This window comes from Streptomyces sp. NPDC057543 (genome assembly GCF_042801895.1).
Classification (GTDB): Bacteria; Actinomycetota; Actinomycetes; order Streptomycetales; family Streptomycetaceae; genus Streptomyces.
Genome location: NZ_JBHVFF010000003.1, coordinates 1 through 41,120, shown reverse-complemented (window position 1 = coordinate 41,120; position 41,120 = coordinate 1). Strand labels below are relative to the sequence as shown.

41 protein-coding genes, 1 pseudogene and 1 riboswitch are annotated in these 41,120 nt (G+C 69.8%); of the genes and pseudogenes, 27 read left to right on the top strand and 15 right to left on the bottom strand.

The window, feature by feature from the left end; all coding sequences use genetic code 11:
* Positions 1-502: 502 nt before the first annotated feature.
* Positions 503-1,012, top strand: coding sequence for a hypothetical protein (locus tag ACFU8Q_RS01240; RefSeq protein ID WP_384446474.1), 510 nt, complete (start codon positions 503-505; stop codon positions 1,010-1,012).
* 71 nt (positions 1,013-1,083) lie between these two features.
* On the opposite strand, the gene ACFU8Q_RS01235 is transcribed toward ACFU8Q_RS01240, so the two are convergent.
* Positions 1,084-1,317: a ferredoxin gene (locus tag ACFU8Q_RS01235; protein WP_384446472.1), complete on the bottom strand. Its 234-nt coding sequence runs from the start codon at positions 1,315-1,317 to the stop codon at positions 1,084-1,086.
* Positions 1,317-2,777 (bottom strand): aldehyde dehydrogenase, encoded by a 1,461-nt coding sequence (locus ACFU8Q_RS01230; RefSeq protein ID WP_384446470.1) that lies wholly within the window; start codon positions 2,775-2,777, stop codon positions 1,317-1,319. The genes ACFU8Q_RS01235 and ACFU8Q_RS01230 overlap by 1 nt, the downstream gene beginning before the upstream one ends.
* Positions 2,778-3,038: 261 nt before the next feature.
* On the opposite strand from ACFU8Q_RS01230, the gene ACFU8Q_RS01225 reads away from it, so the two are divergent.
* The 7 genes from ACFU8Q_RS01225 to ACFU8Q_RS01195 all read left to right on the top strand — a co-directional run bounded on the left by ACFU8Q_RS01225 (position 3,039) and on the right by ACFU8Q_RS01195 (position 11,351).
* The gene (locus tag ACFU8Q_RS01225) at positions 3,039-4,079 is read left to right on the top strand and encodes an MBL fold metallo-hydrolase (RefSeq protein ID WP_384446468.1); all 1,041 of its coding nucleotides are present in this window, start codon (positions 3,039-3,041) and stop codon (positions 4,077-4,079) included.
* A 364-nt stretch (positions 4,080-4,443) separates the two neighbouring features.
* A riboswitch (cobalamin riboswitch) is annotated at positions 4,444-4,519 on the top strand.
* A gap of 131 nt (positions 4,520-4,650) precedes the next feature.
* A complete protein-coding gene (locus tag ACFU8Q_RS01220; protein WP_384446466.1) occupies positions 4,651-5,925 on the top strand; it encodes a hypothetical protein in 1,275 nt (424 codons plus the stop codon).
* A complete protein-coding gene (locus ACFU8Q_RS01215; RefSeq protein ID WP_384446464.1) occupies positions 5,922-6,614 on the top strand; it encodes an SCO2322 family protein in 693 nt (230 codons plus the stop codon). Before ACFU8Q_RS01220 ends, ACFU8Q_RS01215 begins: the two co-directional genes overlap by 4 nt.
* On the top strand, positions 6,611-7,765 hold the full coding sequence (locus ACFU8Q_RS01210) for an energy-coupling factor transporter transmembrane component T (protein WP_384446462.1): 1,155 nt from the start codon (positions 6,611-6,613) through the stop codon (positions 7,763-7,765). Before ACFU8Q_RS01215 ends, ACFU8Q_RS01210 begins: the two co-directional genes overlap by 4 nt.
* Entirely contained in the window at positions 7,762-9,486 is a 1,725-nt protein-coding gene (locus tag ACFU8Q_RS01205; protein ID WP_384446460.1) for an ABC transporter ATP-binding protein, read from the top strand. Before ACFU8Q_RS01210 ends, ACFU8Q_RS01205 begins: the two co-directional genes overlap by 4 nt.
* The gene (locus tag ACFU8Q_RS01200) at positions 9,483-10,301 is read left to right on the top strand and encodes an ECF transporter S component (RefSeq protein ID WP_384446458.1); all 819 of its coding nucleotides are present in this window, start codon (positions 9,483-9,485) and stop codon (positions 10,299-10,301) included. Before ACFU8Q_RS01205 ends, ACFU8Q_RS01200 begins: the two co-directional genes overlap by 4 nt.
* A gap of 408 nt (positions 10,302-10,709) precedes the next feature.
* Positions 10,710-11,351: a hypothetical protein gene (locus tag ACFU8Q_RS01195; RefSeq protein WP_384446456.1), complete on the top strand. Its 642-nt coding sequence runs from the start codon at positions 10,710-10,712 to the stop codon at positions 11,349-11,351.
* A gap of 66 nt (positions 11,352-11,417) precedes the next feature.
* Here the strand turns inward: ACFU8Q_RS01195 and ACFU8Q_RS01190 are convergent, their stop codons facing one another.
* Both ACFU8Q_RS01190 and ACFU8Q_RS01185 read right to left on the bottom strand, forming a co-directional pair.
* Positions 11,418-12,716: an alpha/beta hydrolase gene (locus tag ACFU8Q_RS01190; protein WP_384446454.1), complete on the bottom strand. Its 1,299-nt coding sequence runs from the start codon at positions 12,714-12,716 to the stop codon at positions 11,418-11,420.
* Positions 12,717-12,824: 108 nt separating this feature from the next.
* Complete coding sequence (locus tag ACFU8Q_RS01185) at positions 12,825-13,994, bottom strand: steroid 3-ketoacyl-CoA thiolase (protein ID WP_384446452.1); 1,170 nt, start codon at positions 13,992-13,994, stop codon at positions 12,825-12,827.
* A gap of 281 nt (positions 13,995-14,275) precedes the next feature.
* On the opposite strand from ACFU8Q_RS01185, the gene ACFU8Q_RS01180 reads away from it, so the two are divergent.
* A complete protein-coding gene (locus tag ACFU8Q_RS01180; protein WP_384446450.1) occupies positions 14,276-15,535 on the top strand; it encodes a cytochrome P450 in 1,260 nt (419 codons plus the stop codon).
* A 54-nt stretch (positions 15,536-15,589) separates the two neighbouring features.
* Positions 15,590-16,714 carry an AEC family transporter gene (locus tag ACFU8Q_RS01175; RefSeq protein WP_384446448.1) on the top strand — a complete coding sequence of 375 codons (1,125 nt, stop codon included), beginning with the start codon at positions 15,590-15,592 and terminating at the stop codon, positions 16,712-16,714.
* Between the two features lie 196 nt (positions 16,715-16,910).
* Here the strand turns inward: ACFU8Q_RS01175 and ACFU8Q_RS01170 are convergent, their stop codons facing one another.
* The gene (locus ACFU8Q_RS01170; RefSeq protein ID WP_384446546.1) at positions 16,911-18,911 is read right to left on the bottom strand and encodes a bifunctional glycosyltransferase 87/phosphatase PAP2 family protein; all 2,001 of its coding nucleotides are present in this window, start codon (positions 18,909-18,911) and stop codon (positions 16,911-16,913) included.
* A gap of 871 nt (positions 18,912-19,782) precedes the next feature.
* Between ACFU8Q_RS01170 and ACFU8Q_RS01165 the strand changes: the two genes are divergently transcribed.
* Complete coding sequence (locus tag ACFU8Q_RS01165; RefSeq protein ID WP_384446544.1) at positions 19,783-20,259, top strand: GNAT family N-acetyltransferase; 477 nt, start codon at positions 19,783-19,785, stop codon at positions 20,257-20,259.
* 113 nt (positions 20,260-20,372) lie between these two features.
* On the opposite strand, the gene ACFU8Q_RS01160 is transcribed toward ACFU8Q_RS01165, so the two are convergent.
* Entirely contained in the window at positions 20,373-22,436 is a 2,064-nt protein-coding gene (locus tag ACFU8Q_RS01160; protein WP_384446446.1) for an MFS transporter, read from the bottom strand.
* Between the two features lie 338 nt (positions 22,437-22,774).
* Between ACFU8Q_RS01160 and ACFU8Q_RS01155 the strand changes: the two genes are divergently transcribed.
* The gene (locus ACFU8Q_RS01155) at positions 22,775-23,437 is read left to right on the top strand and encodes an HAD-IA family hydrolase (protein ID WP_384446444.1); all 663 of its coding nucleotides are present in this window, start codon (positions 22,775-22,777) and stop codon (positions 23,435-23,437) included.
* Between the two features lie 81 nt (positions 23,438-23,518).
* On the opposite strand, the gene ACFU8Q_RS01150 is transcribed toward ACFU8Q_RS01155, so the two are convergent.
* Positions 23,519-24,253, bottom strand: coding sequence for an ABC transporter permease (locus ACFU8Q_RS01150; RefSeq protein ID WP_384446442.1), 735 nt, complete (start codon positions 24,251-24,253; stop codon positions 23,519-23,521).
* Between the two features lie 267 nt (positions 24,254-24,520).
* Here ACFU8Q_RS01150 and ACFU8Q_RS01145 point away from each other — a divergent pair, with 267 nt between their 5' ends.
* The 4 genes from ACFU8Q_RS01145 to ACFU8Q_RS01130 all read left to right on the top strand — a co-directional run bounded on the left by ACFU8Q_RS01145 (position 24,521) and on the right by ACFU8Q_RS01130 (position 27,198).
* Positions 24,521-25,165 (top strand): HNH endonuclease family protein, encoded by a 645-nt coding sequence (locus ACFU8Q_RS01145; protein WP_384446441.1) that lies wholly within the window; start codon positions 24,521-24,523, stop codon positions 25,163-25,165.
* A 131-nt stretch (positions 25,166-25,296) separates the two neighbouring features.
* Positions 25,297-25,461, top strand: coding sequence for a hypothetical protein (locus tag ACFU8Q_RS01140; RefSeq protein WP_384446439.1), 165 nt, complete (start codon positions 25,297-25,299; stop codon positions 25,459-25,461).
* 327 nt (positions 25,462-25,788) lie between these two features.
* Positions 25,789-26,244 (top strand): DoxX family protein, encoded by a 456-nt coding sequence (locus tag ACFU8Q_RS01135; RefSeq protein ID WP_384446437.1) that lies wholly within the window; start codon positions 25,789-25,791, stop codon positions 26,242-26,244.
* 270 nt (positions 26,245-26,514) lie between these two features.
* Positions 26,515-27,198, top strand: coding sequence for a DedA family protein (locus ACFU8Q_RS01130; RefSeq protein ID WP_384446435.1), 684 nt, complete (start codon positions 26,515-26,517; stop codon positions 27,196-27,198).
* Here the strand turns inward: ACFU8Q_RS01130 and ACFU8Q_RS01125 are convergent.
* The 3 genes from ACFU8Q_RS01125 to ACFU8Q_RS01115 form a co-directional block, all read right to left on the bottom strand.
* On the bottom strand, positions 27,185-27,409 hold the full coding sequence (locus ACFU8Q_RS01125) for a DUF2277 domain-containing protein (protein ID WP_384446434.1): 225 nt from the start codon (positions 27,407-27,409) through the stop codon (positions 27,185-27,187). The genes ACFU8Q_RS01130 and ACFU8Q_RS01125 overlap by 14 nt on opposite strands.
* 99 nt (positions 27,410-27,508) lie before the next feature.
* The gene (locus tag ACFU8Q_RS01120; RefSeq protein ID WP_384446432.1) at positions 27,509-28,885 is read right to left on the bottom strand and encodes a DUF1254 domain-containing protein; all 1,377 of its coding nucleotides are present in this window, start codon (positions 28,883-28,885) and stop codon (positions 27,509-27,511) included.
* A 43-nt stretch (positions 28,886-28,928) separates the two neighbouring features.
* Positions 28,929-29,369 (bottom strand): hypothetical protein, encoded by a 441-nt coding sequence (locus ACFU8Q_RS01115; RefSeq protein WP_384446430.1) that lies wholly within the window; start codon positions 29,367-29,369, stop codon positions 28,929-28,931.
* A gap of 176 nt (positions 29,370-29,545) precedes the next feature.
* Between ACFU8Q_RS01115 and ACFU8Q_RS01110 the strand changes: the two genes are divergently transcribed.
* The 4 genes from ACFU8Q_RS01110 (at position 29,546) to ACFU8Q_RS01095 (ending at position 31,154) form a co-directional block, all read left to right on the top strand.
* Positions 29,546-29,788 carry a hypothetical protein gene (locus ACFU8Q_RS01110; protein WP_384446428.1) on the top strand — a complete coding sequence of 81 codons (243 nt, stop codon included), beginning with the start codon at positions 29,546-29,548 and terminating at the stop codon, positions 29,786-29,788.
* A gap of 69 nt (positions 29,789-29,857) precedes the next feature.
* On the top strand, positions 29,858-29,932 hold the full coding sequence (locus ACFU8Q_RS01105; protein ID WP_373302405.1) for a 50S ribosomal protein bL37: 75 nt from the start codon (positions 29,858-29,860) through the stop codon (positions 29,930-29,932).
* Positions 29,933-30,212: 280 nt separating this feature from the next.
* Positions 30,213-30,401: a hypothetical protein gene (locus ACFU8Q_RS01100; protein ID WP_384446426.1), complete on the top strand. Its 189-nt coding sequence runs from the start codon at positions 30,213-30,215 to the stop codon at positions 30,399-30,401.
* Between the two features lie 192 nt (positions 30,402-30,593).
* Positions 30,594-31,154: a hypothetical protein gene (locus tag ACFU8Q_RS01095; protein WP_384446425.1), complete on the top strand. Its 561-nt coding sequence runs from the start codon at positions 30,594-30,596 to the stop codon at positions 31,152-31,154.
* On the opposite strand, the gene ACFU8Q_RS01090 is transcribed toward ACFU8Q_RS01095, so the two are convergent.
* Positions 31,114-31,404: a hypothetical protein gene (locus ACFU8Q_RS01090; RefSeq protein ID WP_384446423.1), complete on the bottom strand. Its 291-nt coding sequence runs from the start codon at positions 31,402-31,404 to the stop codon at positions 31,114-31,116. The two genes, ACFU8Q_RS01095 and ACFU8Q_RS01090, sit on opposite strands and share 41 nt — an antisense overlap.
* Positions 31,405-31,427: 23 nt before the next feature.
* Between ACFU8Q_RS01090 and ACFU8Q_RS01085 the strand changes: the two genes are divergently transcribed.
* On the top strand, positions 31,428-32,378 hold the full coding sequence (locus ACFU8Q_RS01085; protein WP_384446421.1) for an N-acetylmuramoyl-L-alanine amidase: 951 nt from the start codon (positions 31,428-31,430) through the stop codon (positions 32,376-32,378).
* Positions 32,379-32,847: 469 nt separating this feature from the next.
* Here the strand turns inward: ACFU8Q_RS01085 and ACFU8Q_RS01080 are convergent, their stop codons facing one another.
* Both ACFU8Q_RS01080 and ACFU8Q_RS01075 read right to left on the bottom strand, forming a co-directional pair.
* Positions 32,848-33,294, bottom strand: a complete 447-nt coding sequence (locus ACFU8Q_RS01080) for an SRPBCC family protein (RefSeq protein WP_384446419.1) — start codon at positions 33,292-33,294, stop codon at positions 32,848-32,850.
* A 336-nt stretch (positions 33,295-33,630) separates the two neighbouring features.
* The gene (locus tag ACFU8Q_RS01075; RefSeq protein ID WP_384446417.1) at positions 33,631-33,840 is read right to left on the bottom strand and encodes a hypothetical protein; all 210 of its coding nucleotides are present in this window, start codon (positions 33,838-33,840) and stop codon (positions 33,631-33,633) included.
* 456 nt (positions 33,841-34,296) lie between these two features.
* Here ACFU8Q_RS01075 and ACFU8Q_RS01070 point away from each other — a divergent pair, with 456 nt between their 5' ends.
* The 4 genes from ACFU8Q_RS01070 (at position 34,297) to ACFU8Q_RS01055 (ending at position 37,265) form a co-directional block, all read left to right on the top strand.
* Positions 34,297-34,593 (top strand): GYD domain-containing protein, encoded by a 297-nt coding sequence (locus ACFU8Q_RS01070; protein ID WP_384446416.1) that lies wholly within the window; start codon positions 34,297-34,299, stop codon positions 34,591-34,593.
* A 593-nt stretch (positions 34,594-35,186) separates the two neighbouring features.
* Entirely contained in the window at positions 35,187-35,714 is a 528-nt protein-coding gene (locus ACFU8Q_RS01065; RefSeq protein WP_384446542.1) for a hypothetical protein, read from the top strand.
* Positions 35,715-35,844: 130 nt separating this feature from the next.
* Positions 35,845-36,318: a DUF4240 domain-containing protein gene (locus tag ACFU8Q_RS01060; RefSeq protein WP_384446414.1), complete on the top strand. Its 474-nt coding sequence runs from the start codon at positions 35,845-35,847 to the stop codon at positions 36,316-36,318.
* A 119-nt stretch (positions 36,319-36,437) separates the two neighbouring features.
* Complete coding sequence (locus tag ACFU8Q_RS01055; RefSeq protein ID WP_384446412.1) at positions 36,438-37,265, top strand: hypothetical protein; 828 nt, start codon at positions 36,438-36,440, stop codon at positions 37,263-37,265.
* Here the strand turns inward: ACFU8Q_RS01055 and ACFU8Q_RS01050 are convergent.
* Positions 37,262-37,765: a transposase gene (locus tag ACFU8Q_RS01050; protein ID WP_384446410.1), complete on the bottom strand. Its 504-nt coding sequence runs from the start codon at positions 37,763-37,765 to the stop codon at positions 37,262-37,264. The two genes, ACFU8Q_RS01055 and ACFU8Q_RS01050, sit on opposite strands and share 4 nt — an antisense overlap.
* A 175-nt stretch (positions 37,766-37,940) precedes the next feature.
* Positions 37,941-38,345: pseudogene (locus ACFU8Q_RS01045) on the bottom strand (winged helix-turn-helix domain-containing protein); the annotation flags it as partial.
* A gap of 286 nt (positions 38,346-38,631) precedes the next feature.
* Between ACFU8Q_RS01045 and ACFU8Q_RS01040 the strand changes: the two are divergent.
* Both ACFU8Q_RS01040 and ACFU8Q_RS01035 read left to right on the top strand, forming a co-directional pair.
* Positions 38,632-39,171, top strand: a complete 540-nt coding sequence (locus ACFU8Q_RS01040) for a hypothetical protein (RefSeq protein ID WP_384446408.1) — start codon at positions 38,632-38,634, stop codon at positions 39,169-39,171.
* A 479-nt stretch (positions 39,172-39,650) separates the two neighbouring features.
* On the top strand, positions 39,651-40,181 hold the full coding sequence (locus tag ACFU8Q_RS01035) for a hypothetical protein (protein ID WP_384446406.1): 531 nt from the start codon (positions 39,651-39,653) through the stop codon (positions 40,179-40,181).
* The last annotated feature ends 939 nt before the right edge of the window (positions 40,182-41,120 follow it).

The following is a 41,120-nucleotide window of genomic DNA, read 5'->3' as shown; positions in this document are numbered from 1 at the left end:
CCCCAGACATGAGTCCTCGACCCGACGGAGATCGTGGTGAGACCACCGGAGATGTTCTTCCAGTCAGCCATGTTCGTGTCCCCTTCACCTCGAACGTTGCAGAGGGAACTTGCTACTCGGCAGGGCCACCCAAACGCCGAGATATACCGATTGACTACAGAGATAATCCAAAAATCGCTGTTTGGGCGTTTCCACCCTCTTGGTTTGCAAGGGAGGCGGCGCTCTCACCGCACAACCAGGAGGCCGGAAACGCTGTAACCCACAAGAGACCGAGAACGGCGTCCCGTTCACGTCCGAGCGCACATCGCCCTACTCCGCGGTCCCAGCTCAAACAGTAGGTTCGCACCCGCCCCGGCAGACTCCGGGAGCGCACCGGTTGACCCTCGCAGGCCGTGTGATGGAATAGCGGCCCCTGAGTGGGGGGAAGGCAGTGACGGATCGTAAAAGATCTATTGCATGGGTAAGTGCGCTCCTGCTGGCGGCAACTGTGGTCACTGGCTGCGTGGTCGAATCCGCCACCGACGCGAAGGTCAAGGCTTCGAAGACCCCCGAGATCCACACTGACACCGAGCCGCTGGCCAAGCGCCTACCGAAGCTCGGTCGGATCATCTCGGCGCACTGGCAGCAGAAGGCCCCCTTCGCGGACAGCCGAGTGCCCGGCCCTACGGACTACCACGTCAGCGCCCTCATGAAGCTCGCCCCCGGCTCGGTGGCCGCCCTGACGGCGTCCACGCAGATGCAGCCGGCGGCCGTCGGGGCCGAGCCCGAAAGCATCTCCATTCCCGCCGGACTCGCCGAGTTCGCACCGGCGGGGGCGCAATGGGTCCACAGCAGAGTGCTCGACGAGACCCTCGTGCGCGCCGACTCCGCACAGCTCTACTTCGACCCGGCCTCGGACACCGTCTACCTCTCCGCCACCAACGTGCACCTGCCGAACGCCGTCACGGTCCACGTCGGCCCGGACGGCGACCAGGTGACCATCACGCCCACGCCGCCGGCACCCACGCCATGAACGGCCTTCGGAGCGCGGGCCGTCATGCGGATCGACTTCCGACCCGTCGCCGCCCCCGTCCGCTCCTCCGCCTACTCCTCCGGCGGGAAGACGGCCTCCCCCGATCCGATCAGCGTGATCGTGATCGCCTCGACCGGACACCCCTCGGCCGCGGCGAGGATCGTCTCGTTGGCGTCGGTCTCCGGGACCGACGGGTGGGACTGCCGGGCGGAGTCCAGTGTGAATCCGCCCGGCGCCTGGTTCACGCACATCCCGGAGCCGATGCAGACCCCACGGTCGACCTCGACGGACCAGCGGTCCCCCATCACGCCCCCTCGTATCCGGCCGGCAGGTGGATCATCTTGTGCTCGAAGTACTCGGCGTACCCCTCGGGGCCGAACTCCCGTCCCAGACCGGAGTTCTTGTAGCCGCCGAAGGGGCCGAGCATGTCGAGACTGAAGGTGTTCACGCTGTAGGTGCCCGTCCTGACCCGGCGGGCCACGTCGATGCCGCGCTCCGTGTCTGCGGTCCAGACGCTGCCGCTGAGGCCGTAGTCGGAGTCGTTGGCGATCCGTACCGCCTCGTCCTCGTCGCCGTACGGCAGGAGGCAGATGACCGGGCCGAAGATCTCCTCGCGGGCGATGCGCATGGCGTTGTCGACGTCGCCGAAGAGGGTCGGCTCGACGTACCAGCCCCGCTCCTGGGACGCCGGACGGCCGCCGCCGGTAAGGATCTTGGCGCCCTCGTCCTGGCCGATCCGGATGTAGTCGAGTGAGCGCTGCTGCTGGCGTCGCGCGACGAGGGGGCCGAGTTCGGTGGCGGGGTCGAGCGGGTCGCCGACCTTCAGCGCACCCGCCGCGGCGGCGAACGCCTCGGCCGTCTCGTCGTAGCGGGAACGCGGAACGAGGATGCGGGTCTGCGCCACGCACGCCTGGCCGTTGATCATCCAGGCGAAGGGGACGATGCCCGCGACGGCCGCCTCCAGGTCGGCGTCCGGGAGGATCACGGCGGCGGACTTGCCGCCCAGTTCCAGCGTGACGCGGGTGAGGTTGCGGGAGGCGACCTCCATCACCCGGCGCCCCGCGGCCACGGACCCGGTGAACGACACCTTGTCGACGCCGGGATGCCCGACCAGGTACTCGCTGACCTCGCGGTCGGCCGGCAGGATCGAGAGCACCCCCTCCGGCAGCCCCGCCTCGGCGGCGATCTCGGCCAGGATGTAGGCGTCCAGGGGGGATTCGGGCGAGACCTTGAGCACGGCGGAGCAGCCGGCGAGCAGCGCGGGCGCGAGTTTGGCGGCGGCGGTGAACTGCGGGACGTTCCACGGCACCACCGCCGCGACCACCCCCACCGGCTCACGGCGCACGAGCAGCGGCCCGAGGGCCCCGTCCCGGCGCTCTTCGTACGAGAAGCCGCGGGCGACGGTGATCGCCGCGTCCCACACCATCATCGCGGCGAGCGCCTGCACCATGACACTCGACGTGTACGGGGTGCCGTTCTCCGTACTGATGACCCGGGCGATCTCCTCGTACCGCGCGGCGAACGCGTCCTTGATCCGGGTGATCACCGCGATCCGCTCGTCCACCGTCGCCCGCGGCCAGGGCCCCTCGTCGAACGCCCGCCGGGCGGCGGCCACGGCCCGGTCCACGTCCCCCTCGCAGGCATGCGGCACCCGGCCGATGACCTGTTCGGTGTGCGGGGAGATGACCTCGATGACATCCCGGCCCAGCGGATCGACCAACTCCCCGCCGATGAACAGTTTTCCGTGTTCGACAAGCTCGGTCATGGCTGCTGCCTCCCGCGGCCCGGCACGTTACCCGACTCACTGTCTGACTCTGTGTCAGAACTGATACCAGTTCCAGTTCCAGGAGTCCACGGCCGCGACGAAGCCCGCCCGGACAACGACGGGTCGCCCCTCACGGCCTCCGGCGCACGGCGCGTACGCACCCCGATCAGATGGTCGACCGGGGCTACTACTGAAATAAGTTCTGGTTACAGTGGGCGCGACGTACCACAACTGCACGCCTCCGAGAGAGAGATGGGGCCCATGACGCAGGTGACCGACCACGGCGGCGGCGTGCACAGCATCAAGGTCCCCATCCCGGACAATCCGCTCGGCCACACCCTCGTGCACGTCCTCGACACCGATCGCGGGCCGGTCCTGATCGACACGGGCTGGGACGATCCGGAGGCGTGGGACACGCTCACCGCCGGACTCGACGCCGTCGGGACGGGTGTCGGTGACATCCACGGGGTGGTCATCACCCACCACCACCCCGATCACCACGGGCTGTCCGGGCAGGTGCGTGAGGCGTCCGGGGCCTGGATCGCCATGCATGCGGCGGACGCGGCGATCGTGCGCCGGACCCGGGAGTCGGAACCGGGTACCTGGCTGAAGTACCTCGTGGCGAAGCTCACCGCGGTCGGTGCGCCCGAGGAGCACCTCGTGCCGTTGCGGGCCGCCGCGGCGGATGGGGGCCGGACGGGGACCCTGCCGGGGCTGCGGGCCGCGCTTCCGGACCGGGAGATCGTGCCCGGGGAGCTCCTCGATCTGGCGGGGCGCACGCTGCGTGCCATCTGGACGCCGGGGCACACGCCCGGCCATGTCTGTCTGCATCTGGAGGAGGAGCATCCGGGGAATCTGCCGGGGCGCGGGAGGCTCTTCTCGGGCGATCACCTGCTGCCGGGGATCAGTCCGCACATCGGGCTGTACGAGGACCCGGACGACACGACGGTCACCGACCCCCTCGGCGACTACCTCGACTCGCTGGAGCGCATCGGCGGGCTCGGGGCCGCGGAGGTGCTGCCCGCCCATCAGTACGCGTTCGCGGATGCCGCGGGGCGCGTACGGGAACTCCTGGACCATCACGAGGACCGGCTGACCGGGCTGCTCGCACTGCTGGCCACACCGCTGACGCCGTGGGAGCTGGCCGAGCGGATGGAGTGGAACCGGCCCTGGGAGCAGATCCCGCACGGTTCTCGGAGCATCGCCGTCTCGGAGGCCGAGGCGCATCTGCGGCGGCTGGTGAAACTGGGGCGCGCGGAAGCGGTGGCGGGGAGCGAGCCGGTGACGTACGTCACGGCCTGACCGTCCGGTGAAGGAAGCCCACACCATGACGTACATCACGGCCTGACCGCCTGGCGGAGGAAGCCCGCACCCGGACGTACGTCACGGCCTGACCGCCCGGCGGAGGAAGCCCGCACCCGGACGTACGTCACGGCCTGACCGCCCGGCGGAGGAAGCCCGCACCCGGACGTACGTCACGGCCTGACCACCCGGCGGAGGAAGCCCGCACCCGGACGTACGTCACGGCCTGACCACCCGGTGAAGGAAGCCCACACCAGACGTACGTCACGGCCTGACCACCCGGCGGAGGGGCCCACGCCGCTACCGGCCCGGAGCCCGTCCGAAGACGCCCGGTAGAGTGTGCCAGTCGTCATCATGCCCGTTCAGGGGGAAGCCGGTGCGAATCCGGCACTGACCACGCAGCCGTGAGCCGTCATCCAGGACGGAGAGTCGGAATGCCCTGTCCGCGGTCGTGACCGGCTCGCGACCACCGGAACCCCGGTGGTCGGCACCGTCGAGGTATACGGGGCCGGAGCCTGGTGCGTGAGCGTGCCTGTGCCCGGATCCCCCCGCAGGAGAGGCCCCGCCCGCCATGACCGTACGCCGCAGAGCGGCAACGCTCGCCGCCACCGTCACCGTGCTCTGTGCGGCCGCTGCCCCGGTCGCGAGCGCAGCGCCGTCCCCGTCCCCCTCACCGTCCGCCGCGCTGCCTTCCGGGCTGTACGGCACGAAGGACCCCACCTACGACGGTGTCTGGCGGCAGTCGCTGGCCTTCCTCGCCCAGCGGGTCGAGGGCGTCACGCCCGCCGCGAAGTCGGTGGACTGGCTGATCGCGCAGCAGTGCTCCAACGGCGCCTACGCCGCGTACCGGCCCGACGTCTCCCAGCCGTGCACCGGGAAGACGATGCTGGACACCAACGCCACCGCGGCCGCCGTCCAGGCGCTCGTCGAGGTGGGCGGGCACCGGGAGACCGTGAACGACTCGGTCCGCTGGCTGAAGTCCGTACAGAACGAGGACGGCGGCTGGGGCTATGCCGCGGGCGCGGCCAGCGACGCCAACTCCACCTCGCTGGTGATAGGCGCCCTCGCCCGGCAGGGCCAGCGGCTCGGTGACATCACCACCCCGGGCGGCAAGACCCCCTACGACCTGCTGCTGGGGCTCGCGATCCCGTGCGGCGGCAAGGACGGCGGCGCCTTCGCCTACCAGCCCGACAAGGCCGGGAAGCTCGCCGCCAACGCGGACGCCACCGCGGCCGCCGTGCTCGGCACGATGGGCAAGGCCCTCGCCGTCGGGAACAACACCTCCTCCAAGGCGCCCAGCTGCCACCCCGGCTCCGGTCTCACGCCCGAGCAGGCCGCCCAGAACGGCGCCCACTTCCTCGCGGGCGCCCTCGCCACCAGCGGTCACCTCGACCTGGCTCCGATGCCCGGCGCCGCCGACTCCACCCCGCAGCCCGACTTCGGCAACACCGCGGACGCGGTCGTCGCGCTGTCCGCCGCGGGCCACCAGGACAGGGCCGCCAAGGCCATGACCTGGCTGAAGAAGAACTCCGGGCCCTGGGCCGAGCAGAGCGGCCCCGCCGCCTACGCGCAGCTGATCCTGGCCGCGCACGCGACCGGCACCGACGCCCGCGACTTCGGCGGCGTCGACCTCGTCGACCGGCTGAACGCGAGTGGTCCCGAGCCCGCGTCCATCACGACGCCCGACCCGTCCGCCGACACCGGGTACGTGGCCACGGAGAAGGACCAGGTCCACAGCGGGGACGACGTGATCGGCGGCGTGTGGTGGTACGTCGGCATCGGCCTCGTCGTCGGCGCCGGCGCCGGCTTCCTGATCAGCGGCCGCCGCAAGAACCAGCAGCTGTGAGGCGGGCGGGAAGGACCGCCGCTCTCCTGGTGGTCCTGAGCGCCGTCCTGGCCGTGCTCGGCACGGGGACGGCCCAGGCGGCCGGCTACCGGTACTGGTCGTTCTGGGAGGGCTCCGGCACCGGCTGGACGTACGCCACCCAGGGCCCGTCCCTGGTCCGGCCGGACGACGGCGCGGTGCAGGGCTTCCGGTTCGCGGTGAGCGAGGACTCCCAGGACTCGGCGAAACCGCGCCGCTCCCCCGACTTCGCGGAGATCTGCGCCGACACCCCGGCCAAGGACGGCAGCAAGCGGGTCGCGCTGGTCATCGACCCGGGCACGGCGGCGGACGCCCCGGCCGGGGAGACGCCGCCCGCGCCGCGTACGGCGTGTGCGCAGGTCGCCCCGGACGCGAGCACCGCGGAGGCGCTCGCCTCGGTGGCCAAGCCGCTGCGCTACGGCAGCGACGCGCTGCTCTGCGCCATATCCGGATATCCGGGCTCGGGCTGCGGCGAACAGGTCTCGGGCGACGGGCACGGGACGCCTGCCGCCTCCGGGTCCGCGACTCCCGCCGAGTCCACCGGGTCCTCCGATTCCGCCGCTGCCGGCGGCTCCGGTGGCGGTCCGTCCGTCGGGGTGCTCGTCGGTGTCGGCGCCGTTCTCGTCCTCGGCATCGCCGCGGTCACACAGGCCCGCCGCCGCCGCGGATGACCGCCCCGACCACCGGCCCGGTCCGGCCGCGTCGCCCGCTGCGCGCCCCCGGGGCGACCCGTAGCAACGCGCTGCCCGCCGGGGCCTGGTGGCTGTGGGCGCTCGGCCTCGCCACCGCCGCGTCCCGGACCACCAATCCGCTGCTGCTCGGGCTGTTGGTGGCGGTGGCGGGCTATGTGGTCGCGGCGCGCCGTACGGACGCGCCGTGGGCCCGTTCGTACGGGGCCTTCGTCAAGATCGGGCTGTTCGTCGTCGGTGTGCGGCTGGTCTTTTCCGTCTTTCTCGGTTCGCCGATCCCCGGCACGCATTCGCTGTTCACCCTCCCCGAAGTGCCGCTGCCCGACTGGGCGAAGGGGGTCAGGATCGGTGGCCGGGTCACCGCCGAGCAGTTGCTCTTCGCGCTGTACGACGGGGCGAAGCTGGCCACCCTGCTGATCTGCGTCGGCGCCGCGAACTCGCTCGCCAACCCGGCCCGGCTGCTGAAGTCGCTGCCCGGTGCGCTGTACGAGGCGGGGGTCGCCGTCGTCGTCGCGATGACGTTCGCGCCGAACATGGTCGCCGATGTGGTGCGACTGCGCACCGCACGGCGGCTGCGGGGCCGTCCGACCGGCGGCATCAAGGCGATCCTCCAGATCGGACTGCCGGTCCTGGAGCGCGCGTTGGAGCGGTCCGTCGCGGTGGCGGCCTCGATGGACGCGCGCGGATACGGGCGCAGCGCCCAGGTCCCGCCCGCCGTCCGGCACACCACGAACGTCCTCACGCTCGGCGGGCTGCTCGGGGTGTGCGCGGGTACGTACGGGCTGCTGGCCGCGCAGGGCGCGGTGTACGGCCTGCCGCTGCTCATCGCCGGGCTGGTCGCCGCGCTGGCCGGGCTGCGGCTCGGCGGGGCCCGCTCGGTCCGTACCCGCTACCGGCCCGACCGGTGGGGTGCGCGGGCCTGGCTGGTGGCGGGTTCGGGGATCGCCGTGGCCGTGGCGATGATCTGGGCGGGCGGTGTCTACGCGGAGGCGCTGCGCCCCGGAGTCGTACCGCCGGCCGCGCCGGTGCTTCCGCTGTGGCCCGCGGCCGCGGTGCTGATCGGGCTGCTGCCCGCGGTGGTGGCGCCCGTGCCGCCGTCGCCGGGCGTCCCGCGTTCCAAGGAGATCCAGTGATCCGGTTCGAGCAGGTCTCGGTTCAGTACGAGGGGACGGAACGCCCCACCCTCTCCGGGGTCGATCTGACCGTGCCCGAGGGCGAGTTGGTACTGCTCGTCGGTCCGTCCGGGGTCGGCAAGTCGACGCTGCTGGGCGCCGTTTCCGGTCTCGTGCCGCACTTCACCGGCGGCACCCTGCGCGGCCGGGTCACGGTCGACGGACGCGACACCCGTACCCACAAGCCACGTGAACTCGCCGATCTGGTCGGCACGGTGGGCCAGGACCCGCTGTCCCACTTCGTCACCGACACGGTCGAGGACGAGCTGGCGTACGGGATGGAGTCGCTGGGGCTGGCTCCCGACGTGATGCGTCGGCGGGTCGAGGAGACCCTCGATCTGCTGGGGCTGGCCGGGCTGCGCGACCGGCCGATCGCCACCCTCTCCGGCGGCCAGCAGCAGCGGGTCGCGATCGGCTCGGTCCTCACCCCGCACCCGAAGGTCCTGGTCCTCGACGAGCCGACGTCCGCGCTGGACCCGGCGGCGGCCGAGGAGGTCCTCGCCGTGCTGCAACGGCTGGTGCACGACCTGGGCACGACGGTCCTGATGGCGGAGCACCGGCTGGAGCGGGTGGTGCAGTACGCGGACCAGGTCGTCCTGCTGCCGTCGCCGGGCGCCGCACCGGTCATGGGCGCGCCCGCGGACATCATGGCCGTCTCCCCGGTCCACCCGCCGGTCGTCGCACTGGGCCGGCTGGCGGGCTGGGAGCCCCTGCCGCTCTCGGTCCGCGACGCCCGACGCCGGGCGTCGGACCTGCGCGAGCGACTGGCGCGGGCACAGCTGCCCGCCCCGTCACCCGTGCCGGCCGGGGCGGCCGTGACCCCGCTGCCCTCCGCCCCCGCCCCCGCACGGCGTGGGGTGCTCGCCCGGCTGCTGGGCCGCGGCGCACCCACCGCCACCGCTTCCGAGCCGGTAGTGGTCGATGCCCCGGCGCGGGTCGAGCGGCTCGGCGTACGGCGCGGGCGCGTCGAGGCGCTGCGCCGGGTGACGCTCGCCGTCGCCGCCGGCGAGACCGTCGCCCTGATGGGCCGCAACGGTGCGGGCAAATCCACCTTGTTGGCCACGCTCGTCGGCATGGTCGAGCCCACCACGGGCACCGTCCTCGTCGGCGGCCGGACCCCGCACCGTACGCAGCCGCGCGACATGGTGCGCCGGGTCGGGCTCGTACCGCAGGAACCACGCGATCTGCTGTACGCGGACACGGTCGCCGCCGAGTGCGCAGCGGCCGACGCGGACGCGGGCGCCGCCGCGGGCAGCTGCCGCGCCCTGGTCTCGGAGCTGCTGCCCGGCGTGCCGGACGGCACCCATCCCCGTGATCTCTCCGAGGGCCAGCGCCTCGCGCTCGCCCTGGCCGTCGTGCTGACCGCGAGGCCCCCGCTGCTGCTCCTGGACGAGCCGACCCGCGGTCTGGACTACGCGGCGAAGGCCCGGCTGGTCGGGGTGCTCCGCGGCCTCGCGGCCGAGGGCCACGCGATCGTCCTGGCCACGCACGACGTGGAACTCGCCGCCGAGCTGGCGCACCGGGTGGTGATACTCGCCGACGGGGAGACCGTCGCGGACGGGGCGACCCGGCAGGTGGTGGTCTCCTCGCCGGCTTTCGCCCCGCAGACCGCGAAGATCCTCGCCCCGCAGGAGTGGCTGACCGTGGCGCAGGTGCGCGGCGCGCTGGGAGCCGCATCGTGAGCGGGAACCGGACACGGCCGGTACGGCTCGGGCCGCGTGCGATCGCCGCGCTCGTCCTCATCAGCGCGATCGGCGTGGTCGCGTTCGGCTGGCCGCTGCTGGCCGGTGCCGACTCCGGCCTGGCGCACTCCCAGGACGCGCCGTGGCTGTTCGCCGCGCTGCTGCCGCTGCTGGTCGGCGTGGTCGTCGCGATGATCGCGGACTCGGGCCTCGACGCCAAGGCGGTGGCCATGCTGGGGGTGCTGGCCGCGGTCGGCGCCGCGCTGCGCCCGCTGGGCGCGGGCACGGCGGGGCTGGAACCGATGTTCTTCCTGATGGTGCTGAGCGGCCGGGTGCTGGGGCCCGGCTTCGGCTTCGTGCTGGGCTCGGTGACGATGTTCGCGTCCGCGCTGCTCACCGGTGGAGTGGGGCCGTGGATGCCGTTCCAGATGCTGTCGATGGGCTGGTTCGCAATGGGCGCGGGCCTGCTGCCGGGCCCGGACCGGCTGCGCGGGCGGGCCGAGCTGCTGATGCTCGCGGCGTACGGGTTCGTGGCGGCGTTCGCGTACGGCACGGTGATGAACCTGTACGGCTGGACGATCGTGCCCGGGCTCGGATCGGGGATCTCCTTCCACCCGGGGGACCCGCTGCCGGAGAACCTTGTCCGCTTCCTCGCCTATTGCACGGCCACATCGCTCGGCTGGGACCTCGGCCGGGCCGTGCTCACCCTGGTGCTGACCCTGAGCATCGGTTCGACGCTGCTGAAGGCCCTGCGCCGGGCCACGCGCCGCGCCGCCTTCGAGGCCCGGGTCGCATTCGACGCCCCCGGTGAGTGAGGACTCCCACAGGCCCTTGGTCCTCGACGAGGCGGGGTAGTAGTCGCCGGACCGGGTACCGGCCCCTCCGTGCCCCCTCCACCTGCCATGACCCCCTTGAGGTGATTCGCGCTTCGGGCCTTCACGCGAGCTCGCGTGAAGGCCCCGACCGTCGGTCGGGGCCTTCATCACACCCGACACCGCCCGGCACCACACGGCAGCGCCCAGCACCGCCCGACACCGACCCCCAGTAAATGAACAATTTAATATAAGTTGGCAAGCTTAATTACCCGTTGGTCCATTTAGGCGCATTTTGCTGCGCTGTCCGTGACCGTCGGCCGCCGAAGCGTTGTCACGTACGTGGAACCTCGTGAATTCTGGGATCGGAATACTGTTCTGGCGGAAGCTTTTTGCGCCAGCGACGAACGCGTGCGTCTGGCACAGGCGTTGCTCGACGAGGCGCAGGCGGAGCGGAGCAGAACGCTCGCGGCGTTCGCCGTCACGGTCGGCGACGACGGCTCGATCGCGGACTTGATGGGCCTGAACGAGCGCGAAGTGCGATTGGCACGACGCACGGTGGGCCGCAGTGACGCGCGGTGCCTCGCCAAGGAGCTCCTGAAACGGCCCGATCAAGCGGTGCGAGAGGTGGCGGACGAACCCCCTTCCGCACCCGAGATCCCCGTACCGCATCCGCGCGAAGAGGCGCCCGTCGCACCGCCCGTCGCACCGCTCGCCGCATCACCGGATACGCCACCGGTCCCGGTCCCGCCCCCTCCCCCGCTGCCGCCCACCGAGGTGGACAGCCCCGCCCTCTGGTCGCCCAGCATGGACTCCGTGCTGCTGTGGAGCTGGGAGTCCGGTCTCGACGTACAGACGGTCGCCGCCGAACTCGGCCTGGACGTACGGGCACTGCTGATGCGCATCCAGGAGCTCGCCAACGACGGACGGCTCACGCTCTCCACCCCGGTCGCCGAGGTGCCCCGGTCCGGGCGCCACCGCCGCCAGCACGAAGAGGGGTACGCCACCCTGTTCGGTCCCACCACCACCTTTCCCACCCACGTGCCGTACTGAGCGGCACGTCCGCCCCTCGCCGGGACGGCATGGATCCGACCGGCAGCGCCCTCACCGCCCCCGGGTTCAGTGCCGCGCGGCGACCGCGTCGAACCACCGCACGATCTGCGGCCCCGACTTCATGTACGTGGCGTTGTGGCCGGTCGAACCCTGGTCGACCACCGGTGTCGCGACGCCGTGCGCGGCCAGATCGGCGGCGCAGTCACGGGCGTTGGCGATCGGCACGTCGGTGTCGCCGGACGAGGAGTAGAGGCGTACGGGGACGTCCGGCTTCCAGGCGCAGTTACCGTCCTGGGCGCGTACCGCGGCCAGAAGGGCGCCGGTGGGGTGCTGGACCTGCTGGTAGTAGTCGTCGGTGAGCAGTTCCTTCAGCGTCGCGGGCAGCGCCGGGATGATCTGCTCCTCGGTGTGGTTGGTGTCGAAGAGGTCGTCGACGATTCCCGCGTACGGCTCCCGGAACACCTCGGAGGGGTCCTTGTACAGCGGGTGGAGCCTGTTCTGCGCGGTGAGGAAGTAGGACATGTAGAAGATGCCACTGATGTCGTTGACCCTGCCGTCGAACAGGGCGGGCATCTCGGCGTGCTCGATGTCGTACGGCCCCGAGACGGGCGCGAGGGCGCGGAGCCGGAAGCGCCGGTCGACGCCGTTGTCGAGGGCCCGGCCCAGCGCCATGGCGACCTGGCCGCCCTGGGAGAAGCCGCTGGCGTACACGTCTCCGGTGAGCGGGCGGTTCAGCCGCAGCGCGGCGGTGCGGGAGGCCCGCAGCATGTCGACGGAGGCGGTGACGGAGGACTTCGTGTCCATGTACGGGTGGCGGCCCGGACCCTTGCCGAGGCCCAGGTAGTCGGGGGCGGCGACGGCGCGGCCCGCGGAGGCGTGGAGGTAGGGCGCGAAGCGGCCGAAGTCCTCGCCGACGGAGGGTGCGTAGTCGCGGTGGGCCATCGTGCCGTGGGTGTCGGAGACCAGGTCCAGGCGGTGCGGGCCGCCCTTGGGGAGCGCGAGGAGGCCGGTGGCGGTGGTGGGTGCGCCCTGCGGCGTGAGGGTGCGGTAGGTGAGGCGGTAGGCGCGCAGACCGTGCCGGACGGTGCCGGTGTCCATCCCTCCGGAGGCGAGGAAGCGGGCGACATCGGCGCGGTCGAGGTCGGCCACGGGGGTGATGTCCAGCAGGGTGCCCCTGCCGTGCGCTTCGGCCGAGCGGGACGACACCTCGAGCACACCGGTGGGCTGTTGGGCGGCGACCGGTGCGGTGCCGAGTGCGGCGAGGACCACCACGGCTGCGGCCGTCACCCTTCGACGGGCGACGCGGCGGCGCTTGCGATCGCCCGAAGTGCTCATGTTCTTAAGCTTGTTCTTGTCCATGGCCATGACGCTACGCAGCCGCTCGCGACGCCGGTATCGGCGTGGACACCCGACCGGAGGTACACCTGGCAACACCTCCGGTCCGGGGTCATCCCTGCCGGACGGGCCACGCCGTCACAACCGCTGGATGATCGTCCCCGTCGCCAGCGCGCCGCCCGCGCACATCGTGATCAGCGCGAACTCCTTGTCGCGGCGCTCCAGTTCGTGCAGGGCCGTGGTGATCAGCCGGGCCCCGGTGGCACCCACCGGATGGCCGAGCGCGATGGCTCCGCCGTTGACGTTGACCTTTTCGAGGTCCTGCCCGAAGACCTGGGCCCAGCTCAGCACCACCGAGGCGAAAGCCTCGTTGATCTCGACGATGTCGATGTCCTTGAGCGACATCCCGGCCTTGCCGAGCACCGCGCGGGTCGCGTCGACCGGGCCGTCGAGGTGGAAGTGTGGATCGGCGCCGACCAGTGCCTGCGCGACGATCCGGGCGCGCGGCTTGAGCTTGAGCGCGCGCGCCATCCGTTTGGACGCCCACATGATCGCGCAGGCGCCGTCGGATATCTGCGAGGAGTTGCCCGCGGTGTGGACCGCGGTTGGCATGACCGGTTTGAGCCGGCCGAGCCCCTCCATCGTGGAGTCCCGCAGCCCCTCGTCCCGGTCGACCAGGCGCCACATGCCCTGCCCGGCCGCCTGCTCCTCCTCGGTGGTCGGCACCTGGACCGCGTACGTCTCCCGTTTGAACCGTTCCTCGGCCCAGGCGACGGCCGCCCGCTCCTGCGAGATCAGCCCGAGCGAGTCGACGTTCTCCCGGGTCAGCCCGCGTTTGCGGGCGATGCGTTCGGCGGCCTCGAACTGGTTGGGCAGGTCCACGTTCCACTCGTCCGGCCAGGGCTTGCCCGGTCCGTGCTTGGAGCCGCTGCCCAGCGGCACCCGCGACATGGCCTCGACGCCGCAGCTGATCCCGATGTCGATGACTCCGGCCGCGACCATGTTGGCGACCATGTGGGAGGCCTGCTGCGAGGAGCCGCACTGGCAGTCCACGGTGGTGGCGGCCGTCTCGTACGGAAGACCCACGGTGAGCCAGGCGGTGCGGGCCGGGTTCATCGACTGTTCGCCGGCATGGGTGACCGTGCCGCCGACGATCTGTTCGACGCAGTCGGCGTGGATGCCGGTGCGGCCGAGGAGTTCTCGATAGGTCTCGCCCAGCAGATAGGCGGGATGCAGATTGGCGAGCGCGCCTCCACGCTTGCCGATGGGCGTGCGTACGGCTTCGACGATGACGGGTTCCGCGGCCATGAGCTCGTCCTCTCCTCGCACTTCCGCAGGGGCGTCCCGGCGCCCGCGGAAGGAACTAGTACGCGTTCTAGTTCTCCAGGCAGTCTTATGAGCCTTACCCCCGGTACGCAAGGGTCGTGCACGCACCTTGCGCCCACTTCATGCCTGCCTCACCCACTCTTCACGCAACAGATCGGGCCACCCCTCTTGCCAGTTGTAGAACTCGTTACTACCTTTCGGGCAACTTCTGATGGGTCGTCAGACATTTTTCGGGCGGCTCTCGGACCGACCTGGAGTTGCCGATGCCCTGCCCCCATCTGCCCGAAGGGTTCGACTTCACCGACCCCGATCTGCTCCAAGCCCGCATACCGCATCCCGAGTTCGCGCGGATGCGGCAGACCGCGCCGGTCTGGTGGTGCACCCAGCCGGCCGGTATCTCCGGCTTCGACGACGAGGGCTACTGGGTCGTCACCCGGCACGCGGACGTCAAGTACGTCTCCACGCACCCGGAGTTGTTCTCCTCGAACACCAACACCGCGGTCATCCGGTTCAACGAGTCGATAGACCGCGACCAGATCGAGGTCCAGAAGCTGATCATGCTGAACATGGACCCGCCCGAGCACACCCGGGTCCGCCAGATCGTCCAACGGGGTTTCACGCCACGGGCGATCCGCTCCCTGGAGCAGGCCCTGCGCAGCCGCGCCCGCTCGATCGTCGAGACGGCACTCACCGCGGCCGACGACGACGGCTCCTTCGACTTCGTCACGAACATCGCCGTAGAGCTGCCCCTCCAGGCCATCGCCGAACTCATCGGCGTACCGCAGGAGGACCGGTCCAGGATCTTCGACTGGTCCAACAAGATGGCCGCGTACGACGATCCGGAGTACGCGATCACCGAGGAGGTCGGCACCGAGGCGGCCATGGAGATCGTCTCGTACTCGATGAACCTGGCGGCCGCCCGCAAGGAGTGCCCGGCCAAGGACATCGTCTCCCAGCTGGTCGCCGCGGAGGGGCAGGGGAACCTCTCCTCCGACGAGTTCGGCTTCTTCGTGATCCTGCTCGCCGTCGCCGGCAACGAGACCACCCGTAACGCCATCAGTCACGGCATGCACGCCTTCCTCACCCACCCCGACCAGTGGGAGCTCTACAAGAGCGAACGGCCGGAGACGACCGCCGAGGAGATCGTCCGCTGGGCCACCCCCGTGGTCTCCTTCCAGCGGACCGCCACCCAGGACGTCGAACTGGGCGGGCAGCAGATCAAGAAGGGCGACCGGGTAGGGCTGTTCTACTCCTCGGCCAATAACGACCCCGAGGTCTTCGAGAATCCGGAGACCTTCGACATCTCCCGCGATCCCAACCCGCACCTCGGCTTCGGCGGCGGCGGTCCGCACTTCTGCCTCGGCAAGTCCCTTGCCGTGATGGAGATCGACCTGATCTTCAACGCGATCGCCGATGTGATGCCGGACCTGCGGCTGGTCGGCGCCCCACGACGGCTGCGCTCGGCATGGCTCAACGGGATCAAGCAGCTCCAGGTCAGCACAGCCGTCGACGCCACGCACTGACGGCGCACCCCGCCCGAACCCCCGGTCGGGGAAGCGCACAACAGCGCGAGGATCATGGCGGGCATGCACGCCCTGCTCTCCGCCTTCGCTCCCATCTGGATGCTCACCGCGATCGGCTGCGCGGTGGGCCGCAGCGGTCTCCTCGGGGAGCGGGCGGAGGCCGTGCTCGGCCGGTTCGTCTTCCATGTGGCCATGCCCGCCGCCCTGTTCACCATGGTCTCCAGGGCGCGCCTCGACGCCTTCGCCAACTCCTCGATGGTGGCCTTCGCGGCAGGCACGGCGGTGGTCTGCGGTCTCGGCTTCGTGGCCTCGGGCCGGCTCTTCGGCCGGGACACGGCCGACCGTGCGATCGGCAGCATGGCGTCCGGCTACGTCAACTCCGCCAACCTCGGTATTCCGGTGGCGGTCCAGGTGCTCGGCGACGCGTCGTTCGTCGCTCAGATCATCCTGTTCCAGGTGCTGTTGGTCTCTCCGGTGATCCTGACGCTGCTGGACACGGGTTCGGGCGCGGGGGCGGGCGCGGGCTCCGGGAAAGGTCTGGTATTCCGGCGGATGCTGACCATGCCGGTGCGCAACCCCATCATCATGGCCTCGCTGCTGGGTGTCGTCGTCTCCGCGCTCGGACTACGACTGCCGCACGCCCTCGCCCACTCCTGCGACGTCCTCGGCGCCGCCGCCGTACCGACGGCCCTGATCACACTGGGGCTGTCCCTGAACGCCCGCCCGGCGACCGGTGTTCCGGCAACGCGGCGCGCGGAGGTTGAGCGTGCGGAGCCCGGCGGGCCCGGGGTGCGTACGAAGCGTGCGGAGCCCGGCGGGCCCGGGGTGCGTACGAAGCGTGCGGAGCCCGGCGGGCCCGGGGTGCGTACGAAGCGTGCGGAGCCCGGCGGGCCCGGGGTGCGTACGAAGCGTGCGGAGGTCGTCGTGGCCGTCGCGCTCAAGACACTGGTCCAGCCCTTGATCGCCTTCGCCGTCGGCGGCCCGCTGCTGGGTCTGCCGGACCATCAGCTGCTTGCCGTCGTGCTCTGCTCAGCGCTGCCGACCGCTCAGAACGCCTTCATCTACGCACAGCAGTACGGCCTGGACACCCGCCTGGCCCGCAACTCCGTGGTGGCCTCGACGGTGGTGTCCATGGCAACGCTGTCCCTCGCCACCTGGGCCCTGGGGACGTCCTCCTGAGCCGTTCGGTCCCACTGAGCCGTTCGAGTGGCGGACCCGGGCCGATGGGCGGATGCTGGTCAGGCGGCGATCCACGCCGAAGGGGTGACGGAACGACGGTTTCGTCCCGGCACCCCTTCGGCGCCTCAGGGCCCCGTGTGCCCTGAGGACTTCGTACGCCCTGCGGACCTCGTGCGCCCTGCGGACCTCGTGCGCCCTACAGGCTCTGGCCCTGATGCTGCTTACTGGCCACCACGTCGCCGGTCGGTCTCGGCACCGGCACCGGCACCGAAACGGCCGGGCCGTCCTGCGGTTTCGCCGCCGTCGGCACGGCCGGCAACCGCAGTTTGCGGGGCCCCGACAGTACGTGGGTCATCCCGAAGCCGAGCGCGACGACAATCGCACCGCCCACCGCGTCCAGCACCCAGTGATTGGCCGTGGCGATGATCGCGGAGACCGTGAACAGCGGGTGCAGCAGCCCCAGCGCCTTCATCCACAGCTTCGGGGCAAGCATGACGACGACCACGCCGCACCAGAGCGACCAGCCGAAATGCAGCGAAGGCATCGCCGCGTACTGATTGGTCATCTCGGTCAGCGCTCCGTAGTCCGGCTTCGCGAAGTCCTGGACGCCATGGACCGTGTCGATGAAACCGAGCCCCGGCATCAACCGCGGCGGGGCCAGCGGGTAGAGCCAGAAGCCGACCAGTGCGAGGAGCGTGGCGAAGCCGATGGAGCTGCGGACCCAGCGGTAGTCGGCGGGACGTCGTACGTACAGGACACCGAGAATCGCCAGCGGCACGATGAAGTGGAACGTCGAGTAGTAGTAGTCGAAGAAGTCCTTCAGCCAGGCGACCTCGACGACCGCGTGGTTGACCCAGTGCTCGATGTCGATATGCATCCACTGTTCGAGGGAGTGGATCTGACGGCCGTGGTGTTCGGCGGTGGCGCGGCCCGCCGTCGCCGCAAGCCTGACATGCGCGTACGCGGAGTACACGACCCTGATCAGGAGCAGCTCCAGCAGCAGGTTGGGCCGGCTGAGCACCCGCCGCCAGAACGGCAGCAGCGGAACCCTGCTCCACCGGGCCGGAACCGGGACCGCGTAGTCGGTCGGGATCGGCTGCTGCCAGTACGGCGAGGTGCGCGGCAGGAACGGTGCCGCGCAGGCCGCGCCGAGTGCCGCGATCAGCAGCACGTTGTCGCGCAGGGGGAAGACCGCCGCCATGTTCGGCAGCAGCATCTTCCCCGGCAGCGTGATCACGAGCACCACGACCGCCGGCCACACCAGCCGGTCGGAGGCCCGCTTGCCGACCCGGCCGACCACGGCGAGCAGCACCCACAGCAGTTGGTGCTGCCAGGTGGTCGGCGAGACGGCGACGGCCACGCAGCCGGTCACGGCGACGGCGAGCAGCAGCTGTCCGTCGTGGGCGTACCGTACGGCGCGGCGCAGCCCGAGGTAGCAGACGGCGGCCGCCAGCACCACGAACAGCACGATTTCGAGCGGGCCCGCCAGACCGAACCGGAGCAGCGCACCGTGCAAGGACTGGTTGGCCAGGCTGTCCGGATTGTCACCGAGCCCGGTCCCCGCGACATGGTGCACCCAGTAGGTCCACGAGTCGCTCGGCATCGCGGCCCAGGCCAGGGCGGTACAGGCGGCGAACACGGTGCCGCCGGTCACCGCGGCCCGCCGGCGGCCGGTGAGCAGGAGCAGGACCGCGAAGAGCAGCACGGTCGGCTGGAGCGCGGCCGCGATCCCGATCAGGAGGCCCGAGGCGCGTTCCCCGCGGACCGTGAAACAGGCCAGCAGAACCAGCAGGACCGGCAGGATGCTGGTCTGCCCCAGGTGGAACGCGTTGCGGACCGGCAGGGACAGCATCAGCAGGCTGATCGCGACCGGGGCGGCCAGCAGTGAGGTGCGGCGGGTGACCGGGCCCGGCAGCGCGCGGGCGGCGACGATGCCCAGAGCGGCGACGAGCAGCAGCGAACCGAAGGTCCAGGCGACGCCCAGGCTCTGTTCCGCCGTCCGGGTCAGTGGCTTCAGCACGAGCCCGGCGAACGGGGTGCCGGTGAACCGGTCGCTGTCGTACAGCGAGCCCGTCACATGCAGGACACCGTTCTCACCGATCCAGGTCTCCAGATCGGTGAGACGTTCCCCCGGCGGCTGCCGCAGCACCACCGCCATCTGCCGTACGGCCAGCGCGGCCACAATCAGCCAGAGCAGGGCCCGGGCAGCCCCGGTCCTCGCCCCCGTAGCCGCGTCTCCGCGCACACTGTGCTCCGCATTCGCCACGCTGAGCCGACCCTCCCGCCGTTCCTGTGCTCGTCCCTCGACCTGGGCGTGCTGTGAAACCTTCGCATTGCGCCCTGGGGTAGACACAATCAACCCCCTCGTCGCCTGACTGTCATCCTCCTTTCTCGAAAGAACGACCGAAAAGCCACTCGTCCTGGGCCGGTCCGGGCCAGTACGAGCCGGTCCGGCCCACACCCCCGGCCGGGACCGGAACCGGAACCGGATCGGTGGTGTCCACGTCCTTTCCCGTGTTCGTCGACGCCGGGGGAGGAAGACGGGACGTGAGGTGCGCAGGGGGTGAGCCAGGTGCGCGGCGCGAGAAGCGCGCGTGGGCGGTGCGTGCGCTGTCACCGTGCTGATGCTGGTGTCGCTGCAGCTGGGATCGCTGATCAGTCCGGCGTACGCCTGTGACTGCGGGGCGATGGTGCCGGGCAGGGCGACCCGGGGCACCGGCGCGGTGGTACGGGACGACACCGGGGCGCTGGCGGCGATGACGCGCGGTGAGCCGGTGTTCGTCACCGCGATCGAGCAGTCCTTCCCACAGCCGCAGCGGATCGACGGCGACCACGAACTGCGCGCGGCCACCGCGGACACCCCGTACCGGACCATGGTGTACACGGACCGGTTGCTGACCGTGGGAGGTTTCCCCGTTTGGGTGCTGTCGCTGTCCGGGGCCGTGCTCCTGGCGTTTGCGGTGGCGCTGGTGCTGGTGCTGGTCCTGCGGATCCGACGGCACCGGCCGGTGGCGGCCGCGAACCAATGTGTTCGCTCCTGCGATCATGCTCAAGTCAGAATGACCGGCATGACCTGGACCGTGACGCCCGAACGCTTCGACTCCCCCGATGCCGCGCTGCTGCGTCGCGACTACTACGACGAGGTCGCCAGTCGCTACTGGGGGCGCCCCGCGACCGCCGAGGAGATCGACCAGGGGCTCACCGACGACGGCGCCGACCGGCTCGTTCCGCCCACCGGTCAGTTCGTCGTCGGCCGGTTCGAGGGGAAACCGGCGTCCTGCGCCGGGCTGCTGGTGGTGGACGCGGACACCGCGGAGGTGACCCGGGTGTTCGTACGCCCCGGATGCCGCGGTACGGGCGGCGGCGGGCTGCTCCTGGCGGCCGTCGAGAGCGCGGCGCGCGCCTTCGGCGTACGCACGATCAGGCTCGACACCCGCAATGACCTGGTCGAGGCACGGGGGCTGTACGCCAAGCACGGCTATCGGGAGGTCCCGGCGTTCCACCGGCGGCAGTACGCGGAGCACTGGTTCGCCAAGGAGCTCTAGGTGGATCGCTCCGGGATCCTTTGGAACACGGAACTCACGGAACTCACGGAACTCACGGGGCTCACGGGGAGAGCACTGGGAACTCGGCCCCAGGTACGTCGTCTACGAACGACTCACGCGGGTCCGGCCGCGTGGTCCCGCTTCGGCTCGGGACAGTGGGGCCGTTCCTTGGTCGACCCGCTCGTCTCGGCGGTCAGCTCCGCCACGAGCCGGACCAGGTCGGTCGGCCGTTCCGGACCCCACCAGTCGCCCAGCAGCTCGGCCATCGAATCCTCACGGGCCTTCGCCAGCTTCACCACGGCTTCCTCACCGGCCTCGGTGAGCACCAGCTGTATCCCCTCGCGCCGCACCAGTCCGCGCTCCTCCAGCTGACGCGCCGCCTCGCTGATCACCCGCAGCGGAACCGGGGCGACGTCGGCGAGCATGGCCGGTTCGACCGTGCCGTGCCTCCTTATCCGCAGCAGCATCCAGCTCGCCGCGGGCAGCAGGTCGTACCCCGCCCTCTTGGTGATCTTCACGTAGACCTCGCGGCGGCCTTCTCGGGTGGCGAGCACCGAAAGAGCCCGGGCGCATTCGTCGTACGAGGACCGCTCGACCGGGTTCGTCGCCAGGGTCTCGGTGGGCTCCGGGGCCGTCACCGAGCCACGCAGCTTGTCCTCCTTGAGGAACCAGGCGAAGGCGAAGGCGACCACGACGACGGGTGCCGCGTACAGGAACACGTCGGTGATCGAGGTCGAGAATGCGTGGAGCACCAACGGCCGTAGCGTGGGCGGCAGTTTGCCGATGGCGCGCGGGTCCGCGGCCAGCCCCTGGGCGCCGGCCCCGGAAGGCAGGGTACGGCCGGCCAGCACCGCGGTCAGCTTGTCGATGAGCCGGTTGGTGAAGATCGTGCCGAAGACGGCGACACCGAACGAGGCGCCGATGGACCGGAAGAAGGTGGCTCCGGACGTGGCGACGCCGAGATCCTCGTACGTCACGGCGTTCTGCACGACCAGCACCAGGACCTGCATCACCAGGCCGAGTCCGGCCCCGAAGACGAAGAAGTAGGCGCTCATCTCCCCGGTGCTGCTGGTCTCCGTGAGCCGGTGCAGGAGCAGCAGTCCGATCGCGGTGATACCGGTGCCCGCGATCGGGAAGACCTTCCAGCGGCCGGTGCGGCTGACGATCTGCCCGGACGCGGTCGAGGTGAGGAGCAGACCGGCCACCATCGGGAGCATGTGGACACCGGACAGCGTCGGCGTGATGCCGTGTACCACCTGCAGGAAGGTCGGCAGATAGGTCATCGCGCCGAACATCGCGAAACCGACCACGAAGCTGATGACGGCAACGAGGCTGAAGGTCCTGATCCGGAACAGCTTCAGCGGAATGACGGGCTCCGCGGCGCGGCGCTCCACCTGCACGAAGGCGATCAGAAGCAGCACGCTCAGCACGGCGAGAGCGATGATCTGCGGCGAGCCCCAGGCCCAGGTGGTGCCGCCGAGCGAGGCGGCAAGGACCAGGCAGGTGGCGACGGAGGCGATGAGGAAGGTGCCGAGGTAGTCGATGGTGTGCTTCGTACGGTGGACCGGGATGTGCAGGACGGCGGCGATCACGAGGAGCGCGACGACGCCGATCGGCAGGTTGATGTAGAAGACCCAGCGCCAGCTGAGGTGTTCGGTGAAGAAGCCGCCGAGGAGCGGTCCGAGGACGCTCGTCGCACCGAAGACCGCACCGAACAGGCCCTGGTACTTGCCTCGTTCGCGCGGCGCGACGATATCGCCGACGATCGCCATCGAGAGCACCATGAGGCCGCCGCCACCGAGGCCCTGAAGAGCGCGGAAGCCGATGAGCTGCGGCATGTTCTGGGCGACGCCGCAGAACGCCGAGCCGATGAGGAAGATGACAATGGCGGTCTGGAAGAGCTTCTTGCGCCCGTACTGGTCGCCGAGCTTGCCCCAGAGCGGGGTCGCGGCGGTCGACGCCAGCAGGTAGGCCGTGACCACCCAGGAGAGGTGTTCCAGGCCGCCGAGATCGCTGACGATGGTCGGCAGCGCGGTGGAGACGATGGTCTGGTCGAGTGCGGCCAGAAGCATGCCGAGGAGCAGCGCACCGATGGCCACCATGACCGACCGCGTGGAGCGGACCTCACCGGGGGCGAGGGCCGGGGCCTGGGCCTGGGGGCTCGAATGCTGGGCCATGGAACATCTCCTCGGGTCCGCTACATCCCCATCCTGGCCGTTCCGCATGGTTATGGCCTGCCGAACGGGACCGGCGGGAGCCGCCACGGGATCCGCGAGGGCTACGGCGGCCTGCGGCGACACCCGGCCCGACGATCGCGACCTACTCGATTGGCTTTCCCGGACACGTTTTTGTATCGTGATGGAACAAAGTAGCCTCCGCCCGCCACCCCCTGACCGGCGGGCGAGGCTGCTTGTTTCTCTTTCCTGCTACATATCCCCTCTTCTCTCGGACCCTCGGCCCCTCCCTCTTTTCTGCGTCTTCCCCCCGCCCCCGTCCCCCGCTCTGGAGCCCGCCCATGCCGGCCACCGTCCTCACAGCTCGCGCCCTCCTTCTGGACATGGATGGCACCCTCGTGAACTCCGACGCCGTCGTGGAGCGCTGCTGGCGGCGTTGGGCGCTGCGGGAGGGGCTGGACCCGGAGGCCGCGCTCAAGGTGGTTCACGGGCGGCAGGGGTACGCCACGATGGCGATGCTCCTCCCGGACCGCCCGATGGAGCAGAACTACGCGGACAACCGGGCGATGCTCGCCGAGGAGACCGCCGACACCGACGGCGTCGTGCCCGTCGCCGGCGCGCCCGCTTTCATGGACGCGATCGCGGCGCTCCCGCACGCCCTGGTCACCTCGGCCGACGCCGCGCTGGCCCGGACCCGGATGACCGCGTCCGGGCTGCGGATGCCCGCCACCCGCGTCACCGCCGAGAGCGTCGGCGCCAGCAAGCCGGACCCCGAGGGCTTCCTCAAGGGAGCCGCCGAGCTGGGCTTCGCCCCGGCGGACTGCGTCGTCTTCGAGGACTCGGAGGCGGGCATCGCGGCCGGCCGGGCGGCGGGCATGCGTGTTGTGGGTGTCGGCCCGCGGGCCGCAGCACTCTCCCCCGACGCACACGTCGAGGACCTGACGCAACTCCGGGTGGAAGCGGCGGCCGACGGTTCGATCCAGCTGCACATCAGCGCGCGATAACCACTCTTCGGCAACCACCAGCCCCCGGCCCCTGGTCCCCGACCACCAACCCCCGGCCTCGGCGCGACCGGCCCCCGGGTCTCAGTCCCGGTGCAGCCGCCCCCGTGCCACCAGTTCGAGCATGACGGCGACGGCCACCGCCTGTACGGCCATCAGCGCCACCAGTACGAACAGCTGCACGGCCCCCGCCTGTACCGGCGAGGCGCCGCCGAGCAGCATGCCCACGAAGGCACCCGGCAATGTGACGAGCCCCACCGTCCGCGTCTGATCGAGCCCCGGCAACAGCGCGTCCCCCGCCGCGGGCCGGGCGATCTCCAGCCTCGCGTCACGGTCGAGCAGCCCGAGCGCCATCCCCGCCTCCACCTCCCCCCGCCGAGTCGTCAACTCGTCCAGCGCCCGCCGCCCGCCGAGCACGGTGGCGGTCAACGCACCCCCGATGAGGATGCCGGCCACCGGGATCAGCGCGATGCCCCGGACCTGGACGAGTCCGGTGAGCAGCAGCAGGACGACCACCGGCACGACCCCCGCCCCGATCGGCACGGCGGCCCACCACCAGGTGCGATTACGGGTGATCCGGCGGCCCGCGGTCCGCACCGCGACGGCGTACATCAGCGCCACGAACCCGAGCAGCGGCGGCAGCGAACGGACCACCCAGCCGATGAGCAGGGAGACCGCGGCGAGCTGGACCGCCGCCCGCAGCCCGGCCAGCACGATCTCGCGCGACCGCCCGAGCGAGGCCAGCGCGGCAACGGTCGCCGCCGCCACGAGTAGCACGGCGAGGACGACCCAGAGCGTGATGTCGACCGGAAGCAGCACGCCGTAACTCTACGACCGGCCCGAGCCGGATCGCAGGCGCGAACCGACCCGTCCCACAGGCGGATTGTCCACGCATCAGCCCGTACGCCCGCGCAGATGCGGACGTACGCCCCCAAGCTCCAGCCCCGTCGGTCAGAACCCTTGATGTGACGTGCCCATGTCGCCACTCTGTTACCTGGCGCCCACCCCGCGGAAACCTGGCGCCGCCACGATGGCCGGGCCCTACGGGTCACCCGTCCAAGGTCCCCCCACGTCAAGGGAGTTCGCATGTCAGGTATCTACGCGCGTCGCATCGCTGTTGTCGCCGCATCCGCCGCCCTCGCCGCAACCACCGGGCTGCTCACCGCCCCCACTGCCCAGGCAGCCATGCCCACCCCGGTGTCGGCGTCGACCGCCCGCACCTACCTGAGCCAGCTGACCGTCTCCGCGGAAGGCTCGTCGACCGGCTACAGCCGCGACAAGTTCCCGCACTGGATCACCCAGTCGGGCACCTGCAACACCCGTGAGGTCGTCCTCAAGCGCGACGGTACGAATGTGCAGCAGGACTCCAGCTGCGCGGCCGTCAGCGGCAGTTGGTACTCGGAGTACGACGGCGCCACCTGGACCGCCGCCTCCGATGTGGACATCGACCACATGGTCCCGCTCGCCGAGGCCTGGCGATCGGGCGCCAGCAGCTGGACCACCGCCCAACGACAGTCGTACGCCAATGACTTGACGCGCCCTCAGCTCATCGCGGTTACGGACAACGTCAACCAGTCCAAGGGCGACAAGGACCCGGCCGCCTGGCTGCCCCCGCGCACCGCGTACCGCTGCACGTACGTGCGCGCCTGGGTGCACGTGAAGCACTACTACAACCTCACGGTCGACTCGGCCGAGAAGAGCGCCCTGCAGTCCGTCCTCAACGGCTGCTGAACCAGCCCCCCGTCGTTCCACACCGTACGGAGCCGTGCACGCCGCACGGCTCCGTTCGCGTACCCCGGGAGGGCGCGAGGGCGGCGCGGGCGGGGAGCCACCGGCGCGTTTTCGGCCGAGTGCGGCCACCGATGACGAAGACCCGAGCGGCCCGCGAGCCCGAGGAACAGCGGCGGTCGGGACTCGGCGCCGACGAAGCGCGCCGGGCGCCCGGGGAGCCCCTCACCCGGCCCGGAGCAGAGGCACGCGGCACCGCGTCGCGGGAGGGTGACGAATCCACCCGCCGCTTCAGCTGACCTGCTCACCCCCGCGCACGCCTACACGAGACCGCCCCCGGGTTTACGAGGCGGTTCCCGGGCCGCTCAGGCCGGCTTCCACCCCGACACCCCGCTCACGACACCCACCCCGTCGTGGCCGGAAAGCTGCGCTGCCATTGGTTCAGGCCAAAGCAACGAAGGAAGGTGCGCAGCTGGAGGCCGTACCGAGCCGAACCCTGACCGACGAACACAGGGCACTTTCAGCCAGTCGACAGAATGTTGAACTTGCAAGCATTGGTGAGGTTTCCCTAACCTTGTGCGCTCAATCGGTTCACGTCCCCACCAGACCGAAGGAGCCCTCCCCCCATGCACGCACGTTTGAATCAGGCTCAGCCCTACGCCCTCGCCCTGTTCCGGATCGTCGTGGGCCTGCTCTTCGCCTGCCACGGCGCCGCCTCGCTCTTCGGCGTCCTCGGCGGCGCGATGGGCGGCGGCTCCATACCCGCCGGCTCCTGGCCCGGCTGGTACGCGGCGGTCATCCAGCTCGTCGGCGGCAGCCTGGTGGTGCTCGGTCTGGGCACCCGCGTCGCCGCCCTCGTCTCCTCCGGCTCCATGGCGTACGCGTACTTCAAGGTCCACCAGCCCGAGGCGCTCTTCCCGCTGCAGAACGGCGGCGAGCCCTCGGCCGTCTTCTGCTGGGCGTTCCTCCTGCTGGTCTTCACCGGCCCCGGCGCGCCGGCCCTGGACCGGCTGTTCGGCCGGGGTGGCGCGGAACGCGCCGAGGACCGCGCACGCGAGCAGGCACCGGCCGTGACGGTCTGACGGCCGCGATGGCCTGACCGGTGCAGGACCGGCCCGTCCGCCCACGGGCCGGTCCGGACATCGCCTACGGGTCCGCACATCGCCTGCATCGCCTGCATCGCCGACGCCCGGAACCCGGGCTTCCCATTTGCGGGCTTACGTGACCTTCCCAACATCATCCGTATTTATAGATCACCGCAAGAGCGTCAGGCGTACGCTGTACAGCTGGCCCTGCCGCTCCTGCCGCTCCCCTGCGACGTCGCGGCGTTGTTCCGGATCGGGGAGTAGTAGGTGCTTGAGAGTATGGGTGCGCTGACCGGCAGCCCATGGATCTATGCCGTGGTCGCCCTCTCGGTGCTCCTGGACGTCTTTCTGCCCCTGCTGCCCAGCGGGGTCCTGGTGATCGCCGCCGCCACGGCAGTCGCCGCCGGTTCGACGACCGTCGCGGGCACCGCTTCCGCGACGAACGCCGCCGAGCAGGTGTCCCAGGCGCCCTCGCTCCTCGCGCTGATCCTCTGCGCCGCCTCCGCCTCGGTCCTCGGCGACCTCGTCGCGTACCGACTGGCCTGGCGCGGCGGCGAACGTCTGGACCGGGCCATTGCCCGTTCCCGCCGCCTCACCTCGGCACAGGAACGGCTCGGCGCCGCCCTCGCCCGGGGCGGCGGCATCCTCGTCATCATTGCCCGCTTCGCCCCGGCCGGCCGCTCGGTCGTCTCCCTGGGCGCGGGCGCCGCGCATCGCAAGGTGAAGGAATTCCTGCCCTGGTCGGCGCTGGCGGGCGTGGCCTGGGCCGGTTACAGCGTGGGCCTCGGCTACTTCGGCGGCCAGTGGCTCGGCGCGACCTGGGTGGGTACGGCCGTCTCGGTCCTCGCCCTGTTCGTGGCGGGCTCCCTCGCCGCGTACGTCATGCGCCGCCCGGCAGCCGAGGCGGCCGCCCGGTCGGCGGCGCCCGTGACGGCCACTACGGCGTCCTGACCGCACCCCGTATCTCCAGACCGTCCAGCAGTCTGGCGGTCGCCTCGGCGATCTCGTCGACGGCCCGGTCGAACACTTCCTGGTTGTGCGCGGCCGGGGCACGGAAGCCGGACACCTTGCGTACGAACTGCAGGGCGGCGGCCCGGATCTCCTCCTCGGTGGCCTCTTCGGGGAGGGCGGGGGGTCGAAGGGTCTTGATGCTGCGGCACATGACTCCAGTGTGACCCGCCCCACTGACAATGACCGGGGGACACTTCTGCCCACCGTGCCCCACGTCAGCCCGTCACGTGATCCACCCGCCCCTCACCCGTCACCCCGCCCCGCTCCGTTCGACAGCGGGGATCTCGTACGTACCGTCGAGGATCTCCTGCCCCGGTACGTAGAGCCTGAGCACCATCCGGAACTCCCCGCCCGGCGAGGGCAGCCAGTTCGCCGCAGCGGCCGGGCCCGGCGGGCGCTTCCTCCCGATGTGCAGCGTCAGCGACCCGTCCTCGTCGTATACGAGACCCGGGGTGCGATCACCGATCGAGGACCGGTCGGCCGGGTTCCCGGCGAGGCGGTGGCCCTGCGTGCCGTACGCGGCCATGGACCAGAACGCCCCTACCGGCGGCTGCCGCTCGAAGCGCAGCACGTAGGAGTGGGCGCCGTTCAGCCGCTCACCGTCGGCGTCGCGGAACGCGCGGGCGTACACCGCCTCGTAGCCGTGACTCCCCCACAGCGCGTTCCGCGCCGCCACCGCCCTGGTCAGGTAGGAGGCGTCCCGGTCCGCGATCCGCCACTGCGGGGAGTCGATGGTCCCGACGCCGTACCGGTCCAGGTTGTAGTCGAAGAGATGCGGGTCCATCTCCCAGCCCCCGTCCGCCACCGGGGGCCGGCTCGACTCCGCCACCCTCGCCCTGCCCCGTACCAGGCCCTCTGTCAGTGCCTGTACGAGTCCGGGGTCGGCGGACACGTACGGCGACGGCCCCTCCTCCAGCAGCCCCAACGGCTGGAACCGGTCCTGATATGCCTGATCGGCCGCGGACGGCGGGAAGTCTGCCATCCACACCCTGAGCTGCTCGAAGAAGCGCAGCGACTCCGGTACGTCGGGGTCCGGCGCGGGCAGGCCCGTGCGATGGGTCCCCGGTTCGACGTGCGTGAGGGCGAGCCGTGCCTGAAGCGCGCGGACCCGCTCCCTGTCGCCCGGAGCGTCGCAGGCGTCGCGTCCGATGACGATGACGACGGAGGTCGGCGCGTCGATCACCCCGCGCACCCCGTCCGGCACATCGCCCGCCCAGCCGGGCGGTACGACGAGCCAGTCCCCGGCCTCCGTACCGGTGGCACGGCGGCCGACGTACGCGAAGTTGTTGGTCCAGGCGTCCACGAACTGCAGCACGTAGTACGCACCGTCCGTGTCGGGGACATGGAGGAGAACCGGACCGCCGGAGAGGTCGAGATGGGCGAGGGAGTGGACCGTGTCGTCGTCACCGGCCGCCGCGAAGCGCGTGTCGGGGGCCACCGGTTGACCGGCATGCGCGAAGTGGTTGAAGGGAGCGGGCGGCAGCGGGCCGGAACCCGTCTGCATGAAGTCCTCGACCGTCAACAGGCCGTGGACCAGCGGACAGCCGTAGACGTACGCCTCGGCGGCAAGAGCGACAAGTTCTTCCGCGTTCTCCTCCGGCACCGCGACCCTCTCCCTCTCCCGCATGGCCCACTCCCTCACGCGCCCACTCCCTCACGCGCCCGCTTCCTCAGATGACCGCCTTCGCGGTCGCCGCGCACAGGGCCCAGATCACGAACGCGTCGATGGCGATGGAGACGATCGCCCAGACCGGCTGGTACGGCAGCCAGATGAAGTTGACGATCAGGCTGATGGAGGCAAGCACCACACCCGTGGCACGAGCCCAGACGGCGCCCTTGAGAATGCCCCAGCCGACGCACCCGAGGATGACTCCGAGGACGAGGTGGATCCATCCCCATGTGGCCACATCGAACTTGAACGTGTAGTTCCTGACGTGCGCGTAGACGTCGTCGGTGGCGATACCGGTGATTCCCTTGATCACTCCGAGGACGCCGTCGACGAGAAGCAGCACGCCGGCGAACATGACCCCACCGGCCGCCCAGGGGTTCATTTCTCCCTGATCGACAGTACGGGCCGGGCCGGGCGCGGGCGCGGGCGCTGAGTGTGCCATGGAAACTCCTAGGCCGGAGCGGGACTGCAAGACAGAACCGACCCTGCGTGGCACCTTCCCGGGCGTCCACCCGGACGCACCCGAACGGGTGACGCGCCGAGAGGCGCCTCCGGCCAGGCCGCGGTGCCGGGTACCGCGACACCTTCGCGACCCGGCGCGTGACCTTGCCCGGGAACTTGCCCAGCCCTCGGATCCGCCCGGCGCGAGGCGGGGGTGATGCCCGCTGCCAGGGCCGAGGCGACGGCACCGGCCTCCGCCACCGGCTGCTGACCCTGCTGGAAACCGCGAACGCCCCCCGCCGCCTGCGGTACGCACAGCTGCTCGCGGTGATCAACGTCTGGCCTCCCCCGAACGATCCGGCACCGGCCCTCGCCTGGTTCGCCGAGGCATTGCGCGCCCGGGCGGCCCGGCACGTCTGATGCGGCGGCACCGGGTCGAACCTAGACTGACGAAGGCCCGAAACATCCTGAATAAGGGAGATATCCGCCATGGCCAAGCGAGGAAACAAGCGCCGCGGCCGCAAGAAGAAGAACGCCAATCACGGCAAGCGCCCCAACGCCTGAGCCGACCGATCACCGAGTCCGCCGCCGAAGGGAGTACATCACCTGCGGTGCGCCCCCTCCGTGAGCAGTCGATGCGGTGCATGCCGTGGCCGCACGGAAGTGATGCGGAAGTGATTCTGCAAGGGTGACTTGCGGCAATGCCCGGACACCCCCCGGGCTGCGTACCGTCGGCCGGGTGAACAGAGCGGTGATCAGCGGTGCGGCCCGGTGGGGCCGCCGGCCCGGGAGGTCTTCTGACCGTCGCCGCCGCGGTGTGTGTCGGGTTGAGCGCCGTCAGCATGTGGTGGGCCCTCCCGCGGCCGCGGCGGCCTTTTTCACCGCCTGGGAACCGGGCAGGACCGGGCCCGCGGTCCTCGTGCTCGTGGCTGTCGTCGCGGGCGGGGTGGTGGCGGTGGCCCTGGTGCCGTCCTGGCTGCTCATGGCGGGGCGGTTCGTCGCCGTGGTCGTGGTGGCCGCGATGCTGCCCTGATTCGCCGGGCGCTTCTGGCGCCAGTACCAGGAGCTCGCCCGGGCGGGCTGGGAGCGGGCCGGCCGGCTGGAGCGCGAACAGCGGCTCGCCGAGCAGGCGCGGTCCCGGGAGCGGCTCGCCGAGCAGGCGCGGTCCCGGGAGCGGCTCGCCGAGCAGGCGCGGTCCCGGGAGCGGACCCGGATCGCCCAGGACATGCACGATGTCCTCGGGCACGAACTCAGTCTCATCGCCCTGTCGGCGGTCGCCCTGAAGCTCGACCCCGGACTCGACGAGTCCCAGCGGGCCGCGGCCGGGCAGAGCCGGCCCGGGCTGCCGCGTCGGTGGAGCGGCTCGGCGAGGGCGAGCGGGTGGGGCCCTGGCCCCACTGTCCGTCAGGACCGGCCAACCGGAGCCGAACCACGCTGTGGGCGGGCGCGGGCGTACATGCGGCTGGGGACGGAATGCCTTTCCGCGTCGTGGATGCCGCCCGCAGCTCGAGCCCCGGAAACCGCTGTATCTCACCGAGGACGCATGGCGGTTGACCTCGTCGACGTTCCGCTCGACGTACGACCACGCCGGTTCCGTCGGTACAGGTGTCCGTCGCATCGGCATCACCATCCGGGGGACGATGTGATCGGTGTCCGTAAGATCGTCGACACAACTTCGTTACGGAACCGTGTGCTTGTGCCGATCACGCGGTGTTCGCTGCCGAGCCGACGGTGTACCGGGCGCTTCAGCGGCAGAACGGGTAGATCGGGGGTGGCGTGTTGGTAACCGGCGGGACCTGCACGTTGCCGGCCACGCGGTCGAGTCCGGCGATCGTGGCAAGGGTATGAAACTCCTGAAAGCCAGTCGTTCCGCCGGAGCGGCTGACGTTTACGCGGGCGTTGACAAACGGCACGAAGTACGCGGTCACGGCGGCTGGTTCGACGTGGCGTGGTCCGTACTTCCGGGTGGAGAAGGTGAAGTCGATCGACGGGGTCGCCAACAGGTTCGAAGTTACGTCCCGGAACGTCGCGTACACCTCAGGGTGAAAGGAACAACCACATGGCACAGCCCCTGACTGCCGCACAGGTCATATCCGCTCTGCGAGCGGAAGGCGTGCGCATCGTCGAAGTCGGTAACTGGCTTACGCACAACCGGAACTCGAAGGGGCCGTGGGGTCCGGTCCACGGGTCGATCGTGCACCACACGGTCACCAAGGGCACCGCTTCCACTGTCCGTATCGTCCGCGACGGTTACGCAGATCTGCCCGGTCCTCTGTGCCACGGAATGATCGCGAAGGACGGCCAGGTGCACATGGTCGGCTGGGGCCGCGCCAACCATGCCGGCGGCGGCGACCCGCGTGTGCTGGAGCAGGTCATCGCCGAGTCCTACGGCACCCGTCCGACTCCGCCCACGAAGGGCAACGCGAACGGAATCGACGGCAATGCGCGCTTCTACGGCTGGGAGTGCGAGAACCTCGGCGACGGCAAAGACCCCTGGCCCAAGGCGCAGTACCAGGCGATTGTCCGTGTCCAGGCCGCGCTGTGCCGAGCTCACGGCTGGTCGGCGAAAAGCGTGATCGGCCACCTGGAGTGGAGCTCCGACAAGGTCGACCCCCGCGGCTTCACGATGGTCCGGCTCCGGGCCGATGTAGCCGAGCGGCTGAAGCATCCCGCGAGCTGGGACCCCGGCTCCGACCAAGAGGAGGACCCCATGGCGGGGATCACCAAGAAGGACATCTTCGACGCCGTATGGAAGACGGACGCGATCGGCGGACCCTCCGACGCGGCGGACCACGGGACGAATCCGACGTGGCAACCGCAGAGCATCCTCAAGGACATGCAGGCACGCATCCGGCGCATGGACAAGACCCTGGCCGCCCAGTCCGCCGCGATCACCGCACTCGCGGGCCAGGTCGGCACGGGTGCGGACACCGAGACCATCGTCGCCGCGGTCCAGACCGCCATCAAGAACGCCGTGATCACCGTCGACATCCACTCGGAGGAGGCCTGACCACTGCCCGCGTCACCCCGGCACCACGCGCCCCCGGGCAGTGAGCAAGCCGCCCCGGCGACCTCACCCAGCGGCCGTCCGGCGCGCATGCGGACGGCCCCGGGCGGCCGCCCGGGCCTGCGGGTCCGCCTGGTGCTGCGGGAAAGGACGGTGAGAACGGGAAGGACGGCGCGAACGGCCGCGGACCACTCGCTTCAGCTCTCGCTCGACTTCGTACCGGGACTGCCCGGTCGCCTAGGCATGGGCGGTGATCGCCGCCCGCACCCGGGCAGGGTCAACGTGCTGCGGCGCGACCGGACCCGCAACGAGCGCCGCGGCAGTGACTGAAACGAAAGAACTGGCGGCGCACTTGCTCCTCTTCGTGGCGCTCGGGCCGGTTCGTGGCGCTCGGGCCTGATCCAGCCCGGTGGCCGGCTTGCGCTTGAACGAGCACTGATCCGCCTCGAGCATTCTGGAAGGTACCGGTACCTCAAGCGCTTCCACCGTGCTCGCGCACCGCGATCCGGGCCAGCTTCGTCAGCATCATGCCGTTTCGGACCGCGACGACGTAATCCACAGGGAGTCCGTGCATCCGGGTGCCGGGGCCCCGAAGGGGGTGCCAGTCAAGGGTGAACAGGGTGTTCTCGCCCCAGGGGACCAATTTCATGGCGATGCGGGCTGCACCGAAGGGATCTGCCTTCGCTTCCAGTTCCAGGCGGTGTTGCGGTTCACAGATGCGGACGACGCAGGTGTCGTCGAGGGTCAGAGGGCCGGCGCCGACTCGAACTTTCAGTCGGGCGCCTACTTCTGGCCAGTGCGGGTCCGCGGCAAGGATCTGCTGGGTTCCTGTCACCCACTCCCCGTAGCGGTAGCCATCGGACAGCAGGCGCCAAACCTCGGACGGTGAGCTCAGGATCAGACGGCGGTTCCGGGCCACGCTGATCGCCCTCCTTCTGGAGAATGGGGACATAGGAGGCACCGCCGATCATGTGCGGCCGCCCATGGGCTCGCCCCCCAGCCTCGTGCGATCGCACCCCATGCACAGTCCGACAGGTCCAGACGGGTGGTTCGAACTGCAGCCGGGCAGTACGGGTACAGCCTTCAGCCACCGCCGGACGATCCGGATGCACTGATCTGCCGCCGGACCACCCCGCCCAGCCCGGACCCTGCCCCGTCGTCGAGCCCTACCGTGGCCGGTCTCCCGCCGGATCGCCGCCGCTCATGAACCACCACACCCCCCTGTTCCGGCTACGGCCGGGCAGGGGCGGCTTCGTCATGCAGCTTCGTACCGGTGGGCCTGGCCCTCGCGCCACTCGATCCAGTCCGGATCGTCGAGGCACTGCTCGGCGTCGTAGATTCCGGCCTGCCGAAGAAGTTCGATCAGGTCGCCGTCGTCGTGGACGAGGCCGGCAATCTCATCGTTGATCGTGACCGTCCGTCCCCCGGTCTGCTCGATGCGGTGCACGACTATCGGGGTGCTCATCGGTCCAGCGTGCATCAGGCTGCTGCTCACGGCATCCGGAGCTTGGTTCAGCCGACACCGGATGAATGAGTCCGATTGTCCGCGCCGGCCGCGACCATGGGGAACGGCGTCCGTCGGCTCGTGTGTGACTACCAGCCCAGCGGCAGCGTGTCCGCGGTGAGGCGTACGAGGACGCACCCAAGGGGCGCCGTAGGCCTGGTGGGCTCGGACGTTGTGAGTTCGGTCCGCGATAACAGCGGCCCTGGATCGCTACGGCTGTATGACTGCGTCTACCTCGCAGAGAACCGCGGCGACCGTAAGTGTCTGCTGTCGTTCATGTCAGGCGTGGATATCAGCCTGCCCCCCGATGCCTGTGGTCGCTCGTATTACTCGTTCGGGTGCGTATCTCGTGCAGGTTCTAGCCCAGATGTCCAGGCTTGGCCTCACGATGTGTCTCCTCGTGAAGGTGAAAAAAACATGCCGACGTACGTCACCTTGCTGAGCTGGACCGATCAAGGGGTCCGAAACTACAAGGACACCGCAGAGCGCTCCGAGGCCTTCGGGGCAGCAGTACAAAAGCTCGGGGCAAAGCTCCTGAGTATCTACTGGACCGTCGGTCCGTACGACCTCGTGGCCACCATCGAGGCGCCCGACGACGAAACTGCCACGGCAGCACTCCTGCAGCTCGGTGGGGTGGGCAACGTCCATTCCACGACTCTGCGGGCCTTCGGCCCAGAGGAGATGGAGCGCATCATCGCCAAGGCGGCCGGCTGACGACCCACGTCGTCCGGGACACCCGGTGCGAGGCAGTGAGTCACCTGGACCGCATGCTCAAGCGGCGTCCCGGCCGTGAGTGACCACCCCCATGGCTGACCGCACCCGTTGATGTCAGAAGTAGATGTCAAAGGCCCCCAACCATGATCGGTTGGGGCCTTTGCACTGGTGGGCGCGGACGGTTTCGAACCGCCGACATCTGCTTTGTAAGCCTGGCGCCGACCGCAGACCGGTCTCGGCTGGTCATCAGGCTCGCGAGGCCACCGGGCCCATCGACGAACACCGCGCCACTACACACCCGGGTTGACCGCGGCTGACCGCTTCATCTGGCACGGATCTGGCACGTCTGTCCTCGGAATCGACGCCACCACGGTCCCGGCACTACGGACCTCTTGGGTGAATCGTGCTCCCGCCATGCGCCCATGCCATCTTGCGTGCATCGCAGTCGGGACGCACGGTTCACGTGTTACTGCTCGGCGTGTTCGGCGCTCATCAGGGAGGGGCGGTACCTCGTGGGCTCAGCAAGTGAGTGGGCACGTGAAACATTCGGTGATGCAGCTGGCGAACTGGTGGACTTGATCCCAGCTTGCCTCTTGCGGGCTCACACAAGGGCTCGCAACGGGCATGAGGGCGTCCACACCCAGACCTTGGAGGCATACGGCCACGGGCTATACGCCGTGCAGTATGAGGAACTTGCAACTGGCCTTGGTGACTTGGCGGATGCCAGGCCGGTGCGTCTCCAAGGGCGCACAATGGTGATCATTTCCGACCATGTGATCTACCCGATTCGCTACGCAAAGAAGGACGTCCCAGTCACAGCCGCCCGGTTACGGCGAGCAACAGGGTTCCGCGCCGAACTCATCCGCCGGCATGGCCCGGAGCCAAGGCAACAGATGCTTGATCTGGGCATGGATGAGCTCGAAGAATCCGAAGCCCACCCTGACCTTGAGCTCCTCCCAGAGGACGTCCGCCTGGTCCTGGTCGCCTACGCATGCTCCATGGACCGAGGCGTGATGCGTGCCGAGTGGGGATCCGCGGAACTACGTCGGGAGGATCGATACCTCATCTGGCACCACCACGAGCCGCTGCCTCTCGATGGTCGATTGACCATCGCCTTGTAAGTTCGGCCGCCGTGCCGCTGCTGGGGACGGACTGCTGCTCACCCTGCCACAGCAAGCCGCGTACGACCGCTGTCATCCGCCATCGTTGATGTCAGTTTTGGATGTCAGACCGTCCTGACATCCTGCACTCATGACAATGGCATGGGCAGACTTCTGGGCGCTGATAGCCACCCTGGACGGCGTCGCTACGCACGCGGGCTGCCAACGCCTCACCGAGGAGCTGAGCCGCCGCCCCGTTTCCGACATCATCGGCTTCGCGGAACGCCATGCTGAGGCTCTCTACCGCTTGGACCAGGAGAAGTTCGGCACCCTACCCGTTGCCGACATGACGGACGGGGACGGCAGTCCCTTTCCTCAGTCCGGCGACTCGTTCCTGTACGCACGTTGCGCTGTCGTCGCCGCAGGACAGGCCGTATGGGAAGGCGTCTTCTTCGATGCCGACAAGTTCACCCCATACACGTCGACCGAGTACGACGGCGAGTGGCTGCTGTACGTGCCGGAAGAGGCGTACGAACTGGCCACCGCCAAGGAGTGGGACCGGGAAACTCAGTACTGCTTCGAGAGCTACTCCAACAAGGACGGCTGGCCGGACCTGCGGGACTGAGGCGGCTATAGATCTTTAATAGCTGGGGTTACGGAAGATCACGAAACCACTCCCTGACCGTCAGGGCGCATCTGACGCCTGACGCTCTAAGATGCGCTGCCGTGGGGGAGTCAAACACTGTGCCAGCAAGGGTTGTCCTGACCAACGGCCGCACCCGGGTGTGGGTGGAGCGCCGTGCGCTGCACTGGAAGCGGGGGCGTACGACGATCACCGTGCCGGGGTCGCAGATCCGTCAGGTCAAGGTCGCAGGGCAGTCGCTGGCCGTGGGCATTTTCGAGGATGCGCAGGTCGGCACGGTCTTGACGGTCCGGCATCGCAATACTGCGGTGGTTGCCGCGCTCGGCGCCGAGATTGAAGCGATCACGAGCGACGCGGAGGCCTCGGGGAGCCGGCAGTCGATCCGGCGGCAGTCGGTGCGCATCTGGCCCCTGCGGGTATTGGCGGGTCTGCGTGACCGGGTGCGGAACGGCAGCCCGTGGTGGCGGCGTGCCCTGTGGTACGTCCTCCTGGGGTTCCCCCTCGCCGTGTGGCTGCCGGTGGAGCCCCGTTTCCTCGGACCCATCGCCTGGCTACTGCTGCCGCCAGGCATCGCCTTGCTGCGCCTGTGGGTGGGCATGGCCGAGCTGGACACGCGGTGGGTGATGTGGCGGCGAGGCATCACGGTGCGGGCGAGCTTCGAGTCCGACCCGTACAGCGAGGCCACCAGCGCCTACATCGTCCACTTCCGCACGCTCGATGGCCGGAAGATCACGGCGCACGGACAAGTGCGGGGCCGCCGGGACGAGATTCGATACGACCCGAAGGACCCCTCGCGCGTGCTCGCGCCGACCCGTGTCGCTTGGCTGGGGATCGCCCTGGCCGCATTCCTGGCGACCGGTGTGTGGGGTGTCATCTTCGGAATCCCGGCGGTTTTGTGGCTGATCAGCCTGCTGGCTCTGCCCTTCTAGAAATCTTGGTTCAGCTGTGGTGGCTGCGGTTGGAGGTTGAGCCCGGTCTTGGCGATAAGGCCGTCGATGAGGCAGGGGCGGTACTGCATCCGCTTGAGCCGCGCCTTCACCGTGACGGTGAGCTGGTTGATGTTCTGTTTGGTGAGGTTGGCCAGTGACCTCTCCAGCAGCGACCACACGCCCTCGACCGGGTTGAGTTCGGGTGCGTAGGGCGGCAGTTGGTAGACGGTCAGCCATAATCGGGCGGCGATCAACTCGCGCATGGTTCGGCTGACGTGGGTGTTCAAGTTGTCCCAGACCAGGACGATCGGGCCGCCGAGCTGCTGGTGGGCCGCATCCAACAGGCGGGCGTAGTCGGTCTCGGTGAAGCCCTTGCGTCGGCCCTTGGCGGGGCCGCGGTCGAGGTGGATGCGGTAGATAAGCCGGGGCGGGTGGCCGGGCTTGGTGCAGATCAGCGCCGCCATCGAGACGCGTTTGGTGCCCGCGGCGGTGACCCGCACGACCGGCGTGTGGCCGCGTCGGCCCCAGGTGCGGCCCTTGGCCCTGGCCGGCTTCGTCTTCGAAGCAGAGCCAGGCGCCCAGGTCCGCCACCGTCCTTTTTATGACGGGCCACTGATCGTCCTTCCAGGCGCCGATCCTGTCCTCGTCGCGCTCGGTGGCTCTGCGGGCCGGGACCTGCACGCTCCAGCCGATCCGGTGCAGCAGCAGGTCCAGCCCGGCAAGGGTGTACTCGACCCCGAACCGGCGACGCACGACCTCAGCGATGCGGGCCAGCGTCCAGCACTGGTCACTCCAGCCGGAGGCGGCCGGGCCGGCGTCCAGAACCGCCTCCAAGGCGCGCAATTGGCGGATGTCGAGCCTGCAGCGGGCACCGCCGGGGCCCTTGGAGACGAGCGCCTGGCGACCGCCTGAGACCAACGCCCGGCGCCAGCGGTTCGCCGACATCCGGGTCACCCGGAACCGCCGGGCCACCTCCCGGTCACTGGCCCCGGCCTCGATCAAGTCAGCTGCAGCGAGCCGGACTTGCTCACGCCGAGCCCGTTCCTCGGCTGCCAACCCACCGTTATCGGGATACCTCATTTCTCCGGCATAGCGCGGCCCACGACAGCCGTCACGACCCGACGTAACCCCCACCATTAAAGATCTCTAGCGGTTGACGGGCACCTCATAAACGATCTCGCACAGATCGGCGGGTGCCCCCAACCGTGATCGGTTGGGAGCCTTTGCGCTGGTGGGCGCGGACGGTTTCGAACCGCCGACATCTGCTTTGTAAGCCTGGCACCGCTCGCGGGACAGTCCTTGCAGTTCAACTGCCACACGGGGGAGCCGGGTCTGCCAACGACCTCTGCGCCGTCACACCCCCCGATTGACCGTGGCTGACCGCTCGATCTGGCACGGATCTGGCACGCACGGGCACGGAACCGGTTTCATCGAAGCCGCGTCTGACGGCCAGGAAGGGGGCCGCGTGATAGCTCAAGGCAGGGCCCGTCGTCGCTGCGTGGCGGCTGTTTCGATTCGCGCGCGGCTCGTCGCGTTAGCGCTGACGTCCATGCTGGCTGCCGGTTGCGGCATGCTGAACGATCCAGTCAAGGAACGCTGGGAGTCTAGAACCGAGTTTTCAAGTTGTGGCGAGGTGAGCCTGGATCAGGGTGAGGAGATGCAGAAGCAGGCGGCGCGGGAAATTGTCTGCCTCCAGCGAGCCCTCAAGAACGGCGAGAGCGCGGAACTGAAGGCGACCTATCCCACCGTGGAGGGTGACCCGATTCGCGAGTACTACCGCTTGACGCCGCAAGGCAGGCTTGAGGTGTACACCGACAGCACAGACGATCACTACTCGGACCAGAAGTGGTCGTTCGCCGAGTGCTACACCCCAGAATGGTTGGCTGAGATTTCCTGCGATCTATGACCAGCACCAACGACCCCATCTGACGCGATGAGGTTCTCTATTGCCTCCCGGCAACCGCTGGAACCACCCGTCAGACGCTTTCACGCTGATTCGCAGGGTTGGCTCATCGGTATTCAGGCGGTGCAGACGCGCGGGCGGCCGATAGCCGACAGTCGGGCAGAGGTCTTGAAAACCGTCGTGGCAGCGATGTCACCGTGGGTTCAAATCCCACACCCACCGCAGGTGAACGGCCCTTGACCAGCCAGCTTGGTCAGGGGCCGTCGGCATGTCCAGCGACCGCGATCACCGGTGCTCCCCGTGATTTCCCGCTTGGTCGGGCACGGAAGGGGCACGGAGGCCACGTAAAACTCCGCTGGACCCCGGCCGCACCTCGGATTTCGCGATACGGGTTTGGGGGGTGGACAACGCGGTACAGCATCGCCACACTTCGTGGACGATCACGCGCAGCTGTGGCTGCATGGGAATGGTGGGGATGGTCGATGGGGCGACCGCAGAGCGAGGGCTTGCCGCTGGAGTGCATCCGCTACCGCTTGACGCGCCTTCAACGCTTGCTGCCCATGCTGCCCGCCACTGTGATCATGGCGGCCGTCCAAGTGTTGATCTGGTTGGACGGGGGGCCGGTTGGTCCTTCACTCTCGGCAGTCGTGCTGCCGTTCGTGCTGCTGATCGCTTGGCGGCCGTTCGGGGTCACTCTTGCGCAGTCAGCGGCCGTCGTACACAACCTGCCCCGCCGGACCATTCCCTGGGCCGACGTGCAGGCCATACAGGTCGAGTCCATCTTCGGGGGCCGGACCGTCGTGATCTACGAAGCGGGCGGCCGCCGTACACGCCTGCGGGCGCCGATCACAGGGTTCCTCAACTGGGATCGCGCCTTCGAGGAGAAGTTCCACATCATCGGCAGATGGTGGCTGGATCACCGCGGACCGGATTGGGCTCCTGTCCCGCCGCCGGGGGCCTGGTGGGGTGGTCCACCGGTACCCGGCGGGAACTCTTTCGCCCCTCCTGCGTAGTTTCTGCTGCTGTTCAGCGTCCCGGACGGCGGGCTCAGTGGCCCACTCAAGCGCCAGCACAAGCTGAGCACTTGTTTGGAAGATCCCGTACGCGGATGAGCTCTGACCTGCGTGGACTCTGACCTGCGAGGGAGTTGCCAGTTCTCTGTAGTTCACGCTCCTCCTCGCTACTGACCGATCGGGCACGCAAGGGGCCCGCAGCTGCGATGATCGGGGCATGCAGCTTGGAGTGGAGCAGCACTTGTTCGAACTCGCTGGGGCAAGTCGTGCCCCTGCCCCGCCTTGGGTCATGTTGCCACTTTGCGGGGTCATCGCTGTTGTGGGGCTGGCGGTGTTGGTGAACTTCCGGGGCGTGCCAGAACGGCTGCACGAACACTGGCGCGGAGGTCAGCGAGGCCGCCTTGCCTCCTTCGGTTTTCAGCGGCACATCGGCGCTTGGATGGCGCTGGGGGGCCTGTGGGGGTTCCTCGCGACGTCTTGGCAGCTCATTGCCGACTAGCTCAGAACTTGTGTGCGCCTGATGCCGTGCAAGTCGGTGGTCCCACCCACCTCAACCTTCCACTCACCCCAGCTCCCATCCCGTCCGCCTTCGACCCACACACCGTGGAGCGGTCGTGGTTCAGAGCGTCAAGGTGGAGCGCGCCACTGTACGAACGACCTTGACGCCCTGGGCCGCGGCTGCTCGGCTCTGCCTGGGTCGAAGGTGGTCGGGATGGGAGCACTCAACGCTCACCACGATCCGGGCGGCACACGCAAACGGCGCCCCATCCATCCCGGAGTCTGAGCGCCCCCGCCGGAGGCATCGTCTTGAAGCCGCGGGCTTGGTTCTCGACTCAGGGACCGTAGTTCGCTGCGGCCCCAGGGGCCCGGCCTGGGCGCCGAAGGCGCAGAGGGCCGGGCACAAGGGGCCAGCCCGCGCCTTGCGCGGGCACTTGAACC

Bases quoted from the DNA above. Each gene is read 5' to 3' on its own strand.
- ACFU8Q_RS01235 (WP_384446472.1), bottom strand. From the start codon at position 1,317: ATGGGGGACCGCTGGTCCGTCGAGGTCGACCGTGGGGTCTGCATCGGC.
- ACFU8Q_RS01230 (WP_384446470.1), bottom strand. From the start codon at position 2,777: ATGACCGAGCTTGTCGAACACGGAAAACTGTTCATCGGCGGGGAGTTG.
- ACFU8Q_RS01225 (WP_384446468.1), top strand. From the start codon at position 3,039: ATGACGCAGGTGACCGACCACGGCGGCGGCGTGCACAGCATCAAGGTC.
- ACFU8Q_RS01220 (WP_384446466.1), top strand. From the start codon at position 4,651: ATGACCGTACGCCGCAGAGCGGCAACGCTCGCCGCCACCGTCACCGTG.
- ACFU8Q_RS01210 (WP_384446462.1), top strand. From the start codon at position 6,611: ATGACCGCCCCGACCACCGGCCCGGTCCGGCCGCGTCGCCCGCTGCGC.
- ACFU8Q_RS01190 (WP_384446454.1), bottom strand. From the start codon at position 12,716: ATGGCCATGGACAAGAACAAGCTTAAGAACATGAGCACTTCGGGCGAT.
- ACFU8Q_RS01185 (WP_384446452.1), bottom strand. From the start codon at position 13,994: ATGGCCGCGGAACCCGTCATCGTCGAAGCCGTACGCACGCCCATCGGC.
- ACFU8Q_RS01180 (WP_384446450.1), top strand. From the start codon at position 14,276: ATGCCCTGCCCCCATCTGCCCGAAGGGTTCGACTTCACCGACCCCGAT.
- ACFU8Q_RS01175 (WP_384446448.1), top strand. From the start codon at position 15,590: ATGGCGGGCATGCACGCCCTGCTCTCCGCCTTCGCTCCCATCTGGATG.
- ACFU8Q_RS01165 (WP_384446544.1), top strand. From the start codon at position 19,783: ATGACCTGGACCGTGACGCCCGAACGCTTCGACTCCCCCGATGCCGCG.
- ACFU8Q_RS01160 (WP_384446446.1), bottom strand. From the start codon at position 22,436: ATGGCCCAGCATTCGAGCCCCCAGGCCCAGGCCCCGGCCCTCGCCCCC.
- ACFU8Q_RS01155 (WP_384446444.1), top strand. From the start codon at position 22,775: ATGCCGGCCACCGTCCTCACAGCTCGCGCCCTCCTTCTGGACATGGAT.
- ACFU8Q_RS01145 (WP_384446441.1), top strand. From the start codon at position 24,521: ATGTCAGGTATCTACGCGCGTCGCATCGCTGTTGTCGCCGCATCCGCC.
- ACFU8Q_RS01140 (WP_384446439.1), top strand. From the start codon at position 25,297: ATGACGAAGACCCGAGCGGCCCGCGAGCCCGAGGAACAGCGGCGGTCG.
- ACFU8Q_RS01135 (WP_384446437.1), top strand. From the start codon at position 25,789: ATGCACGCACGTTTGAATCAGGCTCAGCCCTACGCCCTCGCCCTGTTC.
- ACFU8Q_RS01125 (WP_384446434.1), bottom strand. From the start codon at position 27,409: ATGTGCCGCAGCATCAAGACCCTTCGACCCCCCGCCCTCCCCGAAGAG.
- ACFU8Q_RS01120 (WP_384446432.1), bottom strand. From the start codon at position 28,885: ATGCGGGAGAGGGAGAGGGTCGCGGTGCCGGAGGAGAACGCGGAAGAA.
- ACFU8Q_RS01115 (WP_384446430.1), bottom strand. From the start codon at position 29,369: ATGGCACACTCAGCGCCCGCGCCCGCGCCCGGCCCGGCCCGTACTGTC.
- ACFU8Q_RS01095 (WP_384446425.1), top strand. From the start codon at position 30,594: ATGCACGATGTCCTCGGGCACGAACTCAGTCTCATCGCCCTGTCGGCG.
- ACFU8Q_RS01085 (WP_384446421.1), top strand. From the start codon at position 31,428: ATGGCACAGCCCCTGACTGCCGCACAGGTCATATCCGCTCTGCGAGCG.
- ACFU8Q_RS01075 (WP_384446417.1), bottom strand. From the start codon at position 33,840: ATGAGCACCCCGATAGTCGTGCACCGCATCGAGCAGACCGGGGGACGG.
- ACFU8Q_RS01070 (WP_384446416.1), top strand. From the start codon at position 34,297: ATGCCGACGTACGTCACCTTGCTGAGCTGGACCGATCAAGGGGTCCGA.
- ACFU8Q_RS01060 (WP_384446414.1), top strand. From the start codon at position 35,845: ATGACAATGGCATGGGCAGACTTCTGGGCGCTGATAGCCACCCTGGAC.
- ACFU8Q_RS01035 (WP_384446406.1), top strand. From the start codon at position 39,651: ATGGGGCGACCGCAGAGCGAGGGCTTGCCGCTGGAGTGCATCCGCTAC.